This window comes from Yinghuangia aomiensis (assembly GCF_039542225.1).
Taxonomy (GTDB): domain Bacteria; phylum Actinomycetota; class Actinomycetes; order Streptomycetales; family Streptomycetaceae; genus Yinghuangia; species Yinghuangia aomiensis.
Map to the genome: position 1 here is coordinate 114,807 of NZ_BAABHS010000018.1, position 57,240 is coordinate 172,046.

Here is a 57,240-nt window from a genome sequence, read left to right on the forward strand (position 1 = left end):
CCGCTGGGAGCACGCGGGAGACCGCACGTCCGCTGCCGGTGCCGAGCCGGGTGCGCGGGGGGACGCTGGCGGCGACGGAACCGCGGGGGGAACCCGCGGTGACCGTTCCGGCGGGGGCGTTGGAAGCCGCGCCGGGTCCGTCGGGGGCGTCCGCGGCGGGACAGGACACGGGTTCGGAGCGAACGCGGGCTGTCGGGGCGGAGCTTGCCCGCGGGGACGGCGAGGCGCCGACGGCGTTGCCGGCGACGGTGGCGGCCGTGTCGGCCTCGGCGTCGGCGGTTGCCGGGGACGAGGACGCGGTCTCCGGCGGCGGCGACGGGGGCGCGCGGATTGCCGGTTCGCTGCCGGGGCCCGCGGTCGTTGCGGCGTCTGCCGGGGTGTCGCGGGCCGGGCTGTCGCGGGCCGGTGCGGACGGGCTGGGCCTCCTGCAGATGCTGCTTCCGGCGGCCGCGCAGGCGCTCGGTCTGGCCGAGCAGTTGGCGCGGGCCGCCGGTGAGGCGAGCACCGATGCGGGGGACCTCAAATACCAGGCCGACATCCTGCGCGACGTGCTGACCGGCCGGGTCACCGACGCCGAACGGATTCCGGTGGCCGGGCTGGGCGCGCTGCTGCAGCGCACCGTCGTCGTGGTGGTCGCCGAACCGGATCCCACCGCGGGGGACGACGCGGCGGCGCTGCGCCGTCAGCAGGACGCGCTCACCGCGGCGTGGACCGCGACCGTGCGGCAGGCCGACCCGGACGGGGTGGTGGCGGGGTATGCGGGCGAGATCGTGGCGCTGCTGACCGCCGTCCCGGGCCAGGACGGGTCGGGGACGGCGCGGGATGCGGCGGGGCGGGTGCGTACCGCGTGCGCGCGGATTCCGCGGACGTTCTCGACGGGGATCAGCCGTCCGGTGCGGGGGCTTGCCGGACTGCCGGAGGCGTACGACCAGGCGCGGCGTGCGGTTGCCGCCGGGCGCCGGCTGCAAGGGCCGGGGGCGGTCACGGACTTCGACCGGCTGGGCGTGTTCCGGCTGCTGTCGCTGCTGCCGCCGGACGGGGAGCTTGAGCGCTTCGCGGACGAGGTGCTGGGGGCGCTGGCGCGTCCGCTCGATGCGGAAGCGGCCGATCTGCGGCGGACGTTGCAGGTGCTGCTGGAGACGAATCTGAACGTCGCCGAGACGTCACGGCGGTTGTACGTGCACTACAACACGCTGCGGTACCGGATCGGCAAGCTGGAACGGCTGGTCGGGCCGTTCACGCAGGATTCCCGGCTGCGGCTGGATCTGCTGATCGCGTTGGAGATCGTGCATCTGGCGGAGGGCGTGGCGGCGCGGGGGGAGTGAGGCCGGGGTGGGGTGCGGCTGCTTCGTGCGGGGGCACGGGCTGCCTCGCGCGGGGCATGGGCGCCGGACGCGGCTTGTGCTTGACTGTGTCACCTAACGAGGTCGGGGCCAGGGACGTGGCCGCAGTCGGAAGGGGCACCACCGTATGGGCGCGCTGTCGGGCATCAAGGTCGTCGAACTCGCAGGAATCGGCCCCGGTCCGTTCGTCGGCATGATGCTGGCCGACGCGGGAGCCGAGATCATCCGCATCGACCGGCTCGGCGGCGGGGGCATGCCGCACCTCGCGGTCGGCCGCGGCCGGCTCGGCGGGCTGGAAGTCGACCTGAAGAACCCGGCGGGCACCGAGACCGTCCTGCGGCTGATCGCGGCGGCGGACGTCGTCGTCGAGGGATTCCGGCCCGGCGTGACCGAACGGCTCGGACTCGGGCCGGACGTCTGCCTCGCCCGCAACCCGCGCCTCGTGTACGCGCGCATGACGGGCTGGGGCCAGGACGGGCCGCTGGCGCCGCGCGCCGGACACGACATCAACTACATCGCGATCTCCGGCGTCCTGCACGCGTTCGCCCGCGCGGGTGAGCGCCCGGTGCCGCCGCTGAACCTGGTGGGCGACTACGGCGGCGGCGCGATGTTCTGCGCCTTCGGCATCCTCGCGGCGCTCGTCGAAGCGCAGCGCTCGGGCCGCGGCCAGATCGTGGACGCCGCCATGACGGACGGCTCCGCGGCGCTGTCGACGTTCATCCACGGCATGCGGGGCGTGGGCGGATGGACGGACGAACCCGGGACCAACCTGCTCGACACCGGAGCACCGTTCTACGACGTGTACGAGGCGTCGGACGGCGGATTCGTCGCGGTGGGCTGCATCGAACCGCAGTTCTATGCGCAGTTCTTGACGGGCCTCGGCGTGTCCGGCGAAGACCTGCCCGGGCAGATGGACCGCGCCGGTTGGCCGGTGCTGCGCGCCCGGTTCACCGAGGTGCTGAAGTCGCGCACCCGGGACGAGTGGACGGCGGTCTTCGCGGAAACCGACGCGTGCGTCACCCCGGTCCTGACCTGGGACGAGGCGGCACGGCACCCGCACAACGCGGCCCGCGGGACGTACGTCACACCGGACGGAACAGTCCAGCCGGAGGCCGCACCCCGCTTCTCGCGGACGCCCTCGGTTGCGGGAGGAGCACCGGGGGAGTTGACGGCGGGGCTGTTGGAGGGGTGGGGCCTGGACGCAGCCGAGGTGGCGAAACTGCGCGCGGACGGGGTCGTGGGGGGACTCGGGGAGGGGTGAGCGCGGGCTGTGGACAACCCGGCGGGAAGTTCACCCGTGAGGGTGGTGGCCTGGGTTGTCCACAGCCGTGAGGGATGAAAACGGCGGGATGAGACGGGGGTTGGGGAGACTCGGGGCGTCGGGGGTGGTTGCCCGATGGCGGAGGAGGCGGGGGAGGGTCCTTCGACGCGGTACCGGCGCCCGACTGGTGGCGGAGGAGGGAGGGCCCGGTAAAGGGCGTCAGTGGTTCTGAACGCCCCCCGCCAAGTGCCGTCCCCGCGGCAGCAGCCGCGACCCCGCCGCGACCGCGAGTGCCAACGCCACCGTGACGCCAAGCCCCACGCGCAGCGTCGTAGCGTCGGCGAGGAAGCCGATGAGGACCGGGCCGAGGAGAAGGCCGGTGTAGGCCATCGTGCCGATGCGGGCGATGGCTGCGCCCGCGTGGGTGGTGTCGTTGCCGCCGAGGGCGCCGCCGACGGAGAACGCGACCGGGACGACGAGGCACACGCCGACGCCGACGAGGAAGAAGCCGATCAAGCCCGCCGCCGTGCCGTTCGCGGCGACGGCGAGGGCCATGCCGGCTGCGGTGGCCACACCCGACGCGGTGAGCACCGCCCGCGCGCCGAAGCGGTCGGTGACGCGGTCGCCGGTGAGGCGGCCGATCGCCATCGCGCCTTCGTAGAGCGGGTACGCCAGCGCGGCGATGGCCTCGGCCGAGCCCAGGGTGTCGCGCAGGTACAGGCCGGACCAGTCGGCGACCGCGCCCTCGATCATGAACGCGCAGAAGGCGATGGCTCCGGCGACGTACACGCCCAAGGGCAGCCGGATACGCGCCTTCGCCGACGAAGTCTCGGCGGTACCGGCTGTCGCGGGCGACTCGTCGCCGCGGCCGACCACGCGGGACGTGGCCGGCGTGTCCGGCAGGTACGTGCCGCGCAGCCAGAACGCCACCGGCAGACCCACCGCCGAGGCGATGACCACCGACTGCGTGAAGTCCAGCCCGGCCCGCGCGCCCAGCGCACCGAGGAGACCGCCGGTGACCGCACCCAGGCTCCAGCCGGCGTGCATGCCGGCCATCAGCGGGCGGCCGTAGCGCTGTTCGAGGATCGACGCCTGCGTGTTCATCGCGACGTCGGTGATGCCGAACACCAGGCCGAAGGCCAAGCCCGCCGCCACGGCGGTGCCGAGGTTGGGGGACAAGCCGATCGCGGCGACGGCAATCGTCGACAGCGTCACGGTGATGCGCAGCAGGGCGCGGCTTCCGTAGCGCGCCACGAGGCGGCCCATCAGTGACATCGTGGCGATGCCGCCGATGCCGAAGGCCAAGACGATCAAGCCGAGTTGCCCGTCGGACACGCCGAGCTTGTCCTTGAGTGCAGGGACGCGGACCGTCCACACCGCGCACAGGGCGCCCGCGAGGGCGAACGTTCCCGCGGTGCCGATCCGCGCCCGGCGCAGCCCGCTGTCCACGGCGGAAGCGGCGTCGGTCGCGGGGGCAGAGGGTGCGGAGGGTGTGGAGGGCGCAGTCAAGGGCTCCGCGTGTTCGGCGATCGAAGCGCCGGTCGCGGGCGTGACGGTCGATGCAAGGTCGTCGGATATCGCGGAGGAAGCCTGGTCGGCTGCCATGGGGGTGCCCCTTCCGGGGGACGTAGCGCAGGTGAGGCGAAGAGGCCGGGGCGCGCCGGAGCTGCCCCGGAACCGGGCGGAAGTCGGAATGCGCGGGCCGATGTCGCGGACGCCGCCGTAGTGCGGCGGGGCCGTTCGGCCGGCCCGGATGCGCCGTGCCGGTGTGGTGACGAAGCGTCGGTGGCGCGTCAGCCGGTGGTGGGTGCGGAACCGCCGGGGTCGACGCCGACGCGCGGGTGGCCGGGGCGTTGTCCGCGGTCCGTGGCGCCGCGGGCGGCTGCCGCACCCGCGGTGGCGGGCGTGCGGCCGATGCGGGTCCCGGCGTCGTCGAGCAGCGCGTGGAGCCGGATGCGGAGTTCCTCGCACTCGGCGGCGTCGAACAGCTCGGGGTCGTACTCCATGGCTTCCCACAGCCCGTCCACGGCGAGGCGGACCACGCGGTCGGTGACCGGGTCCAGCTCCTCGTGGTCGGGACGGCGGTGCCAGCGGCGCGTGGCGGCGCTCAGCGGGTCGCTCAACTGGGCGTCGGTCGCGGCGGCGGCGACGACCGCCCATCGTCGGCGCGGGCGCGCGGGCGCGTCGGCGGTGACGATCTCGAACGTCGCGTCGATGTACGCCCGCGTGTAGTCCCCGCGGGCCGCGCCGCGCCGGGCCTCGACGGCGGCGTCGAACTCGTCGATGAGCCGCTGCACGAGGGCCTTGACCAGCGCGTCCTTCGTACCGAAGTGGTACAGCAGGCCTCCCTTGCTCACGCCGGCTTGCGCGGCGACGGCGGCCAGCGTCAAGGCCGAGGTGCCGCGCTCGGCGAGCAGCTGCTCGGCGGCGTCGAGGAGGAGGTCACGCTTCATGCGGAGAACTGTACCGTCCGGACGGTACAGTCCGCGAGGGCTTTTCTCGCCAGGCGGGAGCCCCGGCAAGACCCGATCTGAGCTGCCGACGCGCGACCGGCGAGCCGCGCACCCCGCATGCGCACCCGCCGCCGCCGGGCACAGATGGACCGCATCGTGGCAGAGAACCGGGTGGAATCGGGGGGTTTCGGGGATTCCGGCCAGGGGTGCACGCAGGCGCACCTACGTTCGGGGCGTCGCGAGTCGGGGCGTCGTCGGGCCTTCCCGTCCCGGCTCGCGGCTCGGCCCCGATGTCCCGAGGGGCCGGACCGACAAGCGTGGGGAGCAGCTGTGGACGCGTACGGCGATATCCAGTCGGGCATCCAATCGGGCACCGTGCCCGCGACCGGGTCGGCGGCAACGGCCGGGCGGCCCGCGGCGGCCGGGGCCGACTTCTCGTCGGGGACCCGGTGGGGCTCGGCGGTCGGGACCGACCCGCTGCCGGAACGCGGCAGCGGCGGCGTGCTGGTGCCGGCCGGCGCCCCGGCCGGGGTGGTCGCGGTGGCCGCGGTCGTGGACGCCGAACCGGCGGTGTTCGCCGCGCCGCCCCGGGTGACGCGGCTGCTCGGCGAGACGTCGCCCGCGCGGCGGCGGGTGCTGCGGCACCCCATGTACCGGCAGCTCGCCGAGCCCGCCGACGTGCGCGTGTTCATGGAGCACCACGTGTTCGCGGTGTGGGACTTCATGTCGCTGCTCACCGTCCTGCAACGGCAGTTGACGTGTGTCGAGATCCCGTGGACGCCGCGCGGCAACCCCGAGGCGCGGCGCCTGGTCAACGAGATCGTGCTCACCGAGGAGAGCGACCTGACCGGCAACGGGCCGCGCAGCCACTTCGAGCTGTACCTGGAAGCCATGGCCGCCGCCGGAGCCGACACGACCGCCGTGCGCTGCTTCCTCGACCTGCTGGCCGACGGGATCGCGGTCCCGGACGCCGTCGAGCTGTGTGGCGCTCCGCCCGCGGCGGCCGCGTTCGTCCGGCATACCTGGCGGATCGTCGAGCACGCCCCCGTGCACTGCGTGGCCGCGGCCTTCGCGCTCGGCCGGGAAGAACTGGTGCCGCGCATGTTCGAACACGTCCTGGACGAGGGCGACCCGGGTGCGGAACCCGCTCCCGGCGACGGCGATTTCGGGCTGTTCCGCGAATACCTTCAACGGCACATCGAGGTGGACGGCGACGAACACGGCCCCATGGCGCTGCGTCTGCTCGAAGACCTGTGCGGCACCGACGCCCGCCGGTGGCGGGAGTGCGCGGGCACCGTCACCGTCGCGCTGCGGGCCCGCAGCACGCTGTGGGACGCCGTCGCCACCGCGATGACCGCCCGTTCCGGGGCCGCCGCGGGGTGAGCCGGAGGTCCGGCGGGGGCGACGCGGCCGGGTGCGGCATCCCTCTGAGCAGGCCGTTCCGGCACGGCGGGGGATAACTTGGGCCTGTGAGCCACAACACGGACTTGTATCCCACCGACCGCCTCGCCACCGCCGCCAAAGCGGCCGCCGAGGCCGGCGTCGATGCCCTCCTCATCAGCCCGGGCGCGGACCTTCGTTACCTGACCGGTTACGAGGCCCTGCCCCTGGAACGCCTCACCTGCCTGGTCGTCCCCGCGGCCGGGGACGCCTTCCTGGTCGTGCCGGGCTTGGAGAAGCCCGCCGCGGAAGCGTCGCCGGCCGCGCGGCTCGGCATCGACATCGCCGGGTGGGCCGAAACGGACGACCCCTACGCACTCATCGCCCGGCGCCTGCCCGACGGTGTCGCGAAGGTCGCCGTCGACAACCACATGTGGGCCGAGAAGCTGCTGAACTTCCGCCGCGCCATGCCCGGCGCCGAGCAGACACTCGCGGGCGACGTGCTCCGCGAGATGCGCATGCGCAAGAGCCCCGCGGAGATCCAGGCGCTGCGCGATGCCGGCGCGGCGATCGACCGTGTGCACGCGCGGGTGCCCGAATGGCTGCGCGCCGGCCGGACCGAACGCGAGGTCGGCCGGGACATCGCCGACGCGATCATCGCCGAAGGCCACGTCCGCGTGGACTTCGTCATCGTCGGCTCCGGACCGAACGGCGCCAGCCCGCACCACGAGCTGTCCGACCGGGTCATCCAGGCGGGCGACCCCGTCGTCGTCGACATCGGGGGCACGACCGAAGACGGCTACTGCTCCGACGAGACCCGCAACTACGTCGTCGGTGAAGCGCCCGAGGAGTACCTGAAGTACTACGCCGTCCTGCAGCGCGCCCAGCAGGCGCAGCGGGAAGCGGTGCGGCCCGGCATCACCGCCGAAGCCCTCGACGCGGTCGGCCGCGACATCATCGCGGACGCGGGCTACGGCGAGTACTTCGTGCACCGGACCGGCCACGGCATCGGCCTGGAGACGCACGAGGAGCCGTACATCGTCTCCGGTTCGCAGCTGGTGCTGGAGCCGGGCATGGCGTTCTCCATCGAGCCGGGCATCTACCTGCCGGGCAAGCACGGCGCCCGGATCGAGGACATCGTGGTGTGCGGCGAGACCGCGGGCGAGCCGGTCAACCACCGGCCGCACGAGCCGATCGTCGTCTGATCCGGCGGGGCCGCGGCTGCGCGGCCCGGGAGTCCGCACGGTGGTGCGCGGGCCCCGGGCCGCGCAGGCGACGCGGTCCGTGTCCGCGAGGCGCGGGACGGCAGCGGAAAGCGCGGGGCCGGGCGCGCGGTTCGGGCCTTGGCGGGCAGGGCTCTCGTACGATCGCACCACCAGGCGGCAATCCCGTCCGGCGCACCCGTCGCACCAGTCACCGAAGGACCCGTACCCGGGCACCACGGAAGGACGCACCGATGACCGTCGCGCGCACCCTCCCCACCGACGAAGCCGAAGCGCTGCTCGATCTGACGCGTGACCTCGTGGCCCGTCAGGTCGCCCCGCGGGCGGCGGGCGACGAGGAGGCGGGGCGGTTCCCCCGCGACGTGTTCCGCACGCTGGGCGCGGCCGGGCTGCTGTCCCTGCCGTACCCGGAGGAGTACGGCGGCGGGGGACAGCCCTACGAGGTGTACCTCCAGATGCTCGAGGAACTCGCCGCCGGCTGGCTGGCCGTCGGCTTGGGCGTGAGCGTGCATACCCTCGCCTGCTTCCCGATGGCCTCCTACGGCACGGCGGAGCAGCGCGCCGAGCAGCTGCCGGCCATGCTGTCGGGTGAACTGCTGGGCGCCTACTGCCTGTCGGAGCCGCAGTCCGGTTCGGATGCGGCCGCGCTGAGCACGCGCGCGGTGGCCGATCCGGACGGTGAGGCGTACACAGTCGACGGCACCAAGGCGTGGACGACGCACGGCGGTGTCGCCGACTTCTACACCGTCATGGTCCGCACCGGTGAAGCGGGCGCGCGCGGCATCAGTACGCTCCTGGTCCGCGCCGACGCCGACGGTCTCAGCTTCGGTGCGCCCGAGCGCAAGATGGGCATGCGGTCGTCCCCGACGGCCCTGGTGCATCTGGACGGTGTGCGGGTGCCTGCCGTGTCGCGGATCGGCGAGGAAGGCATCGGCTTCCGGATCGCCTTGTCCGCGCTCGACTCCGGGCGCCTCGGTATTGCCGCGTGCGCGGTCGGGGTGGCTCAGGCCGCTTTGGATGCCGCGGTCGAGTACGCCCGGGAGCGGCGCCAGTTCGGCGCCCCCATCGCGGATCTCCAGGGCATCCAATTCCTGTTGGCCGACATGGCGACCGCGGTCGAGGCCGGCCGTGCGCTGTACCTGTCCGCGGCGCGACTGCGGGACAGCGGACGTCCGTTCGGCAAGGAAGCCGCGATGGCCAAGCTTTTCTGCACGGATGCCGCGATGCGGGTCACCACCGACGCCGTGCAGGTCTTCGGCGGCTACGGGTACACGACCGACTTCCCCGTCGAGCGTTATATGCGCGAGGCGAAGGTCCTGCAGATCGTCGAAGGCACCAACCAGATCCAGCGCGTGGTGATCAGCAGGCATCTGGTCCGCGGCTGACCGCCGCGTAGTGGTCGGCCGGGTCGGGGTCAGCCCTCGCCGGGCAGCCCGGCGTCGGCGGCAGCCGGACGCAGCGCGGCGGGGGCGGACGCGGCCAGCGCGGTGGTGAAGGCCCGGACGGCCGGGTGGCCCCCGGCGCCGCGGCGGTACGCGACCTCGGTGTGCCGTCGCAGCGGCAGCGCGGTGAGGGCGACGTTCGCGGACGTCCCTTCGGCGACGGCCAGCTCCGGAACGAGCGCCACCCCTTGGCCGACCGCGACCAACCGCAGCACGGCCGCGAAATCGTCGACGGAATGCCGGGCCTTCGGCGTGAAGCCGGCGGCTTCGCAGGCGCGGACGGTCATGGTGTGGCACAGCGTGCCGGGCGTGGCGAGAATCCACCCGGCGTCTCGCCATCGCCGCAGGTCGTCGGCGTTCCCGCCGCGGTCGGGCGGGAAGGGGGCGTCGGCGGGCGCGGCCGCGTACAGGGTCTCGGTCAGCACGGCCTCGGTCTGCACGCCGGAGGCCGCGGGCGCCGGGGCGAAGTCGTAGCGGTGCAGCAAGGCGACGTCGAGTTCGCCGGCACGCAGCCGGTCGGTGGCCGCGGCCGGATCCAGCTCGGCGACGCGCGGTTCCAAGGCCGGGTGCTCCGCGGCGAGCCGGGCGAGCACGCCGGGGAGCAGCGCCTGCACCGCGGACGGGAACGCACCGATGCGGAGGGGCCCCGCGGGGCCGCCGCGTACCGCGTCGAGTTCCGCGGCGGCCTGCTCCAGCCGGGCCAGGACCGCGTCGGTGTGGGCGACCAGGGCAGCCGCGGCAGGGGTCAGCGCCACGCGCCGTCCGGTCCGCTCCAGCAGGGGCACTCCGGCTTCGCGTTCGAGCGCGGACAGCTGCTGCGATACCGCCGAAGGGGTGTACGACAGGGCGTCGGCGACCGCGGCGATCGTGCCCCGATGGGCGAGTTCTCGCAGCAGGCGCAGGCGACGGACATCAAGCATCAGTTCAGCTTACGCTCACGTACACAATTGCGAACTGGACCTACCGCTTCCGCGGCGCGCAGGCTCGACGCATGGACCTGGATCTGCGTGGCATTCACGTTCCCCTGATCACCCCGTTCTCCGGCGACGGTGCCACCGTCGATCTCGGTGCCCTGGAGCGCTTGGCGCACCGGGTCGTCGACAACGGGGCCGCCGGGCTCGTCGCCCTCGGCACCACAGCCGAAGCGGCAAGCCTGGACGCCGACGAGCGCGCGGCGATCGTGACCACCTGCCGGCGCGTCGCACGCGAACGCGGCGTGGTGCTGTCCGTGGGCGTCGGCACCAACGACACGCGCAAGGCGGCCGCGGAACTTGCGGCGCTCGGGCGGGTCGGAGGTGGGGCAAGGGAGGCGGCGCTGGTGACGGTGCCTTACTTCACTCGGCCGTCGGAGGACGGAGTCGTCGCCCATTTCGCCGAGTCGGCCGCGGCGAGCCCGGTGCCGCTGATCGTCTACCACGTGCCGTACCGGACGAGCCGTCCGCTGTCCGCGGGCACGCTGCGCCGCCTGGCCGCGCTGCCCGGGGTCGCGGGCATCAAGCACGCGGTCGGCGTGCTGGACGGGGAAACGATGGACCTGCTGTCCGATCCGCCGGAGGGTTTCGCGGTGCTCGCCGGTGACGACGTGCTCCTCGGGCCGCTGCTGGCGCTCGGCGCGGCGGGCGGGATTCTGGCGTCCGCGCATGTCGCCACGCGGGCTTTCGTGGATGTCGTGGACGCGTGGCAGAGCGGCGACGTGCCGCGGGCGCGTGCCCTGGGAAGCGGTCTTGTGCGGCTGTCGGCGCGGCTGTTCGCCGAACCGAACCCCGCGGTGGTGAAGGGGGTCCTGCGGGCGCGCGGCGAGATCCGGAGCGCCGCGGTGCGCCTGCCGCTGCTGGCGGCGAGCGAGGGCGCGGTGACGGCGGCGGTGGAGGCGTTGGGCGACGTGGAGTCGCGGAGGACTGCCCTGGCCGCGGTGTGACCGGCCGCCGCTCGGCGAGGCCGGATGCCGACGCAAGACGGCTCGGCAGCCGCCGTGGGAGCTGCCGAGCCGTCGCCGGGACCGTCCGGGTCAGTCCTCGGGGATCGCACCGAAACGGCCGGACTGTACGTCCTCGACCGCCTGGGCGATTTCGCTGCGGGTGTTCATGACGAACGGGCCGTAGGCCTGGACCGGTTCGCGGACCGGCCGGCCGGTCCACAGGACGAAGCGCAGGCCCTCGCCGCCGGCGGCCACCCGGAGTTCGTCCGCGGTGTCCCTGCCGGTGGACGGCGCGAGGTGGACGACCTGGCCGGCCTTCGCGGGTGCCGCGTCCGGGCCGAACCGGCCAGAGCCGGTCAGGACGTACACGAACCCGTTCTGGTCGCCGGGTACTTCCTGGGTGAACGCGGCGTCGGGGGAGAGCGTCGCGTCGACCATGGTGATCGGCACGACGTTGACCGCCGGCCCCGTCACGTCGCCGGAGCGGCCCGAGAACACGCGTGCCTCGACGCCTTCCTCGCGCCGCACCGGGACGGCCGCGCCGCGCAGGTCCTGGTAGCGCGGCTCGTCCATCTTGTGGGCGGCGGGCAGGTTGATCCACAGCTGCAGCATGTGGACGGGCTTGCCTTCGTGGGCCTTCTCGGCGTGGAACAGCCCGCTCCCCGCGGTCATCCACTGCACGTCGCCCGGGCGGAGGACGCCTTGGCCGCCGCGGTTGTCCCGGTGCTCGAGCTCGCCCTCGAGGACCAGGCTCACGGTCTCCTGCCCGCGGTGCGGGTGCCAGTCGAAGCCGACCGTGCTGAACCAGTCCTCGGCGAGCAGCAGGAACGGGTCGTGGCGCCCCCACTTGCCCGGTTCGAGGACCAGCGCCTTGGCGTCGACCTGCGCGTCCGGGCCGAGCATGCGCCGGTCGGCGACGGACGCGATGCCGCGTGCGGTCGTGTTCGCGGTGGTCATGACACCTCCAAGTTTGTTGAACGCTCAACATAACGGTAGTTCGGAGGCGGCTATTCCGCGGGGTCGCCGAGGCGCGCGGCCCGGGCCCGGGTCAGGACGCGACGGACACCAACGCGCGGTGGTGCCGCGGGTTCTCCGTCTCGTCGACCACCGCCGCCGCGAGGTCGGCGTATGCGAACGACTCGCCGGAGTGCTCCGGCACCCGCTCGTCGCCGAACCGGTAGGCCCCCGTCTTCGGGCCCTCGTCGTCCAGGAACACCGGCGGCGGCGCCAGCACCAGCCAGTCCAGCCGCTCGTCCGTCGCCCGCAGCACGTCGAGTTCCGCGGCGTGGCCGAGCGAGAACGGCCGGAAGTCCGCCGGGAAGTCCGGGGTGTCGTAGATCGGCACGCCGGGCGTCACCTCCAGCGTGGTGCCGATACCCACCACCACCAGCCGCGTCACGCCCGCGGCGGCCAGCCCGTCCGCCAGCGCGCGGGCGGCCGCCGTGAAGAACTCGTCGGCGGGCACATCCATCCGGGCGGCGGTGCTGATCGCCGCATCGTGCCCGGCGGCCACCGCCGTCACCGACAGCGCGTCGGTCACGTCGCCCGCGACCACCGTCACGCCCGGGGCCGCGGCGGCGAGGTCCGCGTACTTGGCGGGATCGCGGACCACCGCCGTCACTTGGTGCCCGCGCGCGGCCGCCTCCACGACGGTCTTGCGCCCGGCATGTCCACCCGCCCCGAACACCACGATCTTTGCCATGGTTTGAACTCCGTCCTTCGACGCCGACCTTTTGTCGGCCGAACGACGCGCACGCTAAGCGCGCAGGTGCCGGTTACCGCAACGGTACCGGCGCCGACCTGCACGATTCCGATCCGGAACAGGCCGGAAATCCGGGCACCACGACGCGGGTCCGTGGGCTAGTTTCGGTTCATGTTCGACATCGCCCCCGCCGGGGACGGCCGCGGATCCGCGCCTGACGCCGAGCCGTTCGCCGCCGCGGCCCCGCTGCCGCCGCTCTCCGCGGACATGTTCGCCCCGGGATGTCCCGCGCGCGGCATGCCGATCCGCATCGGCGAGAAGTGGTCGGGCCTGGTCGTCGTGTGCCTGGCCGACGGGCCGCGCCGCTTCTCCGAACTCAAGGTGCCGCTGCGCGGCGTGACCCCGAAGGTGCTGACGGACACGCTGCGCGCACTCGAACGCGACGGCATGATCACCCGCACCGCGTACGAGGAGATGCCGCCGCGCGTCGAGTACGCCCTGACCGGCCTCGGCCGTTCCCTGCTCGGGCCGATCGCGGCATGCCGCGAATGGGCGATGACACACCTGCCCGAACTGATGGCCGCACGCGACGCCTACGACGACGCCAACGGGCGCGCGGCGTCCTGATCCCGGCCCTGGTCCCGGCCCTGACCCTGATCCTTGTCCTTGTCCTTGTCCTTCGTGCCGGCGGCGGACGCGGACAGGTGCGTCCACAAGTGCATGGCGGCGTAGGCGCGCCACGGACGCCACTGCTCCGCCTGCCGCGCCACGGCCTTGGCGTCGCCATCGGCGCCGAGTGAGGCCACGGCCTGGCGAATTCCCAGGTCCGACACGGGAATCGCATCCGGATCGCCGAGCGCGCGCATCGCGATGTACGACGCGGTCCACGGGCCGATGCCGGGAAGCGCCAGCAGCCCGCGCTCGGTCTCCTCGCGGTCGGCGCCCGGGTCGAGGACGACCGCGCCGTCCGCCACGGCCTGCGCGATGCCGCGCAGCGCCTTCGCGCGGGCGGTGGTCAGGCCGATGCCGTCGAGGTCGTCCGCGGCGACTTGCTCGGCGCTGGGGAACATGTGTGTCAGAGTCCCGTCCGGCGCGGCCAGGGGGCAGCCGAGTTTGCGGACGAGCCGCTCGGCGAGCGTCCGCGCGCCCTTCACGGTGACCTGCTGCCCGAGGACCGCGCGCACCGCCAACTCGAACCCGTCGACATGCCCCGGCACGCGCAGCCCCGGCCGGGCCGCGACCAGCGGGCCCAGCAGCGGATCGCCGCCGAGCGCGTCGTCGACCCCCTGCGGGTCGGCGTCCAGGTCGAACAGCCGGCGGCAGCGCTGCACGGCCGCGGTGAGGTCGCGGAGGTCCTCCAGCCGCAGCCGCAGCGTGGCGAACCCGGAGTCCGGGTGCGGCGTGATGGTGGCGATACCGGTGCGGCGCGGCAGGCGCAGGCTGCGCCGGTAGGCGACGCGGCCGTCCTCGTCGGTGGTGACTTCTTCGACGCCGCCGATGGCGCGCGCGGCGAGGAACGCGACCAGCGGACCGTCGGCGTAGGGGCGGCGGTGCTGGAGGCGCAGCACGATGTCGCCCTCGCCGTCCGCACCCGGCCCGGCCGGCCGGTGGCGGCGGCGCAGTTCGCGCGGGGCGCAGCCGAACGCCTCCATCATGCTGTCGTTGAACTGGCGCACGCTCGAATAGCCCGCGGCGAACGCGATCTGGGTGACCGGCAGGTCGGTGGCTTCGAGGAGCATGCGCGCGGTCTGCGCCCGGCGCATCCGGGCGAGGGCGAGCGGGCCGGTGCCGACCTCGCCCACCATCTGGCGGTGCAGGTGCCGTTCCGAGACGGCGAGCCGCCGGGCGAGCGCGCCGATGCCGCCTTCGTCGACGACGCCGTCCGCGATCAGCCGCAGGGCGCGGCCGACCAGGTCGGCGCGGATGTCCCAGTCGGGCGAGCCGGGGCTGGCTTCCGGGCGGCACCGCTTGCAGGCACGGAATCCGGCGGCCTGGGCGGCCGCCGCGGTGCCGTAGAACGAGACGTTCTCGGGCTTCGGGGTCCGGGCGGGGCAGCTCGGGCGGCAGTAGATGCCCGTGCTGGAGACCGCGGTGTAGAAGCGGCCGTCGAACCGGGAGTCGCGGCTGCTGATGGCCTGGTAACGAGCGGTGAAAGTGTCGAGCACCTGTCCATCATGCGTCGTCGCACGGACAGGTGACTGGCGGATTTCGGACGTGGCGGTGGCGTGTCGCGTGGTTCGTCGCCGGTGTGTGGCGTGGCTCGCGGCGTGCTTTGCGGCGGCGGCGCCGGTCGGTCAGCGGGTGCGGTCGCGGAAAGCCTTCGCCTTGGCGCGGTTGCCGCAGAGCGCCATCGAGCACCAGGCGCGCGAACGGTTCCGGGAGTGGTCGTAGTAGGCCCATGCGCACATGCGGCAGGCCTTCATGCGTACCCAGGTGCCCGCGGCGGCGGCTTCGGCGACGTGGCCGAGGAGCCGGGCGAGGGCGGCGTCGACGGTGCCGGACGTCGCCGGGGCGAGGCGCGGCGGGTCGGCATACGGGTCGAAGACGAGCGGGAGTTCACGGGCGGTGGAGGCGAGCGCGGCCAGGGCTGGGGCGTACGGGTCGCCGTCGTGCTCTTCGAGGGCGGGGCGGGCGGCGTTGTGGTCGGCGAGGAGGGCGCGCAGGCCTTCGCGGACGATCCGGGCGCGGTCGAGTCCGGCCTGGCCGGCGGGGGCGCCGTCCGGCAGCAGGCCGTACGTGGTCAGCCACGCGGCGAGCGCGGCCGGGTCGGTCAGCGCCTCGGTGCCCGTCTCCACGCTCAAGGTGTTGACGAAGTCCTCGACGAGCCGGAGCGCGCCGGGGGCGGCGTCCTCGGAGGCCGCGGGGGGAGTCGCTGCGGGAGTCGCAGCGGGAGTCCCGGTCCCGGGGCCGGTGTCGGTTGCGCGGTCGTGCTCGGACATGCCATCCCGTTCTAACCGGCTATTGACGCTAGCTGGTTACGGTAACTAGTGTTCACTAATAGAAGGTTACGTCGTTCTGGTCGTCCCCGGACGGGACGCCTTGTCACGGAAACGAGTACTCCATGGCCCTCCGTATTGGCGGCATCGGCATCGACACCAACGATCTCGCGGGCGCCCTCGCGTTCTGGCGCGCGGTCACCGGATACGAGGTCGGCTCACAAGGAGACACCTACGCATCCCTCGTCGATCCCGCCAAGTCGGGCGCGGACCTCGGCATCCACGTCGTGCCCGAGCCGCGGGTCGGCAAGAACCGCCTCCACCTGGACCTGTACACGGAAGACCTCAACGCCGAAGCCGCCCGCGTCGAGTCCCTCGGAGCCGTCCGCGTGGCCCACCACGGCGAGGGCGATGGCGGCTGGATCGTCTACGAGGACACCGACGGCAACCAGTTCTGCGTCTGCGCCGCCTGACCCGCGGCGCTTTTCCGGCGGAAATCCCCGGCAGGAAACGGCAGACTGGAACCATGACGCCACGCGGATCCGCGCTCTTTGACACCGCGATAGGCCGGTGCGGCATCGCGTGGGGCCCGCGTGGCGTCACCGCCGTCCACCTTCCCGAACGCGACGACGCCACCCTGCGGTCGCGCCTCCCGGACGGCTACCCCGACGCCGCGCCCCCGCCCGACGTCACCGCCGCCATCACCGCCATCCGCGCCCTGCTGGACGGCGAACCGGTCGACCTGGCCGACATCACCCTCGACCTCGACGGCGTACCGGCGTTCCAGCGCCGCGTCTACGACATCGCCCGGACGATCCCGCCCGGACAGACCGTCACCTATGGCCAGATCGCCCAGCGCATGGGCATGCCCGGCGCCGCACGTGCGGTCGGCCACGCCCTCGGCCAGAACCCGTGCGCGATCGTCGTGCCCTGCCATCGTGTCCTCGCCGCGGGCGGGGCGTCGGGCGGCTTCTCCGCGCACGGCGGGGTCGCCACCAAGTGGCGGATGCTGACCATCGAAGGTGCGCCGGAAGCGCCGCAGCCTAAGTTGTTCTGAACCGGCCCACGGCGACCGCGCCCAGCGCTGCCAGGACCATCGGCAACGCCACCCACGGGAGCATCCCCGACCCGGCGGAGCCGAGGACCACGCCGCCCGCGAGCGAGCCCGCGGCGATGCCGATGTTGTAGACGGTGGCCTGCAGCGATGTCGCCGCATCGGCCCGGTCCGGACCCGCCAGGGTCACCAGCGCGGTCTGGACGAGCGTCGGCGCGGCCCCGAACGCGGCACCCCACAAAGCGACGGCCGCGAACAACACCGGCGGCAGCCCGCCCGCCGCCCCGAGCAACGTCAACGCGGCGGCGATGCCCGCCAACGCCGCGACCAGCGCCGCACGCGGACGGCGGTCGGCGACGAGCCCGGCCGCCCAGATTCCGGCGACGGTCGCACCGCCGAACACCAGGAGCACCACCCCCGTTCGGTCCCCGACCGCGCGCTCCGACAGCGGTGCGAGATACGTGTACACGGCCTGGTGGCCGAGGAGCAGAAACAGCGTGACCGCGAGGATCGGCCGTAGGCCGGGCAGCTTTGCGATCCGGCGTAGCGGGGTGCGGTCCGCGGCAGCCTCGCCGGGGAAGTCGGGCACCTTCCACCGCGCCCAGGCGGCGACGGAGACACCGAGGACGGCGAGCAGAGCGAACGTGCCGCGCCAGCCGACGTACGCCGCCGCCGTGGTGCCGGCAGGGATGCCGAGCGCGAGCGCGACGGTGATACCGGCGAGCACCAGCGCAATGGCGGCGCCGCGGCGCTCCGGCGGGGCGATGCGGGCGGCGTAGCCGGCCAGCATCGCCCACAGGACGCCGCCCATGGCCCCGGCGAGCAGCCTGGCCGCGAACGTCACGGCATACGCTCCGGACGCGGCGGTCACCGCATTGGCCAACGCGAACCCGAGCAGCGCGGTGATCAGGACGCGCCGTCGGCGGACACCGCGGAGCGCCGACGTCAACGGGATCGCGGCGAGGCAGGACGCGGCCGCGTAGCCGGTCACCAGGAACCCGGCGCTTGCTTCCGAGACGTTCAGGCCCTCGCTCAGCTGCGGCAGCAGTCCGGCGGGGAGCAGCTCGGTGAGCACGGCGCCGAAGGCTGCGGTGAACAGCGCCAGGAGGCCGGGGAGCGGGAGCCGTGGGGGTGAGGGGGTGGTTGCCGTCGGAGCGGATTGCGGGGGAGCCACCCACGTGGGGTCGGTCGGATGGGGGTCGCTCGGACGGGGATCGGTTGGACGTGGATCGGTCCGAGTCGCCGGGGAGCTTGCAGATGGCGAGGGCATGGGATCATGCTGAAACCTTGACATCGGTGTGAAGGCAAGTGCGGATCGGCTTGCCGGGCGCGTGGGGGCCGATGGCTGACTGGTGAGACCGGGAGACCGCTCCGGCCTTCACCCCGACCGCGACCCCGACTCCGACCACGATCCCGAACAGGAGGCGCCACGTGCGGATCGGCGAGCTGGCGCGGCGCACGGGGGTGCCGACGCGGATGCTGCGTTACTACGAAGAGCAGGACCTCCTGCATCCGGAACGCGCGGACAACGGGTACCGCGACTACGACGAGAGCGCCGTGGCGCGGGTGACCCAGATCCGCGGACTGCTGGACAGCGGACTGACCACCGAGATCATCCGGCGGATCGTGCCGTTCCTCGACCGGCCCGGGCAGCTGCACCCGCACCCGCAGTGCCTGACGGAGGAGACCTCGGCACTGCTCCGCGAGGAAGCCGACCGCATCCAGGCACGCATCGACTGCATGTTGCGGAACCTGGTGGCGATCCGCGCCTACCTGGCCGCGGTCCGGTTGGACGCGAACGAGGGCGTGGCGGTGGGGGACGTCGGCTCGGTCCGGTTGGACGCGGACGAAGGCGTGGTCGTGGGGGACGTCGGCTCGGTCCGGTTGGACGGGGATGACGGGGATGCGGACGCGGACGCGGCCGAGGGCGTAGCTGTGGGCGATGCCGACTCGGTCCGGTGGGATGGGAACGAGGCCGTGGTCGTGGGGGACACGGCCGTTGCGGCGGTGGCTCCGCCGCGCAGCGGTGCCGGTCCGAGAGCGGCCGATCGGTGACCGAGCCGGAAGGCGAGCGCAGCGCGGCGCTGGACGAGCTGCACCGACGGCTCGGCGACGGTCTTACCCGCGCGGGGCTGACCAAGCCGGGACTGGCCGCCCGGGCACGTCTGAGCCGCACCACCGTGCACGCCGCGTTCCGGGCGGATGCGCTGCCGTCGGCCAAGACCGTGGCGGCGATCGCCGACGCCCTTGGGCTGCACGTTGCGGAGCTGCTGGAACTGCGTCGTACGGCCGCCGCGGTCGTGGCTGCGGAGGTGGCCGCGCACGCGACCGCGACCCGGCGCGGCGGGCCGGCCGATCCGCCCTCCCCAACGCGTGATGCGTCCGGGGCGCCACTCGCGCCTCGTTCGGCTGCCGACCGCCTCCTTTCCGTCATCGGTGCCTTCGATCTCGAACACCCCGCGCTCACCCTCACCGAGATCAGCCGCCGCGCCGACCTTGCCCTGCCGACCGCCTACCGGGTCGTCGCCGCGCTGACCGCCTGGGGTGCGCTCGAACGCGACGAAGTCGGCACGTACCACATCGGGCTCCGATTGTGGGAGGTCGCGACCCTCGCACCACGCGGCCTCGGGCTGCGGCATGCCGCTCTGCCGTTCCTCGAGGACCTGTACGAAACCACCCACGAGAACGTGCAGTTGGCAGTCCGCGACGGCTACGACGTGCTCTACATCGAACGGATCTTCGGCCGCTCGGCGGTCGGCGTCCGCACCCGCGTCGGCGCACGCTGGCCGCTGCACGCCACCGGCGTCGGGCTCGTGCTGCTCGCCCACGCCGACACCGCCGTCATCGACCGCGTCTGCGACGGGCCGCTGACCGCCTTCACCCCCCACACCATCACCGACCCGACGCTGCTGCGCCGCGTGCTGGCCGATGTCCGCGCGACGGGCTGCGCCGTCAGCGACCGGCAGATCACGGACGACGCGGTGTCCGTGGCGGCTCCGGTGTACGGACCGCACGGCGACGTGCTTGCCGCCGTGTCGGTGGTGGTGCCGGCGGAGACGACGCCGGCGCACACCCTTGTTCCGGTGGTACGGCTCGCGGCGCGCGGGATCTCGCGGGCGCTCGGTCGTCCGCCGCGCTGATCGCACACCGTCGTTCCGGTGGTGCGGCGCGCTGTCCGTGGGATCTCCCGGGTGCTCGGTCGTCCGCCGTGCCGACCCCAGACCCTCGTTCCGGTGGTACGGCTTGCGGCCCGCGTGACCTCCCGCGTGCTCGGTCGTCCGCCGTGCTGACCGCACATCAGTGTCCCGCTGACAGGTGCTTGCGGTGTGCGGCATCTCCCTGCCCCCGAGCAGCCTGGCCGACCGCACACTTTCGCTGGACGAAAGAGCCGTTGTCGCCGCCCGGGACCGACCGGGACGCTGGCCGCCACACCCTCGAACTCGGCTTTCCGGGAGGCGACATGACGGCATTCGTGCGCGACCAGTGGTATGTGGCGGCATACTCCGGCGAAGTGGCACGCGACCTGCTCGCCCGCACCATCCTGGGCGAGCCGATCGTCTTCTACCGGACCGAGGACGGCGCCTCCGTCGTCGCGCTGGCCGACCGGTGCGTGCACCGCCGCTACCCGCTCTCGGCGAGCAGCCTGGAGAACGACACGGTCGTGTGCGGCTACCACGGCTTCACGTACGACCCCACCGGAACGTGCGTGCGCGTCCCCGGGCAGACGCGCATCCCCCGTACCGCCCGCGTGCGTTCTTACCCCGTCGTGGAACAGGACTCCCTCGTCTGGGTGTGGATCGGCGACCCGGACCGCGCCGACCCGACGGCCATCCCGCGGGCCCGCCACCTCGACAGCCCCGGCTGGTCGACCGTCCGCGGCATGGAACCGATCGACGCCGACTACGGCTTGCTGGTCGACAACCTCCTCGATCTGTCGCACGAGACCTACCTGCACAACGGCTACATCGGCACGCCCGAGGTCGCGGAGACGCCGATTGCCACGTCCGTCGACGACGAGGCCCACATCGTCCGGGTCAGCCGACGCATGGACGACGCCGCATGTCCGCCGTTCTACGCCCGGTCGACCGGCATCGACGGCCGCATCACCCGCCGGCAGGACATCGAGTACTTCGCCCCCTGCCTGTACCTCCTGCACAGCCGCATCTCCCCGGTCGGCGACCCGACGCGCGCCTACCACACGGAGATCACCTACGCGATCACGCCGTCGGCCCCGGGCAAGGTGTACGACTTCTGGGCCGTCTCCCGCGACTTCGCCACGGACGACGTCGAACTCGACACGTTCCTGCACGACTTCAACCGGGACGTGGTCATCCAGGACGTCGACGCACTCAACCTGCTGCAGCGCACGCTCGACAGCGAACCGGACGGGTACCAGGAGCTGAGCATCAACATCGATGCCGGCGCTCTGGCGGCGCGACGGGTACTGGCGGCGATGACTGCCGGAGCGGCGGACGGGGCGTCGGCGAGTGCTGCGGGGTCGGCACCGGGTTCGGCATCCGCTTCCGCGTCGCCCCCGTCCTCGTCCTCGGCATCCGCGTCGGCTTCGGCTTCGGTGACGGGATGAGTGTGTCGACGTTGCCTGTTGCGGTCGTGGACTCGACCCTTCAGCTCGCCGTTGCGGAGCGGGTCGAACCGGCCGACGGGGTCGCTGTTCTGACGCTTCGTCACCCCGAAGGGGCGGACCTGCCGGTCTGGGCTCCTGGTGCTCATATTGATCTCCTGCTCGCGGATGGTCTGACTCGTCAGTACTCGCTGTGCGGCCATCCGGCCGAGGCCGCGACGTGGCGGATCGCCGTCCTGCGCGAGCCGGCCGGGCGCGGCGGCTCGGCGTTCGTCCACGACACCCTGACCCCGGGCACGCCGGTGCGGGTGCGTGGTCCGCGCAACCGCTTCGCGCTGGAACCGGCGCCGCGGTATCGGTTTGTCGCGGGCGGGATCGGCATCACGCCGATCCTTCCCATGCTCGCGGCGGCAGAGGCGGCCGGAGCCGACTGGACGTTGCTGTACGGCGGGCGCACCCGCACGTCGATGGCGTTCGTCGACGAACTCGCCTGCTATGGCAGCCGGGTGACCATCGCGCCGCACGACGAGACCGGACTGCTCGACCTCACCGCGCACCTGGGCGACGCGCCGTCGGACACTCTGGTGTACTGCTGCGGTCCGGGACCGCTGCTCGACGCGGCCGCGGCGGCGTGGCCGCACGAGACGTTGCGGACCGAGCGGTTCCAGCCCGCCGCCGCCGACGGCGACGGGGAGGACGGGGCCGAGCCTCGCAGCGCGTTCGAACTGGTGCTGGCCCGGTCCGGTCGTACGTTGTCGGTGCCGGCCGATGCGTCGATCCTGGAGACGGTCCGCTCGGCCGGTGTCGAGGTGCTGTACTCGTGCGCCGAAGGCACGTGCGGCACCTGCGAGACCGATGTCCTGGAGGGTGTTCCGGACCATCGCGATACCGTCCTGACTCCCGCGGAGCGGGCGGTCGGCGACACGATGATGATCTGCGTGTCGCGGTGTGCGGGGGAGCGGTTGGTGCTGGATTTGTAGGTGGTCGGCGGTTGGTGCTGACCTTGTGGGTGGGGTGGCGCTGAGCGAGCAGCCCTGGAGCGTGTCTCGTCCGTGGCCTGGCCCGTTGATCGGGCGTGTCTGTGTGCTTGGTGATCAGCGATGCGATGAGGGACCGCATCGAGCTCCTTCTGCAGGCTGATCAGGTCCGCGAGCGGCGGTGGGCTGACCGTCGCCGCGCGGCTGATCAGGTGGGCTGTGGACGGCACTTGGGAGCGCTGCCGGTAGCCGGGGAGGCCGGCCATTCGGTTGCCTGGTTGACCGGTTGACGGCTGCCTGGCTACCCAGCCCCTGCCGCCCTGCCGCCCTGTTGCCTGGCCTACCCGGCTCCCGCTGCCCCGCCGCCATGCCGCCTGGCCACCCGGCTCCCGCTGCCTGGCCACCCGACTGCCCGGCCACCCCGTCACCCGGCGACTGGGTGGGCGGCAGTGAGGCCGCAGGGGTGTCCGGCCCGACCCGGGACGGGGGCCTGCCCCGTTCCCGCCCGGCTACCGGCCGACTCGGCTACCCGGAGACCGGGCAAGCGGGCCGCGGTCATCCAAGAGGAGCGGGCAGCCCGCTCTCGGGCCGGGCAGCCCCTTCCAGCCCCGCCCCCATCCAGCCGCGCCCCGTCCGGCCTCCGCCCAACCCGCCTGCCCCCGCTACGTCCCGCCGCCCGCCTCCCGCGGCGGTCCGTGGCCCCGTCAGCCGCGGGTCAGCACGCGGTCGAGCTGTGTCAGCGAGCGTTGCAGGGCCCGGCGGGTGCCGAGCGGGACTATGGCGGCGCGGCCCGGGACACGTACGCCACCGGTCAGTGCCACGCGGGTGGTTGCGCCGTCGGGCGACGGTGTCGCGGCCATGCCGATGATGACGAACCGGCTTTGCAGCCAGCACCAGCCCGGCCGCAGCACGCCGCGCAGCCGAGCGCGCATCCCGTACCGGCTTCGGGCGTCCGCGACGACGTGCTCGCCGTCGCGGTCGACGACGGTGACGTGCCGCATGTCCGGCTGGAACACGCCGAAGCCGTCCTCCAGGTCGCCCATCACCGCCCACGCCTCGTCGAACGGGACGTCCACGACACCTTCGACAACGCGGGCGCCCGGAATGCCGCCGGTGATGATGCGCAGGCGTTCGATCGGATCGAGTTCGGCCACCGGGTCGAACACCGAGCCGTGCCAAGACGGCAGATCCACGTCCGGATGCTCCGATCCGTTCCACTCGTGCGGGTCTCCCACGGTCACGACGTCCACATCCTTCGGAATCCGGCCCGGGCCCGGGACAGCCGCGATTTGACGGTGCCTTCCGGGACGCCGAGCATGGCGGCCGCCTCCTTTTCGTCGAGGCCTTCGATGTCGCGCAGCACGAGGACGGCGCGGTGCTCGGGCGACAGACGTGCCAGTACGTCGCCGATGTCCGCGGCGAGTTGCGGGTCGCCGACGGCGGGTACTTCGGTGAGTTCGGCGGGGTTGCTGCGCGCGTCTTGCTTGGCGACCCGTATGGCTTCGCGGACCGCCACCGAGCGGACCCAGCCGTACAGGGCCTCCGGCTCGTGTAGGCGCCGCAGCCCGCGGAAGACCGCGACGAGGGTCTCCTGCACGGCATCCTGACGGCTGGTCAGTGCGATGGGGCCGCAGATCGAGGTGACGTACGGGATGAGATGGTCGAGCAGATCGTTCATCGCGAGGGTGTCTCCGCGCAGGGCCGATCGCGCCAGGGCAACGCCTCTGGCTCGACGGTCTGCCTCCGGCGGCACCTGCTTGGTCACGGTGGCGGTCATTCTCCCGCGACCCGCGCGCGACGCAGCATCCCGGCCGTCCGGGACCTCCCTCCCCGGGCGAGGCGTGCCGCCGCATACCCGAAACCGATGCACACCGGCGTGTACACCAGCAGGTTGAGCCGGTAGAAGGTGCTGCCCGAGTCGGCGCCGATACCGAACGCCCAGGCCACGCCCGCTATCGCCCGCACCGTCAGGCCGACGGCGACGGCACCGGTCACCAGGTGGGTGAGGGCGCGGATACGGGCTCCACCCCAGGCGTGCGCGTGCGCATAGACGCACGTGGCCGCGGTGGTGAGGACCGCCACCAGGGGCAGCAGCACCTGCGGAGTGAACGGCACATCGGCGTTGAGCAGACCTTGGGAGAGCGTGGCGGTGCTGTCGGCCGGCCACGTCACGCCCGTGGCCCACACCGCGTGCAGGACCGCGTCGCCGACCAGCAGCGAAGCCACGGCGGCACCCGCGCGGCGCCGGGCGGCCGGGGTCGGCGGCGCGAAACTCAACACGGACGCGAGGGGCGCGAAGGCGGCCATGGCGGGACCTCTTTCAGGAGTCGTGGTGGGGCTGATGCCTGAGAGAGGAGGCGGGGGACGGATTCGTTCCGTGGGAGTTGGAGATTTTTTCGCGGGGCGTGAGGCGAGCCGTGGCGGTGCGGTGGTCCGCCGCTTCGGACTCCGCGCTGCCGATGCGCGGTTTCGGGCGGCTGCGGGCGGCTGCGGGCGGGGCGGGATCGCCGTCGGGGGTGGGCGCGTGGGCAACGGAGTCCGACGACGGGATCACCGGTGGTTTCGCGGCGCTGTCGCGGCAAGAAACCGCCGAACCCGTAGCGGGGAGGCAACCTCGGCGACGGACCGAGTGAACCCACGCCATCCATCGACACGCGCACCGCAGCCCGCAGCCCGCAGCCCGCAGCCACCGCCGCTGCGCCGCGCCGAGCCCCGGCCGCCCCGAAAGTAGATGAACCCGCGCCTTCATCGACACGCGCACCGCAGCCCGCAGCCCGCAGCGGGTGACGGTTGCGACGTTCGCCGGGACGTGGCCTTGGGCGGAGGAGGTCTGTACGGTCGCGACCCGCAACAGGGACTTCGGGAGGTCCAAGATCATGGATCTTCACCCGGTCGCGGGCGCACTGGACAAGTGTTCGGAAAAGCCCAAGCGGCTCGTACAGTTGCGCTATGTCCTCCGCATCGGACCTCGACCTCCGCAAGCTGCGCGTGCTGCGGGAACTCGACGAGCGCGGCACGGTCGCCGCCGTCGCCGAAGCCCTGCACCTCACCCCGTCGGCGGTGTCGCAGCAGTTGACGGCGTTGGCCCGGGAGACGGGCGTAAAGCTCCTCGAACCCGCCGGCCGCCGGGTCCGGCTGACCGGCGCCGCACGGGTCCTGCTGCGGCATGCCGATCAGCTGTTTGCACAGCTCGAACGAGTGAACGCGGATTTGGCGGCGTACCGGGACGGCGATGCGGGCGAGGTGCGGGTCACCGCGTTCGGGTCGGCGATCACCGGCCTCGTCCTGCCCGCACTCGGCGACCTGCGCGAGCGGCGGCCCGGGCTGTCGCTGATCCTGCGCGAGTCGGAGCTGCCCGACGTCCACGGTGAACTCGTGCACGGCGAAACGGACCTCGCGATCGTGATCGCGTCGCCGGACGGGCCGGTCGGGGACGACGCGCGGTTCGCCCGCGTCTCGCTGCTCGCCGATCCACTCGATGTGATGATGCGGGCAGATCACCCGCTTGCCGGGGAACGCGCGGTGGCGATCGCGGACCTGAGCGACGACCCGTGGGTGTCGGGTTCGGTCGGCGCGTGCAGTCGGCTGACGGCGACGGCGTGCGCGGCGGCCGGGTTCACGCCGCGCGTGGTGCACCGGGCCGACGAGTGGACGACGATCTTCGGCCTGGTCGCGGCGGGGCTGGGGGTGGCGCTGGTGCCGCGGCTCGTGACGTCGCGGTTGGCGTCCGCACCGCACTCCGCCGCGGGGATCGTGATCCGCGAGCTGACGGGCGATCAGCCGCAGCGGCACATCGGCGCGATGGTGCGCAACGGCGCGGAGAGCGATCCGCACCTGGCGGCAGTCCTGGACGCGCTGGCGGAGCAAGCGGCGCGGGTGGGACGAGGGCGGGCGATGGTGGCGGTGTGAGGCACGGCACGAGGGCAACGGGGCGCGGCGGACGGGGAACGGCACCAGCGCCGCGACACGAGCGGAACGTGCGCGCTGCTGATCGGATTGTCATACCGCCCACGGCTCCCCCAACCACCTAGGTCTAACACGCCCGAATCAGAGCGTGTCGGGGGTTGTCCACAGGCCTAGGGGGGCCGTCGCTTCGGGCCGCAAGGGCTGCAAGCGGTTCCCCGGGGCACCCGTCACCCCCCGGCCGCGGGTCCCCCTTCCCCGCCTTTCCTCCGCAAATACCGCTCGAACTCCAGCGCAATAGCCTCGCCCGAGGCCTCCGGCAGGTCCTCCGCGTCGCGCGCCGCCTCCAGGGCCTGCACGTACTCGGCAACCTCCGCGTCCTCGGCGGCGAGCTGGTCCACGCCCAGCTGCCACGCCCGCGCGTCCTCGGTCAGCTCGCCCATCGGGATCGCCAGGTCCAGGAAGTCCTCGAGCTTGCGGAGCAGCGCCAGCGTCGCCTTCGGGGACGGTGCCTGCGACACGTAATGCGGCACCGCGGCCCAGAACGTCAGCGCGGGCATGCCCGCATGCGTGCACGCCTCCTGGAGGACGCCGACGATGCCCGTCGGGCCCTCGTACTTCGTCTGCTCCAGGCCGAGGCTGCGGGCCACCACCGGGTCGGAGGTGGTGCCGCTGACCGGGACCGGCCGGGTGTGCGGGGTGTCGCCGAGGAGCGCGCCGAGGGTGACGACGGTTTCCACGCCGAGCTCGTGGGCGAAGCCGAGCAGCTCGTTGCAGAAGGAGCGCCAGCGCATGTTGGGCTCGATGCCGTGCACGAGCACGATGTCGCGGCGCGGTTCCGGGACCCGGACCACGGACAGGCGCGTGGTCGGCCAGGTGATGCGCCGGGTGTCGCCGTCCATCCACACGGTCGGCCGGTTCACCTGGAAGTCGTAGTAGTCCTCCGCGTCCAATGCTGCGAAGACTTCGCCGCCCCAGACCTGGTCGAGGTGTGCGACGGCGGCGGACGCGGCGTCGCCCGCGTCGTTCCACCCCTCGAATGCGGCCACCATGACGGGGTCCACCAGTTCGGGGATGTCGTCCAGCTCGATCAAGCCGGTGCCTCCTCGCCGGCGCCACTGCGCCGGATCCGCTTTCCCGTGCGTGTCACGGGTTCTTTGCCATTCCTTGTGTACCGCGTCCAGCCTACGGCTTCGGCCTCGCGGGGGGCCGGACGGCCGATCCCGCGGGTCGCGTGCCGTCCCCGCCGGTGTGACTCCTACCCGGAACGGGCATCCGCCAGCGCACGCCGCGGACGCGTACCGGCAACCAGGGGAAGGCCGACGGCATTCCCATCAGGTGGGACGCCCCGCGGATTCCGTGCGCCGCACGGTTACGCTGTTCGCCCGGCCCGCGTGCGGACCGGAGGGCCCGCCAGGGGTCACAAGCCGACAGCCGTCGCACTCCAGGGAGAATCCTGATGACTGCAACATCCGCAACCCCCGAACAGCTGCGGGAAGCACTCGCCACCCGCGTGGTCGTCGCCGACGGGGCCATGGGCACCATGTTGCAGGCGCAGGACCCCACTCTCGACGATTTCCAGGGCCACGAGGGCTGCAACGAGATCCTCAACGTGTCGCGCCCGGACATCGTCCGTTCGGTGCACGAGGCCTACTTCTCGGTCGGCGTCGACTGCGTCGAGACCAACACCTTCGGCGCGAACTTCGCGAACCTCGGCGAGTACGACATCGCCGACCGCATCTTCGAACTGTCCGAGGCCGGCGCCCGCATCGCGCGCGAAGTCGCCGACGGCTTCTCCACCGCGGAGCACCCGCGCTGGGTGCTCGGCTCGATCGGCCCCGGCACCAAGCTCCCGAGCCTCGGCCACACCACCTACGACGTTCTCCGCGACGCCTACCAGGCGAACGCCGCCGGTCTGATCGCCGGCGGCGCGCACGCGCTGCTCGTCGAGACCAGCCAGGACCTGCTGCAGACCAAGGCGTCCGTCATCGGCGCCCAGCGCGCCAACCAGGCCGCGGGCACCAACGTGCCGGTGTTCGTGCAGGTCACCGTCGAGACGACCGGCACGATGCTGCTGGGCTCGGAGATCGGCGCGGCGCTGACCGCTCTCGAACCGCTCGGCGTGGACCTCATCGGCCTCAACTGCGCCACCGGTCCCGCGGAAATGAGCGAGCACCTGCGGCACCTCGCGCGCCACGCGCAGATCGGGCTGTCCGCGATGCCGAACGCCGGTCTGCCGGTGCTCACCTCGGATGGCGCGCACTACCCGCTCAGCCCCGAGGAACTCGCCGACGCGCACGACGTCTTCACGCGCGAGTACGGCCTGTCCCTGGTCGGCGGCTGCTGCGGCACCACGCCCGAGCACCTGCGCCAGGTCGTCGAGCGCGTGCGCGGCCGCGAGATCACGCAGCGCCGTGCCCGCCGCGAACCGTCCGCGGCGTCGCTGTACCAGTCGGTCCCGTTCCGGCAGGACACCTCGTACCTGGCGATCGGCGAGCGCACCAACGCCAACGGTTCCAAGGCGTTCCGCGAGGCGATGCTGGTCCAGGACTGGGAGAAGTGCCTGGAGATCGCGCGCGACCAGTCCCGCGACGGCGCGCACATGCTCGACCTCAACATCGACTACGTCGGCCGCGACGGCGCCGAGGACATGCGCGAGCTGGCCACCCGCCTGGCCACCGCGACGACGTTGCCGCTGGTCCTGGACTCCACCGAGCCCGCGGTCATCAAGGCCGGTCTCGAAGCGCTCGGCGGTCGTGCCGTCGTCAACTCGGTCAACTACGAGGACGGCGACGGGCCCGACTCGCGCTTCGCCAAGATCGCCGCGCTCGCGAAGGAGCACGGCGCGGCGCTCGTCGCGCTCACGATCGACGAGGAAGGCCAGGCGCGCACCGCCGAGTGGAAGGTCCGCGTCGCCGACCGGATCATCCGCGACCTGCGCGACAACTGGGGCTTCGCGGTCGAGGACATCATCGTCGACTGCCTGACGTTCCCGATCGGGACCGGTCAGGAGGAGACCCGCCGCGACGGGCTCGAGACGATCGACGCCATTCGGGAGATCAAGCGCCTGTACCCGCAGGTGCAGACCACGCTCGGGCTGTCGAACGTGTCGTTCGGCCTCAACCCGGCCGCGCGCATGGTCCTCAACTCGGTGTTCCTCAACGAGTGCGTCGAAGCCGGCCTCGACTCGGCGATCGTGCACGCCTCGAAGATCCTGCCGATGGCCCGGATCCCCGAGGAGCAGCGCGACGTCGCGCTCGACATGGTCTACGACCGGCGCCGCGAGGGCTACGACCCGCTGGCCCGCTTCATGGAGCTGTTCGAAGGCGTCGACGCCAAGTCGGTGCGGGCGTCGCGGGCCGAGGAGCTCGCCGCGCTGCCGCTCGGCGAGCGGCTCGAGCGCCGGATCGTCGACGGGGAACGCCAGGGGCTCGAGGCCGACCTGGACGAGGCGCTCGCCACGCGGCCCGCGCTGGAGATCATCAACGACACGCTGCTCGAAGGCATGAAGGTCGTCGGCGAGCTGTTCGGCTCCGGCCAGATGCAGCTGCCGTTCGTGCTGCAGTCCGCCGAGGTCATGAAGACCGCGGTGGCGCACCTCGAACCGCACATGGAGAAGAGCGACGCGGACGGCAAGGGCACGATCGTGCTCGCCACCGTCAAGGGCGACGTCCACGACATCGGCAAGAACCTCGTCGACATCATCCTCAGCAACAACGGCTACAACGTCGTCAACATCGGCATCAAGCAGCCGGTGTCGGCGATCCTCGACGCCGCCGAGGAGCACAAGGCCGACGTCGTCGGCATGTCCGGCCTCCTGGTCAAGTCCACCGTGATCATGAAGGAGAACCTGGAGGAGCTGAACCAGCGCGGCCTCGCCACCCGCTTCCCGGTCATCCTCGGCGGCGCCGCGCTCACCCGCGCCTACGTCGAGGAAGACCTGTACGACATCTACGCCGGCGAAGTCCGCTACGCCCGCGACGCCTTCGAAGGCCTGCGCCTCATGGACGCCCTCATGGGCGTCAAGCGCGGCGTCCCCGGCGTCGAACTCCCGCCGCTCAAGCGCCGCAAGGTCGCCGCCGCGACGCTCGTGGAAACCGCGCCGGAAGACATGCCCGCGCGCTCCGACGTGTCCGTCACCAACCCGGTGCCGACGCCGCCGTTCTGGGGCGACCGCGTGGTCAAGGGCATCCAGCTCGCCGACTACGTGTCCTGGCTCGACGAGCGCGCCACCTTCATGGGGCAGTGGGGCCTCAAGCCCACCCGCGGCGGCAACGGGCCCTCCTACGAGGAACTCGTCGAGACCGAAGGCCGCCCGCGCCTGCGCTACTGGCTCGACCGCCTCGTCACCGAGAACCTCCTCGAAGCCGCCGTCGTCTACGGCTACTTCCCGTGCGTCTCCAAGGGCGACGACCTGATCGTCCTGCACGAGGACGGCTCCGAACGCCTCCGCTTCACCTTCCCCCGCCAGCGCCGCGACCGGCACCTGTGCCTCGCGGACTTCTTCCGCCCGGAGGACTCCGGCGAGGTCGACGTCGTGGGCTTCCAGGTCGTCACCATGGGCTCGAAGCTGTCCGGCGCCACCGGCCGGCTCTTCGCCGACAACGCCTACCGCGACTACCTCGAACTCCACGGCCTGTCCGTGCAGTTGGCCGAAGCGCTGGCGGAGTACTGGCACGCCCGGGTGCGCGCCGAACTCGGCTTCTCCGGCGAGGACCCGGCCGACATCGACGGCATGCTCAAGCTCGAATACCGCGGCGCGCGCTTCTCCCTCGGCTACGGGGCCTGCCCGGACCTGGAAGACCGCGCGAAGATCGTCGAACTCCTCCAGCCGCACCGCATCGGCGTCGACCTGTCCGAGGAATTCCAGCTCCACCCCGAGCAGTCCACCGACGCCATCGTGCTCCACCACCCCGAGGCGAAGTACTTCAACGCCCGCTGAACCGGGCACGATCGAACCGGGCACCACCGACCCGCACATCGGGGGGCGTGCTGTGAGAACAGTGCGCCCCGCCGGGCCGTACGCTGATCATCCCGATCCCCGGCCCCGAAGGCACCCGTGCTCCACGACATCGCCGACGCCCTGCGCTGCCCCCACTGCGCCGCCCCGCTGAGCCTCGACGCCGACGGACGCACCCTCCGCTGCACCGGCCGCCACACCTTCGACGTCGCCCGCCAGGGCTACACCAGCCTCCTCGCCGGCGACGCCAAAACCGGCACCGCGGACACCGCCGACATGGTCGCCGCCCGCGACGCCTTCCTCGGCGCCGGGCACTACGCACCGATCGCCGACGCCGTCACGCACGCCGTCACCGCCGCGGTGCGCGCCGCCGCAGGCGACCCGGCCGGCGGCGACGGCGTTCCCGGGCACATCGCCGACGTCGGCGCCGGCACCGGCTACTACCTCGCCCGCGTCCTCGACGCGCTGCCCGAGCGCGCCGGGATCGCCCTCGACATCTCCAAGCACGCGCTGCGCCGCGCCGCCCGCGCCCACGCGCGCATCGGCGCCGTGGTGTGCGACGCCTGGCAGCCGCTGCCGGTCCGCGACCACGCCGCCGCGGCGATCCTCAACGTCTTCGCGCCGCGCAACCCCGCCGAACTCCACCGCATCCTGCACCCCGCAGGGCGCCTCGTCGTGGTCACGCCGAACGCCGGACACCTCGCCGAGCCCGTCGCCCGCCTCGGCCTCCTGCGCGTTGACAGCGACAAGAAGGCCCGCCTGGACGCCGCCCTCGCGAACCACTTCACCCCGGCCGGCGACACCCGCGTCGCCTTCGGCGCGCCGCTCACCCACGCGGACGTCGCCACCGTCGTCGGCATGGGGCCCAGCGCCTGGCACACCGACCCCGCCGAACTCCGCGACCGCATCGCGGCGCTCCCCGAGCCCTGGCCGGTTTCTGTCGATGTAACCGTTTCGATCTATTCACCGCGGGCACACCTACACACCCGCGACGCGCGCCACAATGCGCTTGCCTCCAACCGCATCGTCACGCACAATCGAGGGCCCATCACCAGCGAGTGACGCGAGTGAAGGAGGGGACGCAAGCGCCGGAAGGCCGCCGCCGCGCCCCACGAGTCTCATGAGGGGCACGCAGGGAGCAGGCAAGGCCGGACGGCACCCGGACAGGAAGGCAGGTGCCCATGACGGCCCTCGACATCGACGCCTATCCCGGCGGTGACGTGCACGCGGTGCTGTGCGACATGGACGGCACTCTCGTCGACACCGAACGCAGCTGGTTCGCCACCGAAGTGTCCGTCATGGCCGACTTCGGCTACGACCTCGGCGCCGAGCACGCGGTACGCCTCCTCGGCAGCCCCATGGAACCCGCCGTCGCCTACCTCCTCGACGTCTCCGGCATCGACGTCGCCCCCGGCGAACTCGAGCGCCGCATCAACGCGCGCATGGTCGACATCCTGCGCCTCGGCGTCGACCTGCGCCCCGGCGCCAAGCGGCTGCTCGGCGAACTCGGCGCCGCGGGGGTGCCGCTCGCGCTGGTCACCGCGTCCTACCGCGCCATCGTCGACGCCGTCCTGCCGTCGCTCGGCGCCCACCACTTCCACCTGACCGTCTCGGGCGACGAGGTCGTCAACTCCAAGCCGCACCCGGAGCCGTACCTGACCGCGGCGGCGGGGCTGGGCGTGGACCCGGCACGGTGCGTCGTCCTGGAGGACTCGCCGACGGGTGTGGCGTCCGGCGAAGCCGCGGGCTGCATCGTGGTCGCGGTGCCGAGCATGAACCACATCACCCCGGGGCCGCGGCGCACGATCGTGCCGTCCCTGGAAGGCGTCGACCTGCCGATGCTCGACCTGCTGGCCCGGCGGCGCGCCGGAGGCGCCGAGGCACCGGCGGGGGTCACCGGCTGACGGGACCGGGCACGGGCCGGGACCGAGGGAGTCGCCGGCAGGTCGAGGGATTTCCCTGACGACCGTCTACCCGCGTTGCCGCAAGACTGTCTGCGCACGGGGGTTCCACTTCGGTGGAGGCACCGGGGCGCGGTGGACGGTGGCGACACCGTCCCGCTTTCACAAGGTCCACGGGGGATCTTGTGGAGGCGTCCCGTCCGCGGGGGCGGACGGGGATCGGGGGTCTGCGCCGCAGGGTGCGGACGGAGCGTCACGGGCACGGTGTCCGGTGGTGGGGAGACCGCCGGAAGCCGGGCCCGCGGGACCGGAACGGGGAGTGCGGCCGCGGGGGCGGCCGCCGGGAGGACCGGTCCCTTCGGACGCCACGGGGGTACGGCACGGGGAGCCGGGGCGGACGGACCGCAAGGTCCGTCCGCCTCTGCATGTCCGGCGCACCTCGGGCACACGCGCGGTACACCGTTGGCGCCCGTCCCGGCGCGGGGCGGGCCCGGGCGGCGCTTCCGAGCCGGGAGTACGGGCCCCTCGCCGCTCCTCCGCAAGTCGCACCCGCGTGCGGCCGTCGGTCATCCGTGCGGACGAGACCGCGCTCCGCCGGGAGAATCCGCCTGGTCACAGCCTCTACCGTGGACCTGTGACGCCCGCCGACCACGCTCCGCACCCGGACGCTGCCGCCCCCGCAGCGGCCGTGCCGCCGCCCACGCCGCGCGCGAGCCGCACCCAGCGGCTGCGCGACCAGGCCGTGGTGTGGCTGGACGACCTGCGCCAGCGCGACGTGACGCTGTGGCGCAAACCCGCCCCCCAGGACGTCATCCTCGTCGTCATCCTGGGTGCGCTCGCCATCGGCGGCCTGTTCCTCGACGACCTCGGCAGCGACATGCGGCGGCAGCCCGACGCGTTCGGCGTCGTCCTGGCGATCCTGTGCGTGCTGCCGCTGCTGTGGCGGTCCGGGCATTCGCTGCGTGTGCTGCTCGCGGTCACCGTGCCGTTCCTGGTGCTCGCGGGCGCGCACTACGGCGCCGCGGGGGCGAGCCTCGGGCAGTTGGTGGCCATGTACAGCGCGGCGGTGAGCAGGCCCCGGCTGCCCGCGGCGTTCGCGCTGTTCTTCGCCGAGGCCACCACGATGGCGTGGCTGGCGATGGGCGACCGGGACATCGGTTTCGTGGACGTGCTGGCGAACCTCGCCGCGCTGTTCGCGGTGTGGGCGTTCGCCCGCAGCGTCGGGTTCCGCCGCGCCTACACCGCCGAACTGGAAGCCCGCGCCGACCGGCTCATGGCCACCCGCGAAGCCGACACCCGCGCCGCACTCGCCGAGGAACGCGGCCGCATCGCCCGCGAACTCCACGACGTCGTCGCCCACCACGTGAGCGTCATGACCGTGCAGGCGTCCGCGGCGCAGCGCACCATCGCCCGCGACCCCGACCGGGCCCGCGAAGCCATGTCCGCCGTCGAGCAGACCGGCCGCGCCGCACTGGTCGAGATGCGCCGGCTGGTCGGGATCCTGCGCAACACCGACGACGCGGAAGGCGCCGAGGCCCGGCGGCTCAACGAGGGGCACAACGCTCCGCAGCCCGGTCTCGACGGCGTCGAGGTGCTGGTGCAGCAGGTGCGCGAGGCCGGCGTGCAGGTCGAACTGTCGATCGAAGGCGTCCCCGCGGAACTCCCGCCCGGGATCGACCTGGCCGCGTACCGGATCGTCCAGGAAGCCCTCACCAACACCCTCAAGCACGCCGGGCCCGCCGGGGCGCGCGTCCTGCTGCGGTACCGGGCCGACGAGTTCCTCGTCCGGGTCGCCGACGACGGGCGCGGCGCCGCCGCCAACCTGGGCGCGTCGGAGGGCGGCCGCACCGGGCACGGCCTGCTCGGCATGCGCGAACGCGTCGCCCTGTACGGCGGACGCCTGTACGCGGGACCGCGCGCGGGCGGCGGATTCGAAGTGCTCGCCCGCATCCCCCTGCCGCCGGCCGACCGGCCGCGCCCCGCAGCCGAGCGCACCCCCCGCGCGGACCGCGCCCACACGCCCGGGGCGGCGACCGTGCAGAATCAGACACGGCACACGCCGCACCCGGTGCGGCAGGGTGCCGACGCCGCGTCCGAGCCCCGTCCCCCGGCGGGCCCGGACCCCGCCCGCGACCCGGTCCCCGACGCGCGGACCGGCGCGGACCCCGGCGGGACCGGCCGCCACGACGACCGAACCGACCGACTGGAGCAGAACCCAGCATGACGATCCGCGTGATCCTCGTCGACGACCAGCCGCTGCTGCGCACCGGGTTCCGCATGATCCTCGAAGCCGAACCGGACATCGCCGTGGTCGGCGAGGCCGCCGACGGCCAGCAGGCCGTCGAACTCGTGCGCACGCTCCAGCCCGACGTGGTCCTCATGGACATCCGCATGCCGCGCATGGACGGCGTCGAAGCCACCCGCCGCATCGTCGGCAACGGCCGCGACGGCGGCGACGAGACCGCCCGGGTCCTCGTCCTGACCACGTTCGACCTCGACGAGTACGTCGTCGAGGCGCTCCGCGCGGGCGCCAGCGGGTTCCTCCTCAAGGACGTCCCCGCCGACGACCTGATCGGCGCGATCCGGGTCATCGCCGACGGCGACGCGCTGCTCGCGCCGAGCATCACCCGCCGCCTGCTGGACATGTACGCGGCCCGGCTGCCCGCCGCCGAGGACCCCACCCCGGACACCCTCGCGATGCTCACCGAACGCGAGGTCGAGGTGCTGCGGCTCGTCGCCCGCGGCATGTCCAACGCGGAGATCGCCGCCGAACTGTTCGTCAGCGAGACGACCGTGAAGACCCACGTCGGGCACGTGCTCACGAAGCTGGGGCTGCGCGACCGGGTCCAGGCCGCGGTGTACGCCTACGAGAGCGGTCTGGTGCGCCCGGGCGCCCTGTAGCCGGAAGGCCCTACCAGGCCGCACCGCCGAGGTGCGCGGCGACGGCTGCGGCGGCGTCCCGGAGGGCCTGCCGGGACTCGTCGGTGTCGTCGCGCGTCTCGAAGCCGTGGCGGCCGTTCGGCACGTCCACCACCTCGACGTTCGCGCCCAGGGTGCGGGCCCGGTCGAGGAACGCTTCGACGGTCGCCGCGATCAAGGCTTGCTCGCGGCCCACCCGGGTCAGGACCACCGGGAGGGCGCCCGCGTCGGCGAGTGCGTCCGCCGGGTGGAACCGGGGGCCGCTCAGACCCCAGTTGGGCATCGGGGCGAGGACCGGGTAGGTCAGCGCCACGCAGCGCAGCCACGGCGGGGGAGCGGCCAGCCATTCCGCGGACAGCAGGCTGCCGCCGGAGAAGAACCACAACGCCACGCGGTCCGCGTCGACGCGCGGGTCGGCCCGGACGAGCGCGACCGCGTCGGCGACGTCCCGCGCGGCCGCCGGGTAGCCGGTGAGGTCGTGCAGGCGGTGGTCGACGGTGGCCGCGACCAGGCCCGAGGCGGCGAGCAGACGGGCGTAGCCGACGAACGCGGGCCAGTCGCGCGGGGTCGGCTGCGCCACCGGCGGAACGGGGCCGCCGTGCACGAGCACCACGGCCGGGCGCGGGCCTTCGGCCGCGGGCACGTACAGGTCGACGCGGCCGATCCGCTCCCGCGGGGCGTCGGGCACGTCGAGCACGAACGGCTGCAGATGGGTCGCCGGTTCCCCGCCGGAGCCGGAGACGGTGAGGCGGCGGCCCTCGCCGGCCGCGGCACGCAGCAGGACGTCCGCCAACTCGGCGGGACGCGACAGCATCGGCCAATGCCCCGTGTCGAGTTCGAAGAACGAGGTGTCGGGGTGGGCCAGCCGCGCCAGGCGCGGGTCGCCCAACCGCACCACGCCTTCGAGGATGTCGATGCTCGCGCCGTTCGCCGTGCACATGACACCGGTCGTCGGCATGTCCTTCGGCTCCTCGGCGAGGCGCAGCGGCTGCGTGAGCGCGGCCACCGGGTGCGGCGCGGAGAAGCGGGAAAGACGGGCCAGGTCGGCGTCGGTGAGGCCCGTGGTGCTGCCCCAGCGGGACCAGGCATCGGGGACGGGCAGCAGCCAGGCCGGGTCGTCCGGGGACGCCGACGAGGAGCCGGGCGCGGGCGGGGCGAGGAGGCGTTCGCGGACGGGCTGGTCGGGCACCGCCAGCGCGGCCGGGTCGCCGTCGTGCGGGACCGTGCCCGGGTCGACGTAGACGACCCGGGCGACCCGGCCCGCGCGGCGCGCGGCCGCACCCAGAGCGGCGTACGCGGCGCAGCCGTGCGCCACCAGCACCACACCCGGATCGTCGACGTGGTCGATCACCTCGACGATGTCGCGGATGTGCGTGTCCAGGCCGACGTCGGGCAGCGCGAGATGGCGGCGGTCGCCGAGGCCCGTCGGGGTCACGGCATACGCGTCGGCACCCGCGGCCCGCAGGCGGGCCGCGACGTCGCGCCACAGCCACCCGCCCGCAAAGGCGCCGGGGACGAGGACGAAAGCGGTCATGGGAAGGCTCCTCACTCGGGACGGCATGCGGTCATGCGCACCACGGCAGCCCCGATACGGCTCCGCAGGGAGCTCCGCGGTCCCGGGTACGGTAGGAACTCCCCCTGAGGGAGGTTCAAGCGTGAGCACGTCGCCCGACGGACTGCGGAGCATCGGAGAGCTGGCCGAAGCGGCCGGCGTCACCGTCAAAACCGTGCGGTTCTACTCCGACGCCGGACTCCTCCCCGAAGCCGCCCGCAGCGCCGGAGGACACCGCCGCTACGCCCCCGACGCGCTCGACCGCCTCCGGCTCATCCGCGCGCTGCGCACCCTCGATCTGGCGCTGCCCGACATCCGGCGCGTGGTCGAACGCGAACACGCGGGGGACACTGCCGAAACGGACGTCCTCGACGATGTGATCTCCGGGCAACTCCGGGATATCGGCGGCCATATCGCGGCGCTCCGGTGGCGCGAGGCGGCGCTGCGCCTGGTGCACGACTGCCCGCCGGGCGAACGTGCCGAACGGATCCGGCTCGTCGGCGCGATCGCCACGCCGCCGACGACCACGTCCATCGAGCGTTTCTGGCGCGGCTGGCTGCCCGCGCGGCTGCCGACCCGGGTGCGGGCGATGATCCTCGACGCGGCCGTGCCCAGCCCGCCGGAAGACCCCACGACGGGGCAAGTGCTGGCGTTCGCGCGGCTCCACGCCGCGGTGTCGGCCCCGTGCAGCGACGCGGACCGGGAGCGCGCGGCGCAAGCCGTGGTGCAGCGCCGGGGCGACCGGCTGCGGCTCGCGTTGCTCTACGACGGTCTGGCCGAGGCCTACACGCTGGCGTCGGCGCGGATCCGGCAGGGGGAGACCCCGGCGGCGGGGGAGGCACTGGACGGTTTTGTGGCCGCTTACGCGCGCGTCTACGAGACCGCGGACACCGGCGGGTTCCGCCGCCGGCTCGGGCGCCACCTCGCCGGGGATCCGCAAATCGACTGGTACTGGGACCTGGTCGCCGAGATCCGCGGCGGGGGCGACGAACCGACGGCGGGAGCCGCCGACGCGTGGCTGCGCGCCGCTCTCGACGCGCAGCTCGACGACGGCGCGGTGCGGCTCGCCGGTTGAAGCCGGTCGAGTCGGGTCGAGTCCGGTTGAGGCCGTTAGAGTCGGGTTGAGGCCGTTCGAGTCCGGCTACTCGGCCGACGTCTCGGCCGGGCCGGTCACCGCGACCACGGGCAGCGGGTACGCCGGGGGCGTCCCGCCGAACTCCGGGCAGACCGCCTGGTGGTCGCACCAGCCGCACAGCTTCGTCCGGTTGGGGCGCCAGTCGCCGGTGCGGGTGGCCTGCTGGATGGCCGTCCACAAGGCGCGCAGCTTCCGCTCGACGGCCAGCAGGTCCTGCTCGTCGGGGTCGTAGCGCACGATGTCGCCGCTGCCCAGGTAGACGAGCTGGAGGCGGCGCGGCAGGCGGCCGTACTGGCGCCACAGGACGAGCGCGTAGAACTTCATCTGGAACAGCGCCTTGTCCTCGAACCGCGCGGACGGCGCCTTGCCGGTTTTGTAGTCCACGACCCGTACGTCGCCGGTGGGGGCGACGTCCAGGCGGTCCACGTAGCCGCGCAGCGTCAGGCCGTCGTCGAGTTTGGTCTCGACGTACAGCTCGCGGCGGGCGGGCTCCAGCATGTTCGGGTCTTCGAGCGTGAAGTAGCGCTCGACGAGCTGCTCCGCGCCGCCGAGCCAGTCGGCCAGCTCGGCCGCCGCCACACCGCCCTCGCCGTCGTCGAACAGCTCGGCCAGCTCCGGGCGTTTGGCCAGCAGCTCGTCCCACGCGGGGCGCAGCAGGCGCAGCGCGGCCTCGGGCGTGCGGTCGCCGCGCGGGATGTCGAACAGCCGCTCCAGCACGGTGTGCACGACCGTGCCGCGGGTCGCCGCGGCGCTCGGCTTCTCGGGGAGCTTGTCGAGGACCCGGAACCGGTACAGCAGCGGGCACTGCATGAAGTCGCTCGCGCGCGACGGCGACAGCGACGCCCCGCGCGCGGCGGGATCGGGCCCGGCAGCGGGGGTGGTCTCGGTTCCGGTCTCGGTCATGCCGCCAGGGTACGGGGCCCGGGGGACAGCCCGGGGGACAGGAGCGGGCGGGCCCGGACCCCTGGGAACTTCCAACACCCACCAGTAACATCCGTCCCGCTCGTGACCCACCGCCCCGTCCGCGCCGTCGCGAAAGGCCCTGTGCATGCGCATGTCCCGCGTCCCCCCGCACCCTCCCGGCCGCACCCCGCTCCACCGCCGCCTCAGGACCGCCGCCGCCCTGGCCGCGGCCGCGGTCCTGCTCGCCGCGTTCCCCGCGCAAGCACACCCCGGCAACGGCAACGGCCATGGCAACGGACACCGCCCCGACCGGGTCACCGTCGGCAACCGCACCTACATCGCCGACGACCAAGGCCGCGCCACGCAATGGCGCGGCTTCAACCTCGCCGACAAGGGGCACAGCGGCGCCGACGCATTCGCCGACATCCAGGAACGCGACCTGCGCGACATGGCCGCCCGCGGCTTCAACCTCGCCCGCCTGGTCTTCTTCTGGGACGACCTCGAACCCGCCCCCGGCCGCTACGACCGCACCTACCTCGCCAAAATGCGGCGCATCCTCGACTGGGCCGACCGCTACCGCATCAAGGTCGTCCTCGACGCCCACCAGGACGTCTACGGGCCCACCTTCAACGGCCACCGCGGCATCCCCGCCTGGACCACCCGCACCGACGGCCTGCCCTACGAACCCATCCCGGGCGACTGGTTCTCCGAGTACTTCGAACCGTCCGTGCAAACGGCCTTCGACCACCTCTACACCGACAACGACCTCCGCGCCGCGCACGCCCGCATGTGGATGACCGTCGCCGCCGCCCTCGGCCGCCACCCCGCCGTACTCGGCTACGACCTCATGAACGAGCCCTTCGGCAAACTCGCCGCCGACACCGACCTGCCCACCGCCGCAGGCCGGTTCGAAGCCGGACAGCTCACCGAACTGTGGAACCGCCTCGCCGACGCCGTCCGCCTCGTCGACCGCGACAACTGGGTCTTCGTCGAACCCACCGTCATCGTCGGCCTCGGCGTCCCCACCCAGCTCGGCGCCATCGACGACCCGCACGCCGCCTACGCACCGCACTTCTACGACACCGCCATGGAAGCCGGCGCCGACTACGACCCCGACGGCACCTTCATCCAGGCCTACGAAGCCGCCATCACCGACTACCCGGCCCGCAACCGCATGCCCGTCATCGTCGGCGAATGGGGCCCGCCCGACCCGACCCTGCCCAACATGCGCACCTACTTCACACGCATGACCGCCGCCATGGACCGCTTCTCCAGCGGCTGGACCGACTGGCAATGGTGCCGGGGCGGCGGCTACTGCACCCTCACCGCCGACGGGCAGCTCAAGCCCAACCACGACCTGCTCGTCCAGCCCTACGCCCGAGCCACCGCCGGCGACCCGGTCTCCTACGGCTACGACCCCGCCACCCGCACCTACACACTCACCTACACCACGCGCGCCAACGCCGACGGGCCCACCGAAATAGCCGTCCCACGCGACGTCTACCCCCGCGGCTACAACGTCGCCGTCCAAGGCCGCAACGCCGACTGGGACCGCCACGGCCAAACCCTCACCGTGACCACCCACGGCCGCACCGGAGGCACCTACACCGTCACCCTCACCCCGCGCTGAAACCCGCCCGCAAACGGGCACCACGGCCCGCCGCGCACCCGGCTACCGGCGCGCGGCGGGCCGCATCAAGTCCAGGAACGCGCGCTCCACATCGCTGCGCGCCAGCACCCCGTACACACTGCCGTCCGCCTCCACCACCAAGTACTCCGACGCCGGAGTCGCCCGCAACGCCGCCAGCAGGTCCTCGCCCGCCAACTCCGCCGCCACCCGCATCCCCGGCAGCAGATCCCGCGACAACGGGCCCACCGCCACCCAAGGACGGCGCTGCTCCGGCGTGTTCACCACCCGCGACTCGCGCACCAGCGCGATCGGCGAACCGTTCGCATCCACCACCACCAGCGCCCGCGCGCCCGCCTCGCCCGCCCGGCGCAGCGCCTCGGCCAACGGCAGATCGGCCGCCACCGGGATCGCGCGGCGCGTCAGCCCCCGGACCCGCAGCCCGGGCAGGCGCTCGCGCAACTGCTCGGCACGCAGCGACTGCACCGCGCCCGTCCACATGAACCCGCCGATCAGCGCCCCGCACACCACCGTGTAGAGGCGCATCCACCCGGTGTCCTCGCGCGACCACCACACCGCACCGATCAGCACCGCGACCGCGAGCAGGCGCCCCGCCCACGACGCCGCGACCGTACCGGCCATCGGGCGCTTCGTCGCCCCCCACACCCCGGCGCGCAGCATCCGGCCGCCGTCCAACGGCAGCCCCGGCAGCAGGTTGAACACGGCCACCATCAGGTTCGACACCGCCAGCAGCGCGACCATCCGCCCGACCAGCGAATCGACGTCCAGGGCCAGGCCCACGCCCCAGAAGCCACCGGCGAGGGCGAGCGACAACGCCGGCCCCGCCGCTGCCACCGCGAACTCCCGGCCCGCCGTCTGCGGCTTGTCGATCTCCGAAACGCCGCCCAGGAATTGGATCGTGATCCGGTGCACCGGCAGACCGAACCGCAAGGCCGTCACCGCGTGCGCCAACTCGTGCACCAGCACCGACAGATACAGCAGCACCGCGAACGCGAACGCGACGAGGTACTTCCAGCTCTCCAACTGCGGGAACAAGCGCTCGAACGTCGGCGCGAACAGCAGCGTGATCACCACCGCGATCACGAACCACGACGACGACACATACACAGGCACCCCGAACGGGCGCCCCATCAGCAGCCCGCCGCCCGGACCCGGCCCGGTGCGCTCCGTCGTCGGCCCGCCCGCCACGGGACGGCCCGCGGGCCCGCCCGGCGCCGCGCCTCCCGGCACACCACCGGAACCGGCGCCGTGCTCTTCGCCGTCCCGTCCCTGCGGAAGCCCGCCCGAATCACTCACGCCGTCGATGGTATGCGGTGGGTGACCAGCGAGGACGGGCAGCGACGCCCCCGGACCGAAGGCCCTCCGCCGACCGGTACCCTTGGGCGCATGTCCGAACCGACCGGTGCCGCCCGTCGTCGCGGGCCCTTCCAGGTCGGGGACCAAGTGCAGCTGACCGATCCCAAGGGCCGCCACCACACCTTCACTCTCGAAGCCGGCAAGTCCTTCCACACCCACAAGGGATCGTTCCCGCACGACGAACTGATCGGCGCCCCCGAGGGCACCGTCGTCCGCTCGTCCGGGAACTTCGACTACCTCGCGCTGCGGCCTCTGCTCCCCGACTTCGTCCTGTCCATGCCCCGCGGCGCCGCGGTGATCTACCCCAAGGACGCGGGGCAGATCATCGCCATGGCCGACATCTTCGCCGGCGCCCGCGTCGTCGAAGCCGGTGTCGGCTCCGGCGCGCTCAGCACCTTCCTGCTGCGCGCCGTCGGCGACCAGGGGCAGCTGTCCTCCTACGAGCGCCGGCAGGACTTCGCCGACATCGCCAAGCGCAACGTCGAGCGCTACTTCGGCGGGCCCCACCCGGCGTGGACGCTCACCGTCGGCGACCTCCAGGACAACCTGGCCGAGACCGACGTCGACCGCGTCATCCTCGACATGCTCGCGCCCTGGGAGTGCCTCGAGGCCGTGCACAAGGCGCTGGTCCCCGGCGGCCTCGTGTGCTGCTACGTCGCCACGACCACCCAGCTCGCCCGCACCGTCGAGACGATGCGCGCCATGCGCTGCTTCACCGAACCCCAGTCGTGGGAGTCGATGGTGCGCACCTGGCACGTCGAAGGCCTCGCCGTCCGCCCCGACCACCGGATGATCGGCCACACCGGATTCCTGGTGACCGCCCGCCGCATGGCCGACGGCGTGGAAGCCCCGATGCGCCGCCGCCGCCCCTCCAAGGGCTCCTACGGCGAGGACTACGAGGCACCCGAGGTCTGATTCCCCGTCCGCTTCCGCGAGGCGCCGCCGGCATCCGGCGGCGCCTCGCCGTTTTCCGGCCGCACACCGGACCGCGACCGGAATCGACCGCGGAGCGGGCGCATCCCACGGATTCCGGCCATGTCCGGACCTGTCGCCGAACCCGCCGGAACGCCCCGCGAGCGCTTTCCGCCAGGCCTTTCCTGTGTGGCGGCAGACCACTAACGTGGCAGGTCGTGGCGGATGAACACGGCGTGCACGACCGGGGCGTGCACGAAAACGGCGCGTCCGAAATAGCGGACACCGACCCCGGAGCAGCCCTCGAACCCACTGCGGTCCACCCCGCGCCCCCCGCGGTACCGGACCCCCGTACTTCCGGCGAACTCGTCGCCGTCGGCGCCCCCGCGCCCCGCGTCCCCAAACCGGACGTCAAGAACTCCGTCGTGCTGATCTTCGCGGCGTGCATCATCGTCTTCGTCGGCATCAGCGCCGTGTCCATCTGGGCGGCCAGCCGCCTCGACGGCGGCGTGCCCGGCATCACCGCACCGGCGAAGGGACACCGCGAAGCACCGGTCTTCCCACCGGACGAACGCAACGACGGCGCGATACCCGGCACCGGCCAAGCCCCCGACACGGGACAGCCGGCAGGCGGCGCCCAACCGCGCGGTGCCGCCCCGGACGCCGGGCGTGTCGACCCGGTCGCGGCCAAACCGCTCGCCGACGTCGCCGTCGACTGGTCCGCGGTCGACTACGGCCTCGACTGCGCCGGCCTGCCGACCGAAGTACGCGCGAACGTGCCGCTGCCCGGCGGCGTCCACCTCCTCCAGGTGCGGTGCGCCACCGGCGCGGGCACCCCGCCCGACGCGATCATCGCCTACACGCTCGGCGACGACGGCCGGCCCGACCGCGGCCGCACCCTCCTCGACACCGCCGACGACCGGATCGTCAAGAGCCTGGACGTCGCCGACGGGCACGCCACCGCGACGCTGCTCGGCTGGTCCGGGGAAAACGTGCCCCGCTGCTGCCCCGACCAGGAAGAAACCCTCCAGTTGATCCCGTAGCGGATCTGGCCGGAAAACGCCCTCGGCAGGCGCGCCGGAAGCACTCCGGCGCGCCCGTCCGCACGCCCGCGCACCCGGCGGAGCGCGGCGTGGCGAACCGGAGAACCCCGGCAAGACACACAAAAAAGGCGCGCGCGGCGGATCGCCTGCGCGCGCCTTGCGGCTGCCGTCCGGGGTCAGCCGGCGTCCGGGCCGTAGACCTCGACGCCGTCCGACACACGCCGCACATGGATGCATTCACCAGGGCATTTGCGTGTGGCATCGATCACTTCTGTGATCAGTGGCAGCGGCACCGGCACCGCGGAACCCGGGTCGGTGCGCAGTTCGTCGTCCTCGCCCTTCACGTATGCGAGGCCGTCGATGTCCAGCTCGAACACCTCGCGGGCGAACTGCACGCAGATTCCGTCACCGGTGCAAAGATCCTGGTCGATCCACACCTCAAGAGCGTCATTCTCGGTGGACATCAGGCCTCGCACTTCACCATTTCACGCTGGGAACCGACCAAGAGACCCTACCGCCGACGGCTTCGTGATGTTGATGGGTGGGTATCGGCACCACACAACAGTGGGGGCAATCGCGCGGGTGAAGATCGGACACGCCCAGGCCGTCTTTTGATCAAGGGGTTTCAACCCCCCCTGCCGCAGGTAGGGTCGGAGACGTCGCAGCTCCCAGGAGGAGGTGAGGACCGTGGCAGCCCACGACGACGACATGAACCGTGGCGGGAGGCCGGCTCGGGGTACGGACGACCTCATGAGCCAGGTGTCCTTTCTTGAGCAGGAAGTCGCCGTCCTGCGTCGCAAGCTCGCCGACTCGCCGCGTCAGACGAGGATGCTGGAGGAGCGGATCGTCGAGCTCCAGACCAGCCTCGCCGGTCTGACCACACAGAACGAGCGGCTGGTGGCGACGCTCCGAGAGGCCCGCGATCAAATCGTGGCCCTCAAGGAGGAGGTGGACAGGCTCGCGCAGCCACCTTCGGGTTTCGGTACTTTCCTGTCAGCAAACGAAGACGGCACGGCCGACATCTTCACCGGAGGACGAAAACTCCGCGTGAACGTCAGCCCCAACCTCGACCTCGAGGACCTCCAGCGCGGCCAGGAGGTCATGCTCAACGAGGCCCTCAACGTGGTCGACGCCATGGAGTTCGAGCGGATCGGCGATGTCGTGATGCTCAAGGAACTCCTCGAAGACGGCGAACGCGCCCTCGTCATCGGACATACCGACGAGGAACGCATCGTCCGCCTGGCCGAGCCCCTGCTCGACAGCCCCCTCCGCGCCGGAGACTCGCTGCTGCTGGAACCCCGTTCCGGCTACGTCTACGAACGCGTGCCCAAGAGCGAGGTCGAAGAACTCGTCCTCGAAGAAGTCCCGGACATCGACTACACGAAGATCGGCGGCCTGCGGAACCAGATCGAACTGATCCGCGACGCCGTCGAGCTCCCGTACCTCTACCCGGACCTGTTCAAGGAACACGAACTCCGGCCGCCCAAGGGCATCCTGCTCTACGGCCCGCCCGGTTGCGGGAAGACGCTCATCGCCAAGGCCGTCGCCAACTCCCTGGCCAAGAAGGTCGCCGAGGCCAAGGGCGTGGACGGCGAACAAGGCAAGAGCTACTTCCTCAACATCAAGGGCCCGGAACTCCTCAACAAGTACGTCGGCGAGACCGAGCGGCACATCCGCCTGGTCTTCCAACGGGCCCGCGAGAAGGCCAGCGAAGGCACGCCCGTCATCGTCTTCTTCGACGAGATGGACTCGCTCTTCCGCACCCGGGGCTCGGGGGTCAGCTCGGACGTCGAGAACACGATCGTCCCGCAGCTGCTCTCCGAGATCGACGGTGTCGAAGGCCTCGAAAACGTCATCGTCATCGGCGCCTCGAACCGCGAGGACATGATCGACCCGGCCATCCTGCGACCCGGCCGGCTCGACGTGAAAATCAAGATCGAGCGCCCCGACGCCGAAGCCGCCAAGGACATCTTCGCCAAGTACCTCACGGCGAACCTGCCCCTCCACGAGGACGACCTCGAGGAGCACAGCAGCGACAAGGCCACGACGGTCGGCAACATGATCCAGCGCGCCGTCGAGCGCATGTACGCCGAATCCGAGGAGAACCGCTTCCTGGAGGTCACCTACGCCAACGGCGACAAGGAGACCTTGTACTTCAAGGACTTCAACTCCGGCGCCATGATCGAGAACATCGTCGGCCGCGCCAAGAAGATGGCCATCAAGCAGTTCCTCGAGAACGGCCAGAAGGGCATCCGCGTCTCCCACCTCCTCGCCGCCTGCGTCGACGAGTTCAAGGAGAACGAGGACCTGCCCAACACCACCAACCCCGACGACTGGGCACGCATCTCCGGCAAGAAGGGCGAGCGGATCGTCTACATCCGCACGCTCGTCACCGGCAAGCAGGGAGCCGACGCCGGACGCTCCATCGACACCGTCGCCAACACCGGCCAGTACCTGTGACACCAAGCCGCCGCGGCCCACACGAAGCTGTGGGCCGCGGCGGCGCGTGTCCGGCCGGACTCCGCCCGCGACCGGACAGCACCGCCGATCCCGCCGTCCCTATCCCGCTCCACCCCGGACGGCCATAGGCTCGATAGCGTGTCCGGTCGCCCGAACAGCAATTGCAGAGCGTCCTAAAGTGAATGCAAGCAGTGGCCAGGGTTTGAACGTCGAGGGGGTCGCATGACCGTCCAGCGCGTGATGGGCATCGAGACCGAGTACGGCATCTCGGTACCGGGACACCCCGGTGCCAACGCGATGCTGACGTCGTCTCAGGTGGTGAACGCGTACGCTGCCGCGATGCATCGCGCTCGCCGCGCCCGCTGGGACTTCGAAGAGGAGAACCCGCTGCGCGACGCCCGCGGCTTCGACCTCGCCCGCGAACTCGCCGATGCCAGCCAGCTCACCGACGAAGACGTCGGCCTCGCCAACGTCATCCTCACCAACGGTGCCCGCCTCTACGTCGACCACGCGCACCCCGAGTACTCCGCCCCGGAAACCACCAACCCGCGCGACGCCGTCGTCTGGGACAAGGCCGGCGAACGCATCATGGCCGAAGCCGCCCGCCGCGCCGCGGAAGTCCCCGGCGGCCAGCAGATCCTGCTCTACAAGAACAACACCGACAACAAGGGCGCCAGCTACGGCTGCCACGAGAACTACCTCATGCAGCGCGCCACGCCCTTCGCGGACATCGTGCGCCACCTGACCCCGTTCTTCGTCTCCCGCCAGGTCGTGTGCGGCGCCGGGCGTGTCGGCATCGGCCAGGACGGCTCCTCGCACGGCTTCCAGATCAGCCAGCGCGCCGACTACTTCGAAGTCGAAGTCGGCCTGGAGACCACCCTCAAACGCCCCATCATCAACACCCGCGACGAGCCCCACGCCGACGCCGAGAAGTACCGCCGCCTGCACGTCATCATCGGCGACGCGAACCTCTCCGAGGTCTCGACCTACCTCAAGCTCGGCACCACCGCACTCGTCCTGTCGATGATCGAAGACCGGTTCATCACCCACGACCTCACCGTCGACCAGCCGGTCCGCACCCTGCACCAGGTCTCCCACGACCCCTCGCTCAAACACCTCGTCACGCTCCGCAGCGGCCGCAAACTCACCGCGGTCCAACTCCAGATGGAGTACCTCGAACTCGCCCGCAAGTACGTCGAGGACCGCTTCGGCGCCGACGTCGACGACGTCACCACCGACGTCCTCACCCGCTGGGAATCCGTCCTGACCCGGCTGGAGACCGACCCGATGTCGCTCGCCCGCGAGCTGGACTGGGTCGCCAAGCTCCAGATCCTGGACGGCTACCGGAGCCGTGACGGCCTCGACTGGGACGCCCCGCGCCTCCACCTCGTCGACCTCCAGTACGCCGACGTACGGCCCGACAAGGGGCTCTACAACCGCCTCGAAAACCGGTTCGAGCGCATCGCCGCCGAATCCGAGGTCCAGCGCGCCGCGCACCTGCCCCCGGAGGACACCCGCGCGTACTTCCGCGGCCGCTGCCTCGAGCAGTACGCCGACGAGGTCGCGGCGGCGTCCTGGGACTCGGTGATCTTCGACGTGCCCGGCCACGACTCGCTCCAGCGCGTCCCCACCCTCGAGCCCCTGCGCGGCACGAAAGCCCACGTCAAGGACCTGCTCGACCGCTGCCGCACCGCGGAGGAACTGGTCAACGCGCTTACCGGGCGATGACCGCCGGCCGGCTCCGCGGCCCGCTCGCCGCCGACCAGGTGAACCCCTCGCCGGACGGGTGAACCTGAGCCGTGTGGGGGAAGAAAGCGGGTGGAGGCACCGGACCACCGAATGTCGCCCGCGGGCTGCGCGCGGTGGTCCGGTTCCCCCGGACCTCACGGCAGCCGGCCGTCCGAGGCAACCGATGTGACCGACGGATGTGACAAAGAGAATTCCCGTGCTCGGGAACAACCGCCGCCCTACGCTTGTAGTGTCTGATCACCTGGCTCTTCGGAGCCGTTCGATCGGAACACCGGCCCGGGGCGGTGCCCTTCCCGGGCGGGATCGAGAGAAAAGGTGGGGTGCGTCAAATGGCCACGAAGGACAACGGCGGACAGGCCCGGACGAATAAGCGCTCCGAGGAAATCGAAGAAACCTCCACCGACGCGCAGGCGACCTCCGACCTGCAGGAACGCCAAGAGAAACTGACGGACGACGTCGACGCGGTCCTGGACGAAATCGACGAGGTCCTCGAGGAGAATGCCGAGGATTTCGTGCGTTCGTTTGTCCAGAAAGGCGGAGAATAGGGCAAATGTCCGATTTGCCCTCACTTAAGAAATGCTCGCGCTGTAAGGAATTCCTGACGCGTGCTGCATTTGCCGCGAACAAATCGCTGCGCGACGGCCTGCAATCGTATTGCCGGGAATGTTCCGCGCAATATTATGCGGAACGCCGTACGGCAAAGGGGTTTGCGGTCAGGCCGAAGGTCGCCGTGCCGCCGGGGCACAAGCGGTGCCCCCGGTGCACGGCGATCAAGCCGCACTCCGAATGGCATCTGCACCGCAGGAGTGCTGACGGATTCGCGGCACACTGCAAAGCGTGCCGGGCGGTCGACGGCCGGGCAGGCCACCTTCAGCGCAAGTACGGCCTGACCGAAGAGCGGTATCAGGAGATGCTCGAGGCCCAAGTCGGGCGTTGTGCGATCTGTCTCGTGGCTCGAGCCGAACACGTGGACCACGATCACGAAACGGGTAGGGTCCGAGCACTACTCTGCTTCAACTGCAATGCGGCCCTAGGCCAGTTCAAGGACCGTCCCGACGCGCTCCGCCGGGCCGCCGCCTACTTGGAAGGGATCGTGTGGAATCCAACACGCGTGGCACCGGGCGTCTACCGGGTGCCTTCCTGACCCCCGGGTCGTCGTCTTTCACGGAGTTCCTCAGTGCGTACCGGCCGGAGTTGCTGCCGTCGCGGCGGACCTTGCCGACGACGCCGGTGACGGTGGAGGCGCCGCACGGCACGACCATCGTCGCGGCGACGTTCCCCGGCGGCGTGGTGATGGCCGGCGACCGGCGCGCGACGATGGGGAACCTGATCGCGCAGCGGGACATGGAGAAGGTGTTCCCGGCGGACGAGTACAGCTGCGTCGGCATCGCCGGCACGGCGGGTATCGCCGTCGAGATGGTGCGGCTGTTCCAGGTCGAACTGGAGCACTACGAGAAGATCGAGGGCGCCACGATGTCCCTCGAGGGCAAGGCGAACCGCCTGTCGCAGATGATCCGGGGGAACCTGGGCATGGCGATGCAGGGGCTCGCGGTCGTGCCGCTGTATGCCGGGTACGACCTGGATGCGGGCGAAGGCCGGATCTACAGTTATGACATCACCGGCGGGCGTTCCGACGAGCAGGGCTTCACGTCGGTGGGTTCGGGTTCGCTCTTCGCGCGCGGCGCGCTGAAGAAGCTGTACCGCGAGGACCTGACCGCGGATCAGACCGTGCTGGCGTGCGTGCAGTCGCTGTACGACGCGGCGGACGAGGACTCGGCGACGGGCGGCCCCGATCTGTCGCGGAAGATCTTCCCGACCGTGTCGGTGGTGACGGACGAGGGTCTGCGCATGTGGTCGAACGACGAGGTCGGCGCCGTGGTGCGGTCGGTGGTCGGCGAGCGTTTGGAGCGTCCGAACGGTCCGAGTGCGCCCTTGGGCTGAGGCGTTGAGGCGTGCGGGGCACGCACTGGACGTAGTGGACTGACGGCTTTGATTTCCTCCCAGCAAAGGACTCCACGGTGACGACGCCTTTCTATGTGTCGCCGCAGCAGGCCATGGCGGACCGGGCCGACTATGCCCGCAAGGGCATCGCCCGGGGTCGCAGCGTGGTCGTTTTGACGTACGCGGACGGCATTTTGTTCGTGGCGGAGAACCCGTCGCGGGCGCTGCACAAGATGAGTGAGATCTACGACCGGATCGCCTTCGCGGCGGTCGGGAAGTACAACGAGTTCGAGAACCTGCGGATCGGCGGCGTGCGGTACGCGGACATCCGCGGCTACTCGTATGCGCGCCATGATGTGACGGCGCGTGGTCTGGCCAACGTGTACGCGCAGACGCTGGGAACGATTTTCTCCAGCGGCGGCGAGAAGCCGTACGAGGTGGAGCTGATCGTCGCGGAGGTGGGCAGCACGCCCGCGGACGACCAGATCTACCGGTTGACGTACGACGGTTCGATCGCGGACGAGCAGCACTATGTCGCGATGGGCGGCAATGCGGACCAGATCACCGAGCAGCTGAAGCGGTCGCACCGTGAGGGGCTGCCGTTGGACGAGGCGCTGCGGGTCGCGGTGGATGTGCTGTCGCGGGACGGCAGTGGCGAGAAGCGGACGATCACGGCGGCGCAGCTGGAAGTTGCGGTGCTGGACCGGACGCGGTCGCAGAAGCGGAAGTTCAAGCGTGTGGTGGGTGCGCAGTTGGCGCGTCTGCTGGGCGAGTCGGCGTCGGGTGCGGCGGATGCCGCGGCCGAGGGCGGCAACGGGGCCGACGGCGACGGCGGTTCGGGTGCGGCGGGGGAGACGTCGGAGGAGTAGCGCGCGTTCGCGGTGCCTTTGCGGCACTTGGACTCACGGGCCCGCCCCTGGCCGGGGGCGGGCCCGTCCGCGTGTCCGGGGGCTTGGTCGTCCCTTCGGCTTGACGGTGCCGTGGTTCAGGCGTTTGTCGGCGGTGCGGCGGTGGATCCTCGGACGAGGAGTTCGCCGGGCAGGGCGGCGTCTTCGGGTTGCCGGCCGTCGAGGAGGTCGAGGAGTGCGCCCATGCCGACTTCGCCGAGGCGGTGGCCGGGGAGGCGGATGGTGGTGAGTTCGGGTTCGAGGACGGTGGCGACGAGGAGGTCGTCCACGCCGGTGACGGAGAGGTCCTGGGGGATGCGGAGTCCGCGGGCGCGGGCGGCTTTGTAGGCGCCGGCGGCGATGACGTCGTCGTCGCAGACGAGGGCGGTGGGGCGCCGGGGGCGGTCGAGGAGGTGTCCGGCGGCGGTGGTGGCTTCGGGGACGGCCATGGGGGTGCGGGCGTAGGAGGCTTCGGCGCCGGGTGCGGCCGACAGGGTTTCGCGGAAGGCGGCTTCGCGGGTGCGGAAGGTCCAGCTGTCGATGTCGGACACGACGCGGCCGATGCGGCGGTGGCCGAGTCCGAGGAGGTGGGTGGTGAGGCGGCGCATGCCGTCGGCGATGTCGATGTTGACGGTGGGGGCGCCGGTGCCGGGTTCGCTGTCCATCATGACGAGGGGGAGGCCGGTGCCGGGTGTGCCGGTGCCGAGGAGGCCGGAGAGCGTGTCGGCGGCGGTGGAGGACGCCAGGACGCCGTCCAGGGCGGTGTGGGCGGCCGCGAAGGGGCTGGCGACGGGTTCGAGTTCGTAGCCGGGCTGCACGGGGGCCGGGTAGATGACGACGGCGAAGTCGCGGCGGGCGGCGGTCTCCGAGGCGCCGGTGTGGACGGCGCCGAAGAACGGGTTGGTGAGGGCGGGGACCACGAGCAGGACGGTGCGGGTGGTGCCGAGGCGCAGGTGGCGGGCGGCCTGGTTGGGCCGGTAGCCGAGGGTGTTGCTGGCGTCGATGACGGCGCGGACGGTGCGTTCGGAGACGCGTCCGGCCCATTTTCCGGCGTGTACGAGGGACACGGTCGACTGCGAGACTCCGGCGAGTTTCGCGACGTCTTTGCTGGTGGGGCGGGTGGCCGGGATGGGGGGCGGCGCGTCCGCGGGGTCGGGCACGGTGGCGGCGGTCCCTTCGTGGGTCCCGGGGTGTGGGGGGTGAAAACCGGGGGCGGTGGCCGGTTGCTGGGGCCACTGTAGGGCGACTTGGCGGATTTACCGGGCAGTGTCGGCGTGGATTCGGGTTGCCCTCTGCGGTCTGGGCCGCCAGACTGAACTGGAGTCATACGTATGACTTCATGATCTGCCGGGCGGGAAGGCGTCGACTCTCATGCGGATATACGCGGATCTCTTCCGCGCCAAGTACGCCGCGCGGCTGCTCGGCGGGACGCTGCTGGGCCGTCTGCCGAACGGCATGGGCGTCCTGGCGATCCTGCTGTTCGCGCGCGCGGACGGCGCCGGATACGGTCTCGCGGGCACGCTGTCGGCGCTTTCCGGCCTGGCCACCGCCCTCGGGCAGCCCGCGCTGGGCCGCTGGATGGACCGCCGGGGGCAGACGGGTGTGCTGATCGGCGGCGCGGTGGTGTCGGCGCTGGCATATGCGGCCTTCGCCGTGGTCGGGGTCCATCCGCTGCCGGTGGCGGTCGCCGCGGTGCTGGTGGCCGGTTTTGCCACGCCGCCGCTGGAGTCGGGGCTGCGGGCGCTGTGGCCGACCGTCCTGCGGCAGGACCAGGTGCACGCCGCCTACGCGCTCGACGCGGCGGCGCAGGAGATTCTCTTCACCGTCGGCCCGCTGCTCGTGGTCGCGGTGATCGCGCTGGCGTCCGAGGCCGCGGCGCTGGTCGTGACCGGGCTGCTGGGGATCGCGGGCACGCTGGTGGTGGCCACGGCCCGGCCGTCGCGGGTGTGGCGTGGCGAGGCGCATACGCCGCACTGGGCGGGCCCTCTGCGGTCGCGCGGCCTTCGGGTGCTGCTGGCGTCGCTGACGCTCGCAGGCACGGCCTTGGGCGTGCTGGGTGTGGCGGCGGTGGCCTACGCGGACGACCGCGGTTCGGACGTGTGGTCGGGTGCGGTCATGGCGGCGATGTCGACGGGGGCGTTCGTCGGCGGGGTGGTGCACGGCGCACGCCGGTGGGTGCGCCCGGCGCGGGAGCGTCTGCCGTGGCTGATGGCGGGCCTGACGGTCGGCTATCTGCCGTTGATGTGGGCGCCCGCCCCGTGGCTGATGCTGGTCCTCGCGGTGCTTTCGGGCGTGTTCTTGGCGCCGGTGATCGCGTGCACGTTCACGTTGGTGGACGAGCTTGCCCCGGCGGGCACGGTGACCGAGGCGTTCGCCTGGGTGGTGGCCGCGATGGGCACCGGAGCGGCCGCGGGGACGGCGGCCGCCGGGTTCGCCGGAGAAATGGCCGGAGTGAGCGGCGCGTTCGCGGTGGCCGGGGTGGGAACGGCGCTCGGGCTGGCGGTCTTGGCGGCGGGCCGGCGCACGCTGGTTCCGGCCGAGATCAACTCGGCCGGATTCGGCGCACGCGAGTTGTCCCGGAACGGCACATCAGCGGCGTAATGTTGCTGCATGGACCGCCGAATCTTCGGGCTCGAGAACGAGTATGGCGTCACCTGCACGTTCCGCGGGCAGCGCAGGCTGTCTCCGGACGAGGTGGCGCGGTACCTGTTTCGCCGAGTCGTCTCGTGGGGCCGAAGCAGCAACGTCTTCCTACGCAATGGGGCCCGGCTGTACCTGGATGTGGGCAGTCACCCCGAGTACGCCACGCCGGAGTGCGACTCCGTGCCCGAACTCGTCGTGCACGACAAAGCCGGCGAGCGCATTCTTGAAGGCCTTCTCGTGGACGCCGAACGGCGCCTGCACGAGGAGGGCATCGCCGGTGACGTCTACCTGTTCAAGAACAACACCGACTCGGCGGGGAACTCGTACGGCTGCCACGAGAACTATCTGGTGGCGCGGCACGGCGAGTTCTCGCGTCTGGCGGACATCCTCATCCCGTTCCTGGTGACCCGTCAGATGCTGTGCGGCGCGGGCAAGGTGCTGCAGACGCCGCGCGGTGCGGTGTACTGCGTGAGCCAGCGCGCCGAGCACATCTGGGAGGGCGTCAGTTCGGCGACCACCCGGTCGCGGCCGATAATCAACACGCGCGACGAGCCGCACGCGGACGCGGAGCGCTACCGGCGCCTGCACGTGATCGTGGGCGACTCGAACATGGCCGAGCCGACGACCATGCTGAAGGTCGGCGCGACCGACCTCGTGCTGCGGATGATCGAAGCGGGCATGGTCATGCGGGACCTGACGCTGGAGAACCCGATCCGGGCGATCCGCGAGGTCAGCCACGACATGACCGGCCAGCGCAAGGTGCGCCTGGCGAACGGCCGCGAGGCGTCGGCGCTGGAGATCCAGCTGGAGTACCTCACCAAGGCGATGGACTTCGCCGACCGGCGGGGGATCCGCACCGGCACCGTGCAGCAGGTCCTCGACCTGTGGGAGCGCACGCTCACCGCGGTGCAGACCGGCAACCTGGACCTGGTCGGGCGGGAGATCGACTGGGTGATCAAGTACCAGCTGATCGAGCGGTACCGGGCCAAGCACAACCTGCCGATGGCGTCGCCGCGCGTCGCGCAGATCGACCTCGCGTACCACGACATCCACCGGCGGCGCGGCCTGTACTACCTGATGGAGCGGCGCGGCCAGGTCGACCGGGTCGGGCAGGACGTGAAGATCTTCGAGGCGAAGTCGGTGCCGCCGCAGACCACGCGGGCCCGGCTGCGCGGCGAGTTCATCAAGAAGGCGCAGGAGCAGCGGCGGGACTTCACCGTCGACTGGGTGCATCTGAAGCTGAACGACCAGGCGCAGCGCACGGTGCTGTGCAAGGACCCGTTCCGGGCGGTGGACGACCGGGTGGAGAAGCTGATCGCCAGCATGTGAGGCCGGTGACGGCTGTGGCGCCGGTGGCCGGCAGGTGACGGCGCGGGCGTCGGGGGCGGGTGCGTACCGTTGCGCAACGGTACGCACCCGCCCCCGACGCTTGCCGGGCAGGGGTGGCTTCCGCCGTCCCGCCCGGTATGTGCAGGGGTGGTCACGGAGCGCAAGATTACGGTCGGGTACGGATCGGCAACGGGTTTGGTCTTCACGCGATTCACACGGCGCTTGCCCGTAGAGTGTGCGGGTCCTTGACCGCCATCTGCAGAGGAAGACCGTGCGCCGCCTAGCCACGCTGCTTCTCGTCCCCGCCTTGCTGCTCGGCGCTGCCGCGTGCGGCAGCGACTCGAAGGACGACCAGGGAGACACGACCTCCCGCCAGGTGCCCGTGAGCACGACCGGGGCGGTGACGGCGAACTCCGCGTTCGGGCAGCAGCCGAACATCGCGATTCCGGAGAAGGTCAAGCCGCCGAAGGACATGCAGGTGCAGGTCCTCACCGAGGGCTCGGGGCCGGTGGTCGACAAGAACAACATGGCGACGTTCAACTACGAGGGTGTCTCGTGGAGTTCGCGCCGGGTGTTCGACAGCTCCTTCGAGGCGGGCCGGACGCCGTTCACCGTGCAGGACCTGAACAGCGGCCTGATCCAGGGCTGGCTGGAGGCGATGCCCGGCAAGAAGGTCGGGACGCGCCTCCTCATGACGATTCCGCCGGACAAGGGCTACGGCCCGGACGGCAACCCGCCGAAGATCGCGAAGAACGAGACGCTGGTCTTCGTCGTCGACCTCGTGGACACCGTCGGCAAGACGGACGGCGCGCAGGGCACCGCGGTCAACGTGACCAACGCGGACCTGCCGAAGGTGCAGACCGACGGCGTCAAGATCACGGGTCTGACCTTCCCGAAGGACAAGCCCGCGCCGACGGCGTTGGTGAAGCAGCCGCTGATCGAGGGCACCGGCGCGGCGGTGACGGCCACCGACACGGTGACGATGCAGACCGTGCAGTACGTGTGGGGCGCCGACAAGACCCTCGGGTCGAGCTGGGGCGGCAGCGGCCCGTCGCAGGTGTCGCTCGCGACCGGCAACACGACGCTGATGAAGACGCTGGCGGACAGCCTGGCCGGGGTGAAGGTCGGCAGCCGCGTCATGCTGGTGATCCCGCCGGACAAGGCGTTCGGTGCGGAGGGCAACCAGCAGGCCGGGGTGCCGGCGAACGCGACGCTCGTGCTGGTGCTCGACGTCCTGCGCACCGCGGCGGTGTCGAACGGCTGATCCCACCCGGGACTCCTGGCCGCGCCCCGTGGCGCGGTGCGGCGGAAAACGCCGCGCCGTGCGGCGGGGCGCGTTTCGTTGCGGAGCCGCTCGGCTGACAGAGTGTGCGTCGGCAGTTTTCGTGTAGCGAGGAGCAGTACTACCGATGAGCAACATCGACACGAGCACGCGTCCCGAGATCGACTTCCCGGACGGCAACCCGCCGGCGGACCTGGAGAAGACCGACATCGTCGAGGGCACCGGCCCGGTCGTCGAGGCGGGCGATGTCATCGCCGTCGACTACGTCGGCGTCTCGTTCTCCACCGGCGACGAGTTCGACGCGAGCTGGAACCGCGGCCAGGCCCTGCAGTTCACGGCCGGTGCCGGACAGGTCATCGAGGGCTGGGACAAGGGCCTGCTGGGCATGAAGGTGGGCGGCCGCCGCAAGCTGGTCATCCCGCCGCACCAGGCCTACGGCGACCGTA

49 protein-coding genes and 3 pseudogenes (1 of these 52 cut by a window edge) are annotated in these 57,240 nt (G+C 72.1%); 35 read left to right on the plus strand and 17 right to left on the minus strand.

Annotated features, from left to right (window positions below):
* Positions 1–257 precede the first annotated feature (257 nt).
* Both ABEA93_RS24760 and ABEA93_RS24765 read left to right on the plus strand, forming a co-directional pair.
* A complete protein-coding gene (locus tag ABEA93_RS24760; RefSeq protein ID WP_345677946.1) occupies positions 258–1,325 on the plus strand; it encodes a PucR family transcriptional regulator in 1,068 nt (355 codons plus the stop codon).
* A gap of 145 nt (positions 1,326–1,470) precedes the next feature.
* Positions 1,471–2,604, plus strand: a complete 1,134-nt coding sequence (locus ABEA93_RS24765) for a CaiB/BaiF CoA transferase family protein (protein WP_345677947.1) — start codon at positions 1,471–1,473, stop codon at positions 2,602–2,604.
* A 219-nt stretch (positions 2,605–2,823) separates the two neighbouring features.
* Here ABEA93_RS24765 and ABEA93_RS24770 read toward each other — a convergent pair whose 3' ends face one another.
* A complete protein-coding gene (locus ABEA93_RS24770; RefSeq protein WP_345677948.1) occupies positions 2,824–4,209 on the minus strand; it encodes an MFS transporter in 1,386 nt (461 codons plus the stop codon).
* A 188-nt stretch (positions 4,210–4,397) separates the two neighbouring features.
* Positions 4,398–5,057, minus strand: a complete 660-nt coding sequence (locus ABEA93_RS24775) for a TetR/AcrR family transcriptional regulator (protein ID WP_345677949.1) — start codon at positions 5,055–5,057, stop codon at positions 4,398–4,400.
* A 330-nt stretch (positions 5,058–5,387) separates the two neighbouring features.
* On the opposite strand from ABEA93_RS24775, the gene ABEA93_RS24780 reads away from it, so the two are divergent.
* The 3 genes from ABEA93_RS24780 (at position 5,388) to ABEA93_RS24790 (ending at position 9,045) form a co-directional block, all read left to right on the plus strand.
* Positions 5,388–6,440: a DUF3050 domain-containing protein gene (locus tag ABEA93_RS24780; protein WP_345677950.1), complete on the plus strand. Its 1,053-nt coding sequence runs from the start codon at positions 5,388–5,390 to the stop codon at positions 6,438–6,440.
* Between the two features lie 86 nt (positions 6,441–6,526).
* Positions 6,527–7,642: a M24 family metallopeptidase gene (locus tag ABEA93_RS24785; protein WP_345677951.1), complete on the plus strand. Its 1,116-nt coding sequence runs from the start codon at positions 6,527–6,529 to the stop codon at positions 7,640–7,642.
* A 251-nt stretch (positions 7,643–7,893) separates the two neighbouring features.
* Positions 7,894–9,045, plus strand: a complete 1,152-nt coding sequence (locus tag ABEA93_RS24790) for an acyl-CoA dehydrogenase family protein (protein WP_345677952.1) — start codon at positions 7,894–7,896, stop codon at positions 9,043–9,045.
* Between the two features lie 29 nt (positions 9,046–9,074).
* On the opposite strand, the gene ABEA93_RS24795 is transcribed toward ABEA93_RS24790, so the two are convergent.
* Positions 9,075–10,022: a LysR substrate-binding domain-containing protein gene (locus ABEA93_RS24795; RefSeq protein ID WP_345677953.1), complete on the minus strand. Its 948-nt coding sequence runs from the start codon at positions 10,020–10,022 to the stop codon at positions 9,075–9,077.
* A gap of 71 nt (positions 10,023–10,093) precedes the next feature.
* Between ABEA93_RS24795 and ABEA93_RS24800 the strand changes: the two genes are divergently transcribed.
* Entirely contained in the window at positions 10,094–11,020 is a 927-nt protein-coding gene (locus tag ABEA93_RS24800; RefSeq protein WP_345677954.1) for a dihydrodipicolinate synthase family protein, read from the plus strand.
* A gap of 90 nt (positions 11,021–11,110) precedes the next feature.
* On the opposite strand, the gene ABEA93_RS24805 is transcribed toward ABEA93_RS24800, so the two are convergent.
* Both ABEA93_RS24805 and ABEA93_RS24810 read right to left on the minus strand, forming a co-directional pair.
* A complete protein-coding gene (locus ABEA93_RS24805; protein ID WP_345677955.1) occupies positions 11,111–11,977 on the minus strand; it encodes a pirin family protein in 867 nt (288 codons plus the stop codon).
* Positions 11,978–12,068: 91 nt separating this feature from the next.
* The gene (locus ABEA93_RS24810; RefSeq protein ID WP_345677956.1) at positions 12,069–12,722 is read right to left on the minus strand and encodes an NAD(P)-dependent oxidoreductase; all 654 of its coding nucleotides are present in this window, start codon (positions 12,720–12,722) and stop codon (positions 12,069–12,071) included.
* Between the two features lie 171 nt (positions 12,723–12,893).
* Between ABEA93_RS24810 and ABEA93_RS24815 the strand changes: the two genes are divergently transcribed.
* On the plus strand, positions 12,894–13,349 hold the full coding sequence (locus ABEA93_RS24815; protein ID WP_425585077.1) for a winged helix-turn-helix transcriptional regulator: 456 nt from the start codon (positions 12,894–12,896) through the stop codon (positions 13,347–13,349).
* Here ABEA93_RS24815 and ABEA93_RS24820 read toward each other — a convergent pair.
* Together ABEA93_RS24820 and ABEA93_RS24825 are read right to left on the minus strand one after the other, a co-directional pair.
* Positions 13,316–14,887: an AlkA N-terminal domain-containing protein gene (locus tag ABEA93_RS24820; protein WP_345677957.1), complete on the minus strand. Its 1,572-nt coding sequence runs from the start codon at positions 14,885–14,887 to the stop codon at positions 13,316–13,318. The genes ABEA93_RS24815 and ABEA93_RS24820 overlap by 34 nt on opposite strands.
* Before the next feature lie 129 nt (positions 14,888–15,016).
* Positions 15,017–15,661 carry a CGNR zinc finger domain-containing protein gene (locus ABEA93_RS24825; protein WP_345677959.1) on the minus strand — a complete coding sequence of 215 codons (645 nt, stop codon included), beginning with the start codon at positions 15,659–15,661 and terminating at the stop codon, positions 15,017–15,019.
* A gap of 122 nt (positions 15,662–15,783) precedes the next feature.
* Here ABEA93_RS24825 and ABEA93_RS24830 point away from each other — a divergent pair, with 122 nt between their 5' ends.
* Positions 15,784–16,131 carry a VOC family protein gene (locus ABEA93_RS24830; RefSeq protein WP_345677960.1) on the plus strand — a complete coding sequence of 116 codons (348 nt, stop codon included), beginning with the start codon at positions 15,784–15,786 and terminating at the stop codon, positions 16,129–16,131.
* 53 nt (positions 16,132–16,184) lie between these two features.
* Positions 16,185–16,715: a methylated-DNA--[protein]-cysteine S-methyltransferase gene (locus tag ABEA93_RS24835; RefSeq protein ID WP_345677961.1), complete on the plus strand. Its 531-nt coding sequence runs from the start codon at positions 16,185–16,187 to the stop codon at positions 16,713–16,715.
* On the opposite strand, the gene ABEA93_RS24840 is transcribed toward ABEA93_RS24835, so the two are convergent.
* On the minus strand, positions 16,702–17,886 hold the full coding sequence (locus ABEA93_RS24840; RefSeq protein WP_345677962.1) for an MFS transporter: 1,185 nt from the start codon (positions 17,884–17,886) through the stop codon (positions 16,702–16,704). The genes ABEA93_RS24835 and ABEA93_RS24840 overlap by 14 nt on opposite strands.
* 257 nt (positions 17,887–18,143) lie before the next feature.
* Between ABEA93_RS24840 and ABEA93_RS24845 the strand changes: the two genes are divergently transcribed.
* The 6 genes and pseudogenes from ABEA93_RS24845 to ABEA93_RS24870 all read left to right on the plus strand — a co-directional run.
* Positions 18,144–18,767, plus strand: a complete 624-nt coding sequence (locus tag ABEA93_RS24845) for a MerR family transcriptional regulator (RefSeq protein WP_345677963.1) — start codon at positions 18,144–18,146, stop codon at positions 18,765–18,767.
* Positions 18,764–18,979, plus strand: a pseudogene (locus ABEA93_RS24850) (helix-turn-helix domain-containing protein); the annotation flags it as partial. The gene ABEA93_RS24845 and the pseudogene ABEA93_RS24850, both read left to right, overlap by 4 nt.
* 45 nt (positions 18,980–19,024) lie before the next feature.
* Positions 19,025–19,852, plus strand: a complete 828-nt coding sequence (locus ABEA93_RS24855; RefSeq protein WP_425585084.1) for an IclR family transcriptional regulator — start codon at positions 19,025–19,027, stop codon at positions 19,850–19,852.
* A 320-nt stretch (positions 19,853–20,172) separates the two neighbouring features.
* Positions 20,173–21,297, plus strand: coding sequence for a Rieske 2Fe-2S domain-containing protein (locus ABEA93_RS24860; protein ID WP_345677964.1), 1,125 nt, complete (start codon positions 20,173–20,175; stop codon positions 21,295–21,297).
* A 26-nt stretch (positions 21,298–21,323) separates the two neighbouring features.
* Positions 21,324–22,274 (plus strand): PDR/VanB family oxidoreductase, encoded by a 951-nt coding sequence (locus ABEA93_RS24865; RefSeq protein WP_425585078.1) that lies wholly within the window; start codon positions 21,324–21,326, stop codon positions 22,272–22,274.
* Between the two features lie 95 nt (positions 22,275–22,369).
* Positions 22,370–22,486 (plus strand): annotated as a pseudogene (locus tag ABEA93_RS24870) (IS5/IS1182 family transposase); the annotation flags it as partial.
* 489 nt (positions 22,487–22,975) lie between these two features.
* On the opposite strand, the gene ABEA93_RS24875 reads toward ABEA93_RS24870, so the two are convergent.
* The 3 genes from ABEA93_RS24875 to ABEA93_RS24885 all read right to left on the minus strand — a co-directional run bounded on the left by ABEA93_RS24875 (position 22,976) and on the right by ABEA93_RS24885 (position 24,578).
* Complete coding sequence (locus tag ABEA93_RS24875; protein ID WP_345677966.1) at positions 22,976–23,512, minus strand: hypothetical protein; 537 nt, start codon at positions 23,510–23,512, stop codon at positions 22,976–22,978.
* Positions 23,509–23,949 carry an RNA polymerase sigma factor gene (locus tag ABEA93_RS24880; RefSeq protein ID WP_345677967.1) on the minus strand — a complete coding sequence of 147 codons (441 nt, stop codon included), beginning with the start codon at positions 23,947–23,949 and terminating at the stop codon, positions 23,509–23,511. Before ABEA93_RS24880 ends, ABEA93_RS24875 begins: the two co-directional genes overlap by 4 nt.
* Before the next feature lie 95 nt (positions 23,950–24,044).
* Positions 24,045–24,578, minus strand: coding sequence for a DUF3995 domain-containing protein (locus tag ABEA93_RS24885; protein WP_345677968.1), 534 nt, complete (start codon positions 24,576–24,578; stop codon positions 24,045–24,047).
* A gap of 642 nt (positions 24,579–25,220) precedes the next feature.
* Between ABEA93_RS24885 and ABEA93_RS24890 the strand changes: the two genes are divergently transcribed.
* On the plus strand, positions 25,221–26,180 hold the full coding sequence (locus tag ABEA93_RS24890; RefSeq protein WP_345677969.1) for a LysR family transcriptional regulator: 960 nt from the start codon (positions 25,221–25,223) through the stop codon (positions 26,178–26,180).
* A 224-nt stretch (positions 26,181–26,404) separates the two neighbouring features.
* Here ABEA93_RS24890 and ABEA93_RS24895 read toward each other — a convergent pair whose 3' ends face one another.
* Positions 26,405–27,268 carry a PAC2 family protein gene (locus tag ABEA93_RS24895; RefSeq protein WP_425585079.1) on the minus strand — a complete coding sequence of 288 codons (864 nt, stop codon included), beginning with the start codon at positions 27,266–27,268 and terminating at the stop codon, positions 26,405–26,407.
* Positions 27,269–27,633: 365 nt separating this feature from the next.
* Between ABEA93_RS24895 and metH the strand changes: the two genes are divergently transcribed.
* The 5 genes and pseudogenes from metH (at position 27,634) to ABEA93_RS24920 (ending at position 35,936) form a co-directional block, all read left to right on the plus strand.
* Positions 27,634–31,116 carry a methionine synthase gene (gene metH, locus ABEA93_RS24900; protein WP_345677970.1) on the plus strand — a complete coding sequence of 1,161 codons (3,483 nt, stop codon included), beginning with the start codon at positions 27,634–27,636 and terminating at the stop codon, positions 31,114–31,116.
* 117 nt (positions 31,117–31,233) lie between these two features.
* Positions 31,234–32,103: pseudogene (locus tag ABEA93_RS24905) on the plus strand (putative RNA methyltransferase); the annotation flags it as partial.
* Between the two features lie 212 nt (positions 32,104–32,315).
* Positions 32,316–33,038 (plus strand): HAD family hydrolase, encoded by a 723-nt coding sequence (locus ABEA93_RS24910; RefSeq protein WP_345677971.1) that lies wholly within the window; start codon positions 32,316–32,318, stop codon positions 33,036–33,038.
* Between the two features lie 631 nt (positions 33,039–33,669).
* Positions 33,670–35,259 carry a sensor histidine kinase gene (locus ABEA93_RS24915; RefSeq protein ID WP_345677972.1) on the plus strand — a complete coding sequence of 530 codons (1,590 nt, stop codon included), beginning with the start codon at positions 33,670–33,672 and terminating at the stop codon, positions 35,257–35,259.
* Positions 35,256–35,936, plus strand: a complete 681-nt coding sequence (locus ABEA93_RS24920) for a response regulator (RefSeq protein ID WP_345677973.1) — start codon at positions 35,256–35,258, stop codon at positions 35,934–35,936. Before ABEA93_RS24915 ends, ABEA93_RS24920 begins: the two co-directional genes overlap by 4 nt.
* A 10-nt stretch (positions 35,937–35,946) precedes the next feature.
* Here ABEA93_RS24920 and ABEA93_RS24925 read toward each other — a convergent pair whose 3' ends face one another.
* Entirely contained in the window at positions 35,947–37,488 is a 1,542-nt protein-coding gene (locus ABEA93_RS24925) for an alpha/beta hydrolase (RefSeq protein ID WP_345677974.1), read from the minus strand.
* 121 nt (positions 37,489–37,609) lie between these two features.
* On the opposite strand from ABEA93_RS24925, the gene ABEA93_RS24930 reads away from it, so the two are divergent.
* Positions 37,610–38,581 carry a MerR family transcriptional regulator gene (locus ABEA93_RS24930; RefSeq protein ID WP_345677976.1) on the plus strand — a complete coding sequence of 324 codons (972 nt, stop codon included), beginning with the start codon at positions 37,610–37,612 and terminating at the stop codon, positions 38,579–38,581.
* Positions 38,582–38,647: 66 nt separating this feature from the next.
* Here the strand turns inward: ABEA93_RS24930 and ABEA93_RS24935 are convergent, their stop codons facing one another.
* Positions 38,648–39,544 (minus strand): RecB family exonuclease, encoded by an 897-nt coding sequence (locus ABEA93_RS24935; RefSeq protein ID WP_345677977.1) that lies wholly within the window; start codon positions 39,542–39,544, stop codon positions 38,648–38,650.
* A 145-nt stretch (positions 39,545–39,689) separates the two neighbouring features.
* On the opposite strand from ABEA93_RS24935, the gene ABEA93_RS24940 reads away from it, so the two are divergent.
* Positions 39,690–41,174 (plus strand): cellulase family glycosylhydrolase, encoded by a 1,485-nt coding sequence (locus tag ABEA93_RS24940; protein WP_345677978.1) that lies wholly within the window; start codon positions 39,690–39,692, stop codon positions 41,172–41,174.
* Between the two features lie 42 nt (positions 41,175–41,216).
* Here ABEA93_RS24940 and ABEA93_RS24945 read toward each other — a convergent pair whose 3' ends face one another.
* Positions 41,217–42,488: a site-2 protease family protein gene (locus ABEA93_RS24945; RefSeq protein ID WP_345677979.1), complete on the minus strand. Its 1,272-nt coding sequence runs from the start codon at positions 42,486–42,488 to the stop codon at positions 41,217–41,219.
* Between the two features lie 90 nt (positions 42,489–42,578).
* Here ABEA93_RS24945 and ABEA93_RS24950 point away from each other — a divergent pair, with 90 nt between their 5' ends.
* Positions 42,579–43,463: a tRNA (adenine-N1)-methyltransferase gene (locus tag ABEA93_RS24950; protein ID WP_345677980.1), complete on the plus strand. Its 885-nt coding sequence runs from the start codon at positions 42,579–42,581 to the stop codon at positions 43,461–43,463.
* Between the two features lie 215 nt (positions 43,464–43,678).
* Positions 43,679–44,503, plus strand: a complete 825-nt coding sequence (locus ABEA93_RS24955) for a hypothetical protein (protein WP_345677981.1) — start codon at positions 43,679–43,681, stop codon at positions 44,501–44,503.
* Between the two features lie 176 nt (positions 44,504–44,679).
* On the opposite strand, the gene ABEA93_RS24960 is transcribed toward ABEA93_RS24955, so the two are convergent.
* Positions 44,680–44,967: a ferredoxin gene (locus tag ABEA93_RS24960; RefSeq protein WP_345677982.1), complete on the minus strand. Its 288-nt coding sequence runs from the start codon at positions 44,965–44,967 to the stop codon at positions 44,680–44,682.
* Between the two features lie 223 nt (positions 44,968–45,190).
* Here ABEA93_RS24960 and arc point away from each other — a divergent pair, with 223 nt between their 5' ends.
* The 6 genes from arc (at position 45,191) to prcA (ending at position 51,522) form a co-directional block, all read left to right on the plus strand.
* Positions 45,191–46,963 (plus strand): proteasome ATPase, encoded by a 1,773-nt coding sequence (gene arc / locus ABEA93_RS24965; protein ID WP_345677983.1) that lies wholly within the window; start codon positions 45,191–45,193, stop codon positions 46,961–46,963.
* A gap of 222 nt (positions 46,964–47,185) precedes the next feature.
* A complete protein-coding gene (dop, locus tag ABEA93_RS24970) occupies positions 47,186–48,691 on the plus strand; it encodes a depupylase/deamidase Dop (protein WP_345677984.1) in 1,506 nt (501 codons plus the stop codon).
* Between the two features lie 350 nt (positions 48,692–49,041).
* Complete coding sequence (locus ABEA93_RS24975; RefSeq protein ID WP_345677985.1) at positions 49,042–49,257, plus strand: ubiquitin-like protein Pup; 216 nt, start codon at positions 49,042–49,044, stop codon at positions 49,255–49,257.
* Positions 49,258–49,262: 5 nt separating this feature from the next.
* Entirely contained in the window at positions 49,263–49,856 is a 594-nt protein-coding gene (locus ABEA93_RS24980; RefSeq protein WP_345677986.1) for an endonuclease VII domain-containing protein, read from the plus strand.
* Positions 49,808–50,653 (plus strand): proteasome subunit beta, encoded by an 846-nt coding sequence (gene prcB / locus ABEA93_RS24985; RefSeq protein WP_345677987.1) that lies wholly within the window; start codon positions 49,808–49,810, stop codon positions 50,651–50,653. Before ABEA93_RS24980 ends, prcB begins: the two co-directional genes overlap by 49 nt.
* Positions 50,654–50,730: 77 nt before the next feature.
* Positions 50,731–51,522: a proteasome subunit alpha gene (gene prcA / locus ABEA93_RS24990; protein ID WP_345677988.1), complete on the plus strand. Its 792-nt coding sequence runs from the start codon at positions 50,731–50,733 to the stop codon at positions 51,520–51,522.
* Between the two features lie 116 nt (positions 51,523–51,638).
* Here the strand turns inward: prcA and ABEA93_RS24995 are convergent, their stop codons facing one another.
* The gene (locus ABEA93_RS24995) at positions 51,639–52,700 is read right to left on the minus strand and encodes a LacI family DNA-binding transcriptional regulator (protein ID WP_345677989.1); all 1,062 of its coding nucleotides are present in this window, start codon (positions 52,698–52,700) and stop codon (positions 51,639–51,641) included.
* Positions 52,701–52,911: 211 nt separating this feature from the next.
* On the opposite strand from ABEA93_RS24995, the gene ABEA93_RS25000 reads away from it, so the two are divergent.
* The 4 genes from ABEA93_RS25000 to ABEA93_RS25015 form a co-directional block, all read left to right on the plus strand.
* Complete coding sequence (locus ABEA93_RS25000) at positions 52,912–54,141, plus strand: MFS transporter (RefSeq protein ID WP_345677990.1); 1,230 nt, start codon at positions 52,912–52,914, stop codon at positions 54,139–54,141.
* Positions 54,142–54,150: 9 nt separating this feature from the next.
* Complete coding sequence (pafA, locus tag ABEA93_RS25005) at positions 54,151–55,512, plus strand: Pup--protein ligase (protein WP_345677991.1); 1,362 nt, start codon at positions 54,151–54,153, stop codon at positions 55,510–55,512.
* Between the two features lie 271 nt (positions 55,513–55,783).
* Complete coding sequence (locus tag ABEA93_RS25010; protein WP_345677992.1) at positions 55,784–56,776, plus strand: FKBP-type peptidyl-prolyl cis-trans isomerase; 993 nt, start codon at positions 55,784–55,786, stop codon at positions 56,774–56,776.
* Between the two features lie 145 nt (positions 56,777–56,921).
* A protein-coding gene (locus tag ABEA93_RS25015) for an FKBP-type peptidyl-prolyl cis-trans isomerase (RefSeq protein WP_345677993.1) crosses the window boundary here: on the plus strand, positions 56,922–57,240 show its 5' portion. It continues 74 nt past the right edge of the window; the window shows 319 of its 393 coding nt (coding positions 1–319); the start codon lies at positions 56,922–56,924; its stop codon lies off the right edge, out of view.

Coding starts and splice junctions, on each gene's coding strand:
- ABEA93_RS24765 (WP_345677947.1), top strand. CDS start 1,471: ATGGGCGCGCTGTCGGGCATCAAGGTCGTCGAACTCGCAGGAATCGGC.
- ABEA93_RS24770 (WP_345677948.1), bottom strand. CDS start 4,209: ATGGCAGCCGACCAGGCTTCCTCCGCGATATCCGACGACCTTGCATCG.
- ABEA93_RS24775 (WP_345677949.1), bottom strand. CDS start 5,057: ATGAAGCGTGACCTCCTCCTCGACGCCGCCGAGCAGCTGCTCGCCGAG.
- ABEA93_RS24790 (WP_345677952.1), top strand. CDS start 7,894: ATGACCGTCGCGCGCACCCTCCCCACCGACGAAGCCGAAGCGCTGCTC.
- ABEA93_RS24795 (WP_345677953.1), bottom strand. CDS start 10,022: ATGCTTGATGTCCGTCGCCTGCGCCTGCTGCGAGAACTCGCCCATCGG.
- ABEA93_RS24800 (WP_345677954.1), top strand. CDS start 10,094: ATGGACCTGGATCTGCGTGGCATTCACGTTCCCCTGATCACCCCGTTC.
- ABEA93_RS24805 (WP_345677955.1), bottom strand. CDS start 11,977: ATGACCACCGCGAACACGACCGCACGCGGCATCGCGTCCGTCGCCGAC.
- ABEA93_RS24810 (WP_345677956.1), bottom strand. CDS start 12,722: ATGGCAAAGATCGTGGTGTTCGGGGCGGGTGGACATGCCGGGCGCAAG.
- ABEA93_RS24815 (WP_425585077.1), top strand. CDS start 12,894: ATGTTCGACATCGCCCCCGCCGGGGACGGCCGCGGATCCGCGCCTGAC.
- ABEA93_RS24825 (WP_345677959.1), bottom strand. CDS start 15,661: ATGTCCGAGCACGACCGCGCAACCGACACCGGCCCCGGGACCGGGACT.
- ABEA93_RS24830 (WP_345677960.1), top strand. CDS start 15,784: ATGGCCCTCCGTATTGGCGGCATCGGCATCGACACCAACGATCTCGCG.
- ABEA93_RS24835 (WP_345677961.1), top strand. CDS start 16,185: ATGACGCCACGCGGATCCGCGCTCTTTGACACCGCGATAGGCCGGTGC.
- ABEA93_RS24860 (WP_345677964.1), top strand. CDS start 20,173: ATGACGGCATTCGTGCGCGACCAGTGGTATGTGGCGGCATACTCCGGC.
- ABEA93_RS24880 (WP_345677967.1), bottom strand. CDS start 23,949: ATGAACGATCTGCTCGACCATCTCATCCCGTACGTCACCTCGATCTGC.
- ABEA93_RS24885 (WP_345677968.1), bottom strand. CDS start 24,578: ATGGCCGCCTTCGCGCCCCTCGCGTCCGTGTTGAGTTTCGCGCCGCCG.
- ABEA93_RS24890 (WP_345677969.1), top strand. CDS start 25,221: ATGTCCTCCGCATCGGACCTCGACCTCCGCAAGCTGCGCGTGCTGCGG.
- metH (WP_345677970.1), top strand. CDS start 27,634: ATGACTGCAACATCCGCAACCCCCGAACAGCTGCGGGAAGCACTCGCC.
- ABEA93_RS24910 (WP_345677971.1), top strand. CDS start 32,316: ATGACGGCCCTCGACATCGACGCCTATCCCGGCGGTGACGTGCACGCG.
- ABEA93_RS24920 (WP_345677973.1), top strand. CDS start 35,256: ATGACGATCCGCGTGATCCTCGTCGACGACCAGCCGCTGCTGCGCACC.
- ABEA93_RS24925 (WP_345677974.1), bottom strand. CDS start 37,488: ATGACCGCTTTCGTCCTCGTCCCCGGCGCCTTTGCGGGCGGGTGGCTG.
- ABEA93_RS24935 (WP_345677977.1), bottom strand. CDS start 39,544: ATGACCGAGACCGGAACCGAGACCACCCCCGCTGCCGGGCCCGATCCC.
- ABEA93_RS24940 (WP_345677978.1), top strand. CDS start 39,690: ATGCGCATGTCCCGCGTCCCCCCGCACCCTCCCGGCCGCACCCCGCTC.
- ABEA93_RS24950 (WP_345677980.1), top strand. CDS start 42,579: ATGTCCGAACCGACCGGTGCCGCCCGTCGTCGCGGGCCCTTCCAGGTC.
- ABEA93_RS24960 (WP_345677982.1), bottom strand. CDS start 44,967: ATGTCCACCGAGAATGACGCTCTTGAGGTGTGGATCGACCAGGATCTT.
- dop (WP_345677984.1), top strand. CDS start 47,186: ATGACCGTCCAGCGCGTGATGGGCATCGAGACCGAGTACGGCATCTCG.
- ABEA93_RS24975 (WP_345677985.1), top strand. CDS start 49,042: ATGGCCACGAAGGACAACGGCGGACAGGCCCGGACGAATAAGCGCTCC.
- ABEA93_RS24980 (WP_345677986.1), top strand. CDS start 49,263: ATGTCCGATTTGCCCTCACTTAAGAAATGCTCGCGCTGTAAGGAATTC.
- ABEA93_RS25000 (WP_345677990.1), top strand. CDS start 52,912: ATGCGGATATACGCGGATCTCTTCCGCGCCAAGTACGCCGCGCGGCTG.
- pafA (WP_345677991.1), top strand. CDS start 54,151: ATGGACCGCCGAATCTTCGGGCTCGAGAACGAGTATGGCGTCACCTGC.